This is a genomic window from Paenibacillus glucanolyticus NBRC 15330 (assembly GCF_004000885.1).
In the GTDB taxonomy this organism is placed as follows: domain Bacteria; phylum Bacillota; class Bacilli; order Paenibacillales; family Paenibacillaceae; genus Paenibacillus_AQ; species Paenibacillus_AQ glucanolyticus.
The window spans coordinates 1-57671 of record NZ_BIMC01000016.1 but is presented as its reverse complement, the minus strand read 5'-3'; the positions used below and the strand labels follow the sequence as shown (position 1 = coordinate 57671).

General features: G+C 47.9%; 59 protein-coding genes and 1 pseudogene (1 of these 60 running past the window's edge). 39 read left to right on the top strand and 21 right to left on the bottom strand.

Annotation, left to right across the window (positions count from 1 at the left end; translation table 11 throughout):
• The 7 genes from PGL02S_RS20565 to PGL02S_RS20535 all read left to right on the top strand — a co-directional run.
• Positions 1-456, top strand: partial view of a glycoside hydrolase family 88 protein gene (locus PGL02S_RS20565; RefSeq protein ID WP_036638120.1) — the 3' end only. 672 nt of this gene lie to the left of the window's left edge; 456 of the gene's 1128 nt are visible here — the last part of the coding sequence; its start codon lies beyond the left edge, outside the window; the stop codon is at positions 454-456.
• 171 nt (positions 457-627) lie between these two features.
• Complete coding sequence (locus PGL02S_RS20560) at positions 628-1266, top strand: copper resistance CopC family protein (protein WP_036638122.1); 639 nt, start codon at positions 628-630, stop codon at positions 1264-1266.
• Complete coding sequence (locus PGL02S_RS20555) at positions 1266-2354, top strand: copper resistance D family protein (RefSeq protein WP_036638124.1); 1089 nt, start codon at positions 1266-1268, stop codon at positions 2352-2354. The genes PGL02S_RS20560 and PGL02S_RS20555 overlap by 1 nt, the downstream gene beginning before the upstream one ends.
• Positions 2355-2521: 167 nt before the next feature.
• Positions 2522-2950, top strand: coding sequence for a GNAT family N-acetyltransferase (locus PGL02S_RS20550; RefSeq protein WP_036638126.1), 429 nt, complete (start codon positions 2522-2524; stop codon positions 2948-2950).
• Positions 2951-2989: 39 nt separating this feature from the next.
• Complete coding sequence (locus tag PGL02S_RS20545; RefSeq protein WP_051449124.1) at positions 2990-4702, top strand: GAF domain-containing sensor histidine kinase; 1713 nt, start codon at positions 2990-2992, stop codon at positions 4700-4702.
• Positions 4699-5340 (top strand): response regulator, encoded by a 642-nt coding sequence (locus PGL02S_RS20540; protein ID WP_006209768.1) that lies wholly within the window; start codon positions 4699-4701, stop codon positions 5338-5340. Before PGL02S_RS20545 ends, PGL02S_RS20540 begins: the two co-directional genes overlap by 4 nt.
• A 144-nt stretch (positions 5341-5484) precedes the next feature.
• Positions 5485-6303, top strand: coding sequence for an NmrA family NAD(P)-binding protein (locus tag PGL02S_RS20535; RefSeq protein WP_006209769.1), 819 nt, complete (start codon positions 5485-5487; stop codon positions 6301-6303).
• Positions 6304-6333: 30 nt separating this feature from the next.
• Here PGL02S_RS20535 and PGL02S_RS20530 read toward each other — a convergent pair whose 3' ends face one another.
• Positions 6334-7206, bottom strand: a complete 873-nt coding sequence (locus PGL02S_RS20530) for an AraC family transcriptional regulator (RefSeq protein ID WP_231888050.1) — start codon at positions 7204-7206, stop codon at positions 6334-6336.
• Positions 7207-7399: 193 nt separating this feature from the next.
• Here PGL02S_RS20530 and PGL02S_RS20525 point away from each other — a divergent pair, with 193 nt between their 5' ends.
• The 6 genes and pseudogenes from PGL02S_RS20525 (at position 7400) to PGL02S_RS20500 (ending at position 13991) form a co-directional block, all read left to right on the top strand.
• On the top strand, positions 7400-10081 hold the full coding sequence (locus PGL02S_RS20525; RefSeq protein WP_036638128.1) for a glycoside hydrolase family 78 protein: 2682 nt from the start codon (positions 7400-7402) through the stop codon (positions 10079-10081).
• A 148-nt stretch (positions 10082-10229) separates the two neighbouring features.
• Positions 10230-10343 (top strand): annotated as a pseudogene (locus PGL02S_RS28885) (ABC transporter ATP-binding protein); the annotation flags it as partial.
• A 315-nt stretch (positions 10344-10658) separates the two neighbouring features.
• Complete coding sequence (locus PGL02S_RS20515) at positions 10659-11081, top strand: cell wall hydrolase (protein ID WP_006209773.1); 423 nt, start codon at positions 10659-10661, stop codon at positions 11079-11081.
• A gap of 56 nt (positions 11082-11137) precedes the next feature.
• Positions 11138-11572: a spore coat protein GerQ gene (gene gerQ / locus PGL02S_RS20510; RefSeq protein ID WP_006209774.1), complete on the top strand. Its 435-nt coding sequence runs from the start codon at positions 11138-11140 to the stop codon at positions 11570-11572.
• 439 nt (positions 11573-12011) lie between these two features.
• Positions 12012-13331, top strand: a complete 1320-nt coding sequence (locus tag PGL02S_RS20505; protein ID WP_036638134.1) for a hemolysin family protein — start codon at positions 12012-12014, stop codon at positions 13329-13331.
• A gap of 30 nt (positions 13332-13361) precedes the next feature.
• A complete protein-coding gene (locus PGL02S_RS20500; protein WP_235187324.1) occupies positions 13362-13991 on the top strand; it encodes a hypothetical protein in 630 nt (209 codons plus the stop codon).
• 70 nt (positions 13992-14061) lie between these two features.
• Here the strand turns inward: PGL02S_RS20500 and PGL02S_RS20495 are convergent, their stop codons facing one another.
• From PGL02S_RS20495 to PGL02S_RS20480, 4 genes are all read right to left on the bottom strand, one after another.
• The gene (locus tag PGL02S_RS20495) at positions 14062-14880 is read right to left on the bottom strand and encodes a DUF4367 domain-containing protein (protein ID WP_006209776.1); all 819 of its coding nucleotides are present in this window, start codon (positions 14878-14880) and stop codon (positions 14062-14064) included.
• On the bottom strand, positions 14858-15448 hold the full coding sequence (locus PGL02S_RS20490; RefSeq protein WP_006209779.1) for an RNA polymerase sigma factor: 591 nt from the start codon (positions 15446-15448) through the stop codon (positions 14858-14860). Before PGL02S_RS20490 ends, PGL02S_RS20495 begins: the two co-directional genes overlap by 23 nt.
• Positions 15449-15821: 373 nt before the next feature.
• Positions 15822-17051, bottom strand: a complete 1230-nt coding sequence (locus tag PGL02S_RS20485) for an aminopeptidase (protein ID WP_036638136.1) — start codon at positions 17049-17051, stop codon at positions 15822-15824.
• Between the two features lie 166 nt (positions 17052-17217).
• Entirely contained in the window at positions 17218-18450 is a 1233-nt protein-coding gene (locus PGL02S_RS20480; RefSeq protein ID WP_036638139.1) for an aminopeptidase, read from the bottom strand.
• A gap of 143 nt (positions 18451-18593) precedes the next feature.
• On the opposite strand from PGL02S_RS20480, the gene PGL02S_RS20475 reads away from it, so the two are divergent.
• Entirely contained in the window at positions 18594-18869 is a 276-nt protein-coding gene (locus tag PGL02S_RS20475) for a hypothetical protein (protein ID WP_006209782.1), read from the top strand.
• A 123-nt stretch (positions 18870-18992) separates the two neighbouring features.
• On the opposite strand, the gene PGL02S_RS20470 is transcribed toward PGL02S_RS20475, so the two are convergent.
• Positions 18993-20345, bottom strand: coding sequence for a TrkH family potassium uptake protein (locus PGL02S_RS20470; RefSeq protein WP_036638141.1), 1353 nt, complete (start codon positions 20343-20345; stop codon positions 18993-18995).
• Between the two features lie 79 nt (positions 20346-20424).
• Here PGL02S_RS20470 and PGL02S_RS20465 point away from each other — a divergent pair, with 79 nt between their 5' ends.
• The 7 genes from PGL02S_RS20465 (at position 20425) to PGL02S_RS28320 (ending at position 26159) form a co-directional block, all read left to right on the top strand.
• Positions 20425-21342, top strand: a complete 918-nt coding sequence (locus PGL02S_RS20465) for a DMT family transporter (protein ID WP_036638143.1) — start codon at positions 20425-20427, stop codon at positions 21340-21342.
• A 118-nt stretch (positions 21343-21460) separates the two neighbouring features.
• Complete coding sequence (locus tag PGL02S_RS20460; protein ID WP_036638146.1) at positions 21461-22597, top strand: zinc-dependent alcohol dehydrogenase; 1137 nt, start codon at positions 21461-21463, stop codon at positions 22595-22597.
• Positions 22598-22761: 164 nt separating this feature from the next.
• Complete coding sequence (locus PGL02S_RS20455) at positions 22762-23487, top strand: AzlC family ABC transporter permease (protein ID WP_006209785.1); 726 nt, start codon at positions 22762-22764, stop codon at positions 23485-23487.
• Entirely contained in the window at positions 23478-23804 is a 327-nt protein-coding gene (locus tag PGL02S_RS20450) for an AzlD domain-containing protein (RefSeq protein WP_036638148.1), read from the top strand. Before PGL02S_RS20455 ends, PGL02S_RS20450 begins: the two co-directional genes overlap by 10 nt.
• A gap of 222 nt (positions 23805-24026) precedes the next feature.
• Positions 24027-24740 (top strand): glycosyltransferase family 2 protein, encoded by a 714-nt coding sequence (locus PGL02S_RS20445; protein WP_036638150.1) that lies wholly within the window; start codon positions 24027-24029, stop codon positions 24738-24740.
• 11 nt (positions 24741-24751) lie between these two features.
• Positions 24752-25981, top strand: a complete 1230-nt coding sequence (locus PGL02S_RS20440; protein WP_036638225.1) for a glycosyltransferase family 4 protein — start codon at positions 24752-24754, stop codon at positions 25979-25981.
• A gap of 13 nt (positions 25982-25994) precedes the next feature.
• Entirely contained in the window at positions 25995-26159 is a 165-nt protein-coding gene (locus tag PGL02S_RS28320; protein WP_164481453.1) for a hypothetical protein, read from the top strand.
• A 94-nt stretch (positions 26160-26253) separates the two neighbouring features.
• Here the strand turns inward: PGL02S_RS28320 and PGL02S_RS20435 are convergent, their stop codons facing one another.
• Positions 26254-26880 carry a DUF1796 family putative cysteine peptidase gene (locus tag PGL02S_RS20435; RefSeq protein WP_036638153.1) on the bottom strand — a complete coding sequence of 209 codons (627 nt, stop codon included), beginning with the start codon at positions 26878-26880 and terminating at the stop codon, positions 26254-26256.
• A gap of 192 nt (positions 26881-27072) precedes the next feature.
• Between PGL02S_RS20435 and PGL02S_RS20430 the strand changes: the two genes are divergently transcribed.
• Positions 27073-27408, top strand: coding sequence for a hypothetical protein (locus PGL02S_RS20430; protein WP_006209790.1), 336 nt, complete (start codon positions 27073-27075; stop codon positions 27406-27408).
• Between the two features lie 16 nt (positions 27409-27424).
• Positions 27425-28492 (top strand): glycosyltransferase family 4 protein, encoded by a 1068-nt coding sequence (locus tag PGL02S_RS20425; protein WP_036638154.1) that lies wholly within the window; start codon positions 27425-27427, stop codon positions 28490-28492.
• A gap of 106 nt (positions 28493-28598) precedes the next feature.
• Here PGL02S_RS20425 and PGL02S_RS20420 read toward each other — a convergent pair whose 3' ends face one another.
• Positions 28599-29516, bottom strand: coding sequence for an NAD-dependent epimerase/dehydratase family protein (locus PGL02S_RS20420; RefSeq protein ID WP_036638156.1), 918 nt, complete (start codon positions 29514-29516; stop codon positions 28599-28601).
• Between the two features lie 176 nt (positions 29517-29692).
• Between PGL02S_RS20420 and PGL02S_RS20415 the strand changes: the two genes are divergently transcribed.
• The 5 genes from PGL02S_RS20415 (at position 29693) to PGL02S_RS20395 (ending at position 36107) form a co-directional block, all read left to right on the top strand.
• The gene (locus tag PGL02S_RS20415; RefSeq protein WP_036638158.1) at positions 29693-31618 is read left to right on the top strand and encodes an LTA synthase family protein; all 1926 of its coding nucleotides are present in this window, start codon (positions 29693-29695) and stop codon (positions 31616-31618) included.
• A 200-nt stretch (positions 31619-31818) separates the two neighbouring features.
• Positions 31819-32814: a biotin synthase BioB gene (gene bioB / locus PGL02S_RS20410; RefSeq protein ID WP_036638160.1), complete on the top strand. Its 996-nt coding sequence runs from the start codon at positions 31819-31821 to the stop codon at positions 32812-32814.
• Positions 32815-32940: 126 nt separating this feature from the next.
• Entirely contained in the window at positions 32941-33330 is a 390-nt protein-coding gene (locus tag PGL02S_RS20405) for a rhodanese-like domain-containing protein (protein ID WP_036638162.1), read from the top strand.
• 282 nt (positions 33331-33612) lie between these two features.
• Positions 33613-34863, top strand: coding sequence for a DHH family phosphoesterase (locus PGL02S_RS20400; RefSeq protein ID WP_036638163.1), 1251 nt, complete (start codon positions 33613-33615; stop codon positions 34861-34863).
• An 80-nt stretch (positions 34864-34943) separates the two neighbouring features.
• Positions 34944-36107, top strand: a complete 1164-nt coding sequence (locus PGL02S_RS20395; protein ID WP_228029937.1) for a cell wall-binding repeat-containing protein — start codon at positions 34944-34946, stop codon at positions 36105-36107.
• Between the two features lie 202 nt (positions 36108-36309).
• Here the strand turns inward: PGL02S_RS20395 and qoxD are convergent, their stop codons facing one another.
• The 4 genes from qoxD to qoxA form a co-directional block, all read right to left on the bottom strand.
• Positions 36310-36597, bottom strand: coding sequence for a cytochrome aa3 quinol oxidase subunit IV (gene qoxD, locus PGL02S_RS20390; protein ID WP_006209801.1), 288 nt, complete (start codon positions 36595-36597; stop codon positions 36310-36312).
• Position 36598: 1 nt separating this feature from the next.
• Complete coding sequence (gene qoxC / locus PGL02S_RS20385) at positions 36599-37195, bottom strand: cytochrome aa3 quinol oxidase subunit III (protein ID WP_006209802.1); 597 nt, start codon at positions 37193-37195, stop codon at positions 36599-36601.
• Complete coding sequence (gene qoxB, locus PGL02S_RS20380; RefSeq protein ID WP_006209803.1) at positions 37192-39135, bottom strand: cytochrome aa3 quinol oxidase subunit I; 1944 nt, start codon at positions 39133-39135, stop codon at positions 37192-37194. Before qoxB ends, qoxC begins: the two co-directional genes overlap by 4 nt.
• Positions 39136-39198: 63 nt before the next feature.
• Positions 39199-40203 (bottom strand): cytochrome aa3 quinol oxidase subunit II, encoded by a 1005-nt coding sequence (gene qoxA, locus PGL02S_RS20375; RefSeq protein ID WP_036638167.1) that lies wholly within the window; start codon positions 40201-40203, stop codon positions 39199-39201.
• Between the two features lie 694 nt (positions 40204-40897).
• On the opposite strand from qoxA, the gene PGL02S_RS20370 reads away from it, so the two are divergent.
• Complete coding sequence (locus PGL02S_RS20370) at positions 40898-41161, top strand: hypothetical protein (RefSeq protein ID WP_127502942.1); 264 nt, start codon at positions 40898-40900, stop codon at positions 41159-41161.
• A 63-nt stretch (positions 41162-41224) separates the two neighbouring features.
• Here PGL02S_RS20370 and PGL02S_RS28315 read toward each other — a convergent pair whose 3' ends face one another.
• A complete protein-coding gene (locus PGL02S_RS28315; protein WP_036638170.1) occupies positions 41225-41452 on the bottom strand; it encodes a hypothetical protein in 228 nt (75 codons plus the stop codon).
• Between PGL02S_RS28315 and PGL02S_RS28310 the strand changes: the two genes are divergently transcribed.
• The gene (locus PGL02S_RS28310) at positions 41430-41765 is read left to right on the top strand and encodes an ABC transporter permease (protein ID WP_107338753.1); all 336 of its coding nucleotides are present in this window, start codon (positions 41430-41432) and stop codon (positions 41763-41765) included. The genes PGL02S_RS28315 and PGL02S_RS28310 overlap by 23 nt on opposite strands.
• 54 nt (positions 41766-41819) lie before the next feature.
• Here the strand turns inward: PGL02S_RS28310 and pdxR are convergent, their stop codons facing one another.
• Entirely contained in the window at positions 41820-43265 is a 1446-nt protein-coding gene (pdxR, locus tag PGL02S_RS20360; protein WP_036638175.1) for a MocR-like pyridoxine biosynthesis transcription factor PdxR, read from the bottom strand.
• Between the two features lie 134 nt (positions 43266-43399).
• Here pdxR and PGL02S_RS20355 point away from each other — a divergent pair, with 134 nt between their 5' ends.
• The 3 genes from PGL02S_RS20355 (at position 43400) to PGL02S_RS20345 (ending at position 45871) form a co-directional block, all read left to right on the top strand.
• A complete protein-coding gene (locus tag PGL02S_RS20355; protein WP_036638178.1) occupies positions 43400-44020 on the top strand; it encodes a LysE/ArgO family amino acid transporter in 621 nt (206 codons plus the stop codon).
• Positions 44021-44128: 108 nt separating this feature from the next.
• On the top strand, positions 44129-44980 hold the full coding sequence (locus tag PGL02S_RS20350) for a GNAT family N-acetyltransferase (protein WP_036638181.1): 852 nt from the start codon (positions 44129-44131) through the stop codon (positions 44978-44980).
• A 78-nt stretch (positions 44981-45058) separates the two neighbouring features.
• Positions 45059-45871, top strand: coding sequence for a sugar phosphate isomerase/epimerase family protein (locus tag PGL02S_RS20345; RefSeq protein ID WP_036638183.1), 813 nt, complete (start codon positions 45059-45061; stop codon positions 45869-45871).
• 343 nt (positions 45872-46214) lie between these two features.
• On the opposite strand, the gene PGL02S_RS28305 is transcribed toward PGL02S_RS20345, so the two are convergent.
• The gene (locus PGL02S_RS28305; RefSeq protein ID WP_155984587.1) at positions 46215-46361 is read right to left on the bottom strand and encodes a hypothetical protein; all 147 of its coding nucleotides are present in this window, start codon (positions 46359-46361) and stop codon (positions 46215-46217) included.
• Between the two features lie 133 nt (positions 46362-46494).
• On the opposite strand from PGL02S_RS28305, the gene PGL02S_RS20340 reads away from it, so the two are divergent.
• Together PGL02S_RS20340 and PGL02S_RS20335 are read left to right on the top strand one after the other, a co-directional pair.
• Positions 46495-47415, top strand: a complete 921-nt coding sequence (locus tag PGL02S_RS20340; RefSeq protein WP_036638185.1) for a D-Ala-D-Ala carboxypeptidase VanY — start codon at positions 46495-46497, stop codon at positions 47413-47415.
• Positions 47412-47954, top strand: a complete 543-nt coding sequence (locus tag PGL02S_RS20335) for a VanZ family protein (protein ID WP_036638188.1) — start codon at positions 47412-47414, stop codon at positions 47952-47954. The genes PGL02S_RS20340 and PGL02S_RS20335 overlap by 4 nt, the downstream gene beginning before the upstream one ends.
• 381 nt (positions 47955-48335) lie before the next feature.
• On the opposite strand, the gene PGL02S_RS28880 is transcribed toward PGL02S_RS20335, so the two are convergent.
• Positions 48336-48470 (bottom strand): hypothetical protein, encoded by a 135-nt coding sequence (locus PGL02S_RS28880; RefSeq protein ID WP_255308657.1) that lies wholly within the window; start codon positions 48468-48470, stop codon positions 48336-48338.
• Between the two features lie 261 nt (positions 48471-48731).
• On the opposite strand from PGL02S_RS28880, the gene PGL02S_RS20325 reads away from it, so the two are divergent.
• Positions 48732-49145 carry a hypothetical protein gene (locus PGL02S_RS20325; protein WP_036638191.1) on the top strand — a complete coding sequence of 138 codons (414 nt, stop codon included), beginning with the start codon at positions 48732-48734 and terminating at the stop codon, positions 49143-49145.
• 117 nt (positions 49146-49262) lie between these two features.
• On the opposite strand, the gene PGL02S_RS20320 is transcribed toward PGL02S_RS20325, so the two are convergent.
• Complete coding sequence (locus tag PGL02S_RS20320) at positions 49263-50174, bottom strand: phosphotransferase (RefSeq protein WP_036638194.1); 912 nt, start codon at positions 50172-50174, stop codon at positions 49263-49265.
• Between the two features lie 242 nt (positions 50175-50416).
• On the opposite strand from PGL02S_RS20320, the gene PGL02S_RS20315 reads away from it, so the two are divergent.
• A complete protein-coding gene (locus PGL02S_RS20315; protein WP_006209822.1) occupies positions 50417-50731 on the top strand; it encodes a DUF1904 family protein in 315 nt (104 codons plus the stop codon).
• Between the two features lie 245 nt (positions 50732-50976).
• Positions 50977-54078 (top strand): hypothetical protein, encoded by a 3102-nt coding sequence (locus PGL02S_RS20310; protein ID WP_036638197.1) that lies wholly within the window; start codon positions 50977-50979, stop codon positions 54076-54078.
• Between the two features lie 104 nt (positions 54079-54182).
• On the opposite strand, the gene PGL02S_RS20305 is transcribed toward PGL02S_RS20310, so the two are convergent.
• The 4 genes from PGL02S_RS20305 to PGL02S_RS20290 are packed head-to-tail and all read right to left on the bottom strand — an operon-like array spanning position 54183 to position 56277.
• Positions 54183-54719, bottom strand: coding sequence for a phage tail protein (locus PGL02S_RS20305; RefSeq protein WP_006209825.1), 537 nt, complete (start codon positions 54717-54719; stop codon positions 54183-54185).
• Positions 54720-54735: 16 nt separating this feature from the next.
• Positions 54736-55233 (bottom strand): phage tail protein, encoded by a 498-nt coding sequence (locus PGL02S_RS20300; RefSeq protein WP_036638200.1) that lies wholly within the window; start codon positions 55231-55233, stop codon positions 54736-54738.
• 28 nt (positions 55234-55261) lie between these two features.
• Positions 55262-55771, bottom strand: a complete 510-nt coding sequence (locus PGL02S_RS20295) for a phage tail protein (protein ID WP_081742722.1) — start codon at positions 55769-55771, stop codon at positions 55262-55264.
• A gap of 32 nt (positions 55772-55803) precedes the next feature.
• Entirely contained in the window at positions 55804-56277 is a 474-nt protein-coding gene (locus tag PGL02S_RS20290; RefSeq protein WP_051449125.1) for a GNAT family N-acetyltransferase, read from the bottom strand.
• 339 nt (positions 56278-56616) lie between these two features.
• On the opposite strand from PGL02S_RS20290, the gene PGL02S_RS20285 reads away from it, so the two are divergent.
• A partial coding sequence (locus tag PGL02S_RS20285; protein WP_457920665.1) for a hypothetical protein occupies positions 56617-57671 on the top strand: 1055 nt, incomplete at its 3' end.

The window sequence follows — 57671 nt, the reverse complement described above, 5'->3', positions numbered from 1 at the left end:
GCGATCTACGGGTTTGCACTGTCATACCGTTATACCCGTGATCCGAAGTACTTGGATACGGCTATACGAGCGGCACGCTTTTTTATCAGCCATCTGCCGGAGGATAACGTAGCTTATTGGGATTTCGATGTTCCGGTTGAAGCGGATACACCTCGCGACAGCTCCGCATCTGCGATTGCAGCATGCGGCATGCTGGAAATATTGGAGCATCTGGAGAATGAAGATGGCAATAAAGGGCTATTGACAGATGCGGTCGAACGGTCGATGACCTCCCTGGCAAGCCGATATTCTACTCTTGGAGAGGAAGGGGAAGAAGGCTTGATCAAGCATGGTTCCTATTATGTCAGAGGCGGAATGGGACCGGACGATTATATGATCTGGGGCGACTATTATTATCTTGAAGCACTGCTGCGGCTGACCCAGAGGATACCGGGTTATTGGTATGAGAGAGAATAGGTAGATCAGCTACATGGAACATTGAGGGGATGTTGCGTCATATGCGGCATGCCCTTTTTGTGTAAACTATTTGAAAATCATTGTTCACAATATACTCATTGGCATTGTCGAAATGACTTTGTTATGATGAGGAAGATTCAAATTTGAGATAATGGTTTGGAGGAGATATACGTGTTGAAACATGTAAAAACTTCAGTTTTGCTGACCTTGGGTCTGCTGCTTGTGCTGGTGTTCCCGACAGCAACATGGGCCCATTCCAAGCTGGAAACCAGTACGCCTGCCGCGGATGCCAAGCTGACGGAAAGCGTCAAGGAAGTCAGTCTAACCTTTAATGAAAATATCGATGAAAACTTGAGTACGGTCAAGATTAAAAATGCGCAAGGCGAGTCAGTAGAAGTGTCGGAGATAAAAGTAACCCAGAGTACGCTGCTGGGTACGCTGGCAGCACCTCTTCCATCCGGTTCTTACACGGTAGAATGGAAGATTGTTGGCGGTGATGGACATCCTGTTGACGGGACGTATGCCTTCGAGGTAGAAGTGCCGGAAGCGGAGACTGCGCCGGAAACACCGCCTGCCGATACCGAAGACACGCCTGCGGATGCCGGTGATGCGCAGGATGAAGGAACACCTGCTGATGACACGGCAGTTGACAACACCGATCAGACCGCGACTGAGGGTCAGCAAGCTGAGAACACTCCGGCTGCCGAATCATCTGAAGGCGGCGGATCTGCTATTTGGATCGCTATTATAGTCATCGTGGCATTTGTCGCAGGATATTTTGGAATTCGAGCATCGCGGAAGAGAAAATAATGTCTTACTACTGGTTAAGTGAACCGTTTTTATATTTAGCTTATGCCGTTCTGGCAGGTATCACGGTGCTGTCCCTGGTGCCAAAAGCATATAAACCTGAAATTTCCTTGCCAGCCTGGCTGGGTCCGGTTTCAGCTGTGGCCATTATGGTGTGCGGCTTCGTCCCTCTGCTGCAGATTATTATGTTCTTCAAGGATGATATTGGGTTCTGGCAGTCCTTTAACAGTATTATGTTCAAGTTCAGTGAAGGCGAACGTTATGCCTGGATCCTGGTACTCTCGATACTGCTGGCGGTCTTGACCATCATCGTCCGCCGAAATTCAGGCACGGTATTACGCTGGCTTATGCCGGTTGCCTTGCTGGGTATTGCAGCAGCCATGTCCTCGTTTAACCACGCAGCGTCCTTATTCGAAAGCGCAGGGCAGCTTGCATTTTTTGGACATTTTACAGCGATGGCCATTTGGACGGGAACTTTGCTGATTACAGGGTGGTTCAGTACGGATCCAGAGCGCTGGGGTGCATTTCTGAGATGGTTTCATCCAGCAGCAATCGTCTGCGTTGTCATCGTGATCGGATCAGGTTTGTTCCTGATGACGGCGGTGACGCCGGATCCCGTGAACAGCTGGACGTTATCCTACGGACAGGCCTTGCTTGTCAAGCACATTCTGATCCTGCCGCTGCTGGTCTTCGCCTTTGTTAACGGTCATCTGGTTAAGCGTAAGCTTCGCCGTGACGCAAGCTATCAACCGACGGCATGGGCGCGAAGCGAGAGCATTCTCATCTGGTTGATATATATTGCAACGGGGTATATGAACCAGCAGCCGGCCCCGCATGATGTCACAGATACGCTGGCATCCTACGGTCCTGCTTCAACCTTTGTCTGGTTCCATCCCGGGTTTACGATCGGTGAACTGGCATTTACATGGAGCTGGATAGGGATTCTTAGCCTGTGTATCGGGCTTGTCCTCTTGTGGAATGTCGTGAATGTATTTCGCAGGAACCGCGCGGCTGCCGGCGGACTCTTAAGTGGGTTAGGCGCTGTTGTGCTGATATACTGCGGTCTGATGTTCTCGGTTAATGCAGGCTGAACAAGCCGAGTGATTTGGAATTGAAAAAGGTTCTTGCTGTGTTTGCAGCAAGGACCCTTTTTTTGATACCCAAAAGTATATAAAAGGCTGGAGAAGGTGGTATACTGGGGGAGCAACATAGCACTTTTTTCCATATTTTAAAAGGATGATAATGGAGGATACATAGAATGGATATTCACAAACAGATTCGCATGGCATCTCATTCCGATGCTTCCGTTCTAGTTCAATTGAATGAGGAATTTAATGAAGCTCTAATGCCGCAGGAGGATGTGGAGCGAAGCTTGAAACAGGCGCACGAGATTGTGGCGATTGCTTATTTGAATGATGTTCCTGTGGGATTTGCCTGTGCGCAGTCCTTTCAGTCCTTCTGTTACCCTGAGCTTATGGGCGAAATTACGGAGATGTATGTTCAGGAGCGGGCGAGAAGACAGGGGCTGGCAGGAATGCTTATCGCATACCTGGAGGAACAGCTGGTTGAGCGTGGAGTGAAGACGGTTAAGGTGCTGACAGGTCACGACAACGATCAGGCGATCGGAGCTTATGCCAAGTCGGGTTATATCCAGGAAGATGAGGTTATGCTCGAGAAACGGCTTTAAAGAATCTAGGGTAATTTCATTTTTAGGAATGGAGTGGAGGTGAGTCTGATACTGTGTGATAAAGATCAGTATGTTGAAGAATTGATGATTCTAAAGACCATTGCAGAAACTCTGAATGAGAGCAACGACATGAAGCAAATGCTTCAGACGACGCTTGAACGGCTGCTGGAGTTAACCCATCTTGAGACAGGCTGGATTTTTCTGGTTGGTGATAAACCGGAGTATGATAAGATGGCGGATTTCAATCTCCCTCCAGCTCTAGCCAGGGAAGATAAAAAACCGATGCGATGCGGGGACTGCTTATGTCTTCGTATGCATTGGGCTGGAAGCTTAAATGAACCTGTTACGATTATTGAATGCGAACGTTTATATAACGCAATTGAACAGAGCTGGGGAGAAACCGGCAATTTGACCCATCATGCTACAATCCCCCTGACCGTTCAAGGAAAACGATTGGGGCTGCTGAATGTAGGCTCACCGGGCAAAGAGCATTTCAGCGCGGGTGAGCTGGCACTTTTACAATCTGTTGCTTATCAGATTGGGACTGCCGTTGAGCGGACGAGGCTCTCCGAGCAGAAGGAGAAGCAAGCAGTGGATAGCATATCTCGTTTTATCGTGGATTATTATGCCAAGGCAAGCAAGGTGACAAGATACCTCTGGAAAATTAATGACATGAACAAAATGTATACGGCCATTGTGGAGCAGCTTGCTCAGTCGTTTGACTGGCCAAGTGTAGCCATGATTACGTCTGACGAAAATGATGACTTGCATCTGCGCACCTTTCGGCAGAATGGCGTGACACACAATCTTAAGGAGCTTGTTCGTAAGGGCTCTAAGAAAACGAGCAAAAAAACAGGAAGCGTACATCGTGCGTATGAGGAACAGAAGGTGGTGGTTCATGAAGGTCCGGTTCGGATACTTCCGGGCGTACAGCCTTATATGTATACCGCAGCGCTGCCCTTAAAGCATCATGAGCGTATTTTTCAAACCTATGAGATGGTGGGCGTACTCTTCATTGGTAGGGAGAACCCGTCCTTTAGTGAATTGGAGATCCAAATACTGGAGGTGCTGGCAGAGCATATCTCACTTGCGATTGAAAAGATTTGTTTATATTATGAATGGCAAGATCTGCTATTGGTCGAAGAACGGAACCGCCTTGCGCGGGATTTGCATGATTCGGTTAATCAAAAGCTATTCTCTCTATCACTGCTTGCACAAGGGGTTCGCGAGCAGACCCTGCATGAGAATTCGGATACGGCAGAAGCCATGGGTGATATTGGACAGTTGGCTCAGGAAACGCTGACCGAAATGCGGACGTTAATCTGGCAGCTGAGGCCTTCCGGGGAAGCGAAAGGGATACTGGGTTCTTTGAGGGATTATGCCAAGAAGCTTGGCATACAGCTCACGTTTCTCATGAAGGAAATTCCGGAGCTTACAAAGCAGGTGGAAGGGACGCTGTATCGAATCGGCCAGGAGGCATTAAACAATGTCAGCAAACACGCGGGAACGAATCGCGCATGGATCAGAATGGAGAAGGTCGGTCCCCATTTATATATGAAAATTTCGGATCAAGGGCGGGGGTTTACCCCCAGTTCTTCAGAGCAGCATCACCGTTCGCTTGGGCTTACCAGCATGAAGGAGAGGGCAGCCGAGATCCAAGGAACCTTAAGCATTAGCAGTGAAGAAGGTACAGGGACAATGCTGACAGTCATGGTTCCGTTATGGACTGAGAAAGAGGTTGTAGATGCATGAAGATTAAAGTTCTCATCGTTGACGATCATCTCGTTGTATTAAGGGGCTTGCGTTATTTCTTGCAGACCCAGCCCATGATTGAAATTGTGGATCAGGCGCTGAATGGGCGCGAAGCTCTGGCTAAGGCAGAAATGCTGCAGCCTGATGTCGTATTGATGGATTTGATGATGCCGGAGATGGATGGAGTTGAAGCCACAAAACGGATCACAAGCGAATTTCCTCATATCAAGGTTATCATACTTACCAGTTTTGCCGACCGTGATTCCGTCCTGCCAGCCATCAAAGCGGGAGCCATTGGATATCAGTTGAAGGATATTGAACCCAAAGTGTTGGTAGAGACCATCGTGGCTGCCGTTAACGGGAATCGAATGCTTCATCCCCAAGTGACAAACCAGTTAATCGCTCATGTAGCAACAGACGGGGAAGCTGCCAAAGGAATTGATATTCTGACCAAGCGTGAACAGCATGTACTCGAACAAATTACAATGGGGCGGAGCAATAAAGAGATTGCGGTGGAGCTGCATATTACCGAGAAAACCGTAAAGACGCATATAACTCATATTTTAGGAAAAATGGAGGTGCAGGATCGAACCCAGGCAGCGCTGTATGCGATCAGGAACCATTGGTACGGCAAGTAAATATCAGACTATGGTCGTAGTGAGAGGTCTTATCTTTGGATAAGGCCTTTTTATAATGCTGGCATAAGACCAGCGCTGGACGTAACCCACTTCGAATTGCGGTTTAATGGAAATACAACAATCACCCATAGGGAGGGAATGAAAATGACGATTTTGGTCACAGGTGCAACCGGAAATGTAGGACGTCATGTGGTGGAAGAATTGCTTAAGGCCGGTCATAAGGTAAGGGCGCTTAGCCGCTATCCGGCTTCAGCTAAATTGCCTGCAGCTGTTGAAGTTGTCGGCGGAGATTTAAGTAATCCTGACACTCTGGTACCCGCATTAGAGGGGGTGAGCGGTCTGCATTTAATTACCACTGGAACAGGCTACGTTCCGCTTACGACAGGGAAAGAGATCATTGCAGCTGCCGAAGCAGCAGGGGTTCAGCGAGTGAGTGTATTATGGGACGGAAAGAAAGGCACGGTAGAGCATGCAGTTGAATCAAGCAATCTGGAATGGACACAGCTGCAGCCGGTTGAATACATGTCCAATGTGCTGAGCTGGAGGGAGTCGATACGAACGGAGGGGGTCGTCCGTGATCTTTATGGAGACTCGATCAGTGCATTGATACATGAAGGAGATATTGGACGGGTAGCTGCCGCAGCCCTGACGGAAGACGGTCATGCCGGTAAAATCTATACCTTAACCGGTCCCGAAGCATTATCCGTTCAAGATAAGGTTCGAATCCTCAGCGATCTTATCGGCAGAGACATTCAATTCATCCGCTTAACAGAGGAGCAGGAGCGTAAACGCATGGCGGAACTTGGAGTAGGGGAGGACATCATGGATTATGTCATCAACTGGCATATGAACCCTCCGGTCGAAGCCTACACCGTCAATCCAACAGTTGAAATCGTAACGGGCCGACCTGCCAGAACCTTTGCCGAGTGGGCGCAAGAGCATGTAAAATTGTTCAAAGTTTGAGGACTCCGTTATTAGGAGTTGGACCTCTGTTCAATCGATCCTGGTTTCACTGCGGTACTGACCCGGTGTGAGTCCGGTATTCCTTTTGAATACCGAGTTAAAGGAGTGAATGTCCTTATAACCTACCTTCTCGGCAATTGCACTGACTTTATCCGGGGTCGTTCGCAGCAGTTCCCGGCTCATCCGAACACGTACGGTCTGTAAGTAATGATGCCAGCTTTGAGCGGTATATCGGCGGAACAAGCGCTGCAGATGGCGTTCGCTGAATCCGCTGATATGCGCAAGAACCGTTAGCGAAAGCTCGTGCATGTAATGTCTCTCCACGTATTGAAGAACATCTTGAAATGAATGATGTTGAAGTTCTGAAGGCTTTGTATGCAAATGCTCGATTGCACGGCTGAATTCAATGACCAGCTGTAGAAGCAGAGTGTGCAAATAAACAGCTGACCCACGGATTGGCATGGCATTTTGTTCATAGAGGGAGTCGAACAGCTTCTCGAAACGGTCATGCTGGTCCATAATCGATTTGTACCCAAGAGAGCCGTCCTGCATTCGTTGCAGAAAGGATGCTGTATCGGAATCTGAAGCAAAGGCAATCAGCTTGGACAGCAGCTGTACAGAGAATATGCAGTTGTTCACAATGAGCGGCTTCCCGTTTGCAGAAGTAGGCCGGAATACGTGGGACACGCCGAGCGGTATATAGAAAATATGGCCTTTGCGGACTCGCTGCACCGTGTTCTCCAGATGATGAAAGCCTTCACCTTCCACAATATAAGCGATTTCCAAAAAATCATGGTTATGGTATGAGCCTGAAAAATTCTCCGCATTTCGATTCACGTACATCATGGTGTCATCCCGGAAAAAGTGATCCCCATAGTAGGTTTCCATCGGTCTTTTCATCATATATGCCCCTCCTGGACCATAACGGAAGAAAGTCCGTAATACCGCATGCACTTGTCCGTTATACCCATAATATTGAGATGATGTTCACTTATAATAATAGTTGAAATAGGCACGAATGTGGAATATTACATTCCGGCAGAAGTCCTATAACCAAGGTGTGTGCCATAAATATGAAGTGAACGGAGGCTTGATTATGTTTAAGGTGACGGACTTGCGGTGTGAGTATCAGCATAACCCGATAGGTATTGGAGAGAGATGTCCTCGAATAAGCTGGAGGCTGGATTCGGATGAAAGAGCGGTCAGCCAAACCGCTTATGAGATTGAGGTTTCGAATCTTCCAAATTTCTCTGAGCCTTACTGGACATCGGGAAAAGTGGCTTCATCACAATCGGTCCATGTTGAATTGGAGGAGCTGGATACAAAGTCTTGTAAGCGCTATAACTATCGCGTGCGCCTGTGGAATCAAGACGGGGAATTATCGGAATGGTCAGATATCGCATATTGGGAGACCGGTAAGCTGGAAGGGGAGCAGTGGGCAGGGAAATGGATATCTGCACCCTTATCGTTGCTGCCCACCGACTCCCCGCATCTGCCGCTCCTCCGCAAAAGCTTCCGACTGAATTCCTCCGTCAGGCAGGCACGAATATACGCAACGGCATTAGGGCTATATGAGCTGGAGCTTAACGGGCAGCGGGTGGGAGATCGTTATTTCACGCCTGGCTGGACCAGTTATGAGCATACGATTCAGACGCAAACCTATGATGTAACGGACATGTTAAGAGCGGAACAGAATGCGATTGGAGCATGGCTCGGAAATGGTTGGTACAAAGGGCAATTGGGCTGGCAGGAGAAGGGTGCCATCTATGGAGATCGACTAGCCTTGCTGTTAGAACTGCATATAACATACACGGATGGGAGCGAGGAGCTGATCACAACAGATTCAAGCTGGCAGTCAGCCAAAGGTCCGATTGTAATGTCAGAGATCTATCACGGCGAAACCTATGACGCCCGCCTGGAATTCGAGGGTTTCAGCACACCGGATTATATGTCTCGCGATTGGCATGGAGTGGAATCGCTGGAGCATGGTTATGACATGTTGAAGCCTCAGATTAACGAACCTGTAAGAGCAATCCAAACGGTACGGCCAACTGAGTGGCTGGTTACGCCTAAAGGCGAGATGGTCATTGATTTTGGACAAAACCTGGTTGGATGGGTCCGTTTCAGTCTTACGGGGACAGAAGGGGCTGTGGTGACGCTGGAACATGCCGAAATATTGGATAGCGAAGGGAATTTCTATACCGAGAATCTCCGAACGGCTAAACAAACCATCGGGTACACATTAAAGGGTGATGGCAAAGAAACCTATGAACCTCATTTTACATTCCAGGGCTTTCGGTATGTTCGATTATCCGGATTCACGGAGGAGCAGTTGGATCATGAAGCTTTTGAAGCCGTTGTGGTTCATTCGGATTTTGAAGAGACGGGGAACTTTGAGTGCTCCGAACCCTTGGTGAATCAATTGCAGAGCAACATCAGATGGGGGCTTAAGGGGAATTTCCTCGATGTACCCACGGATTGCCCGCAGCGTGACGAGCGTTTAGGCTGGACAGGAGATGCACAGATGTTTATTCAGACAGCATCCTATCTGTCCAATGTGGCCCCGTTTTTTACCAAATGGTTATCCGACTTGGCTGCAGAACAGCGTGACGATGGGGCGGTTCCCTTCGTTGTTCCTCATGTGCTCGGCAAGGGAGACTTCGCTTCGGCCGCTTGGGGGGATGCAGCGGTTATATGTCCCTGGACGATCTATGTGAGTTACGGTGATCAGCGAATATTGGAACGGCAATATGAGAGCATGAAGCGCTGGGTTGCCTACATTCAAGGCCAAGGGGAGAATGAATATCTGTGGAATACCGGCTTCCATTTTGGAGATTGGCTGGGACTGGATGCGAAATCGGGTGACTACGTAGGTGCCACAGAGCGGGATTTGATCGCATCGGCGTTTTATGCCTATTCGGTTGAATTGTTGCGTAAAACCGCAGTCGTATTGGGACAAAAAGAGGATGCGGCCGTGTATTCCAAACTGAAGGAGCAGGTGGTAGCCGCGTTTCGCAGCGAATTCGCGACCCCATCCGGACGCCTTGCGGCATCGACACAGACCGCGCATGTGCTTGCACTTATGTTCGGATTGCTGGATGAAGCGGCAGAGAAACGGGCAGCAGCCCGTCTTTACACTCTGCTGGAAGAGAGCAAGTTTCACTTGACGACAGGGTTTGTGGGCACTCCTTACATTAGTCATGTGTTAAGTCAGCAGGGCATGCATGACGCAGCTTATAAGCTGCTGCTCCAGCAGGACTATCCTTCATGGCTATATCCGGTCACCAAGGGCGCCACAACGATATGGGAGCATTGGGACGGCATTAAGGAAGATGGCAGCTTCTGGAGTCGCGACATGAATTCGTTTAATCATTATGCTTACGGTGCGATCGGCGATTGGCTGTATCGAACGGTTGCCGGAATCCAGACGGTGGAGGAAGCGCCGGGTTATAAACGAATCGTGATTGCTCCCGTGCCTGGCGAGGGATTGACGTGGGCAGCAGGAACGATCGATACGATGTATGGAAGGGTCCGGTCGTATTGGAGATTGGGCAATGCTGGGGACTTCCGGCTGGAGATAACCATTCCGCCCAATACAACAGCGGAAATCCGTCTGCCTGGTATTTTTGACGGAACGAGGGTAACGGAAGGCGATGGGACGCCACTGCTTGAAGCCAAGGGCGTTCATTCCGCTTGCGATGGCAAAGCCGGCGTTGTGATTCAAGCAGGATCTGGTCATTATCATTTCTGTTATAAATTCACCGGTCATTCCAGTTAGGGATGAATAAAAGTATGAATCTAAAGCTCTGTACCGCGCTGGATTGCGGCACAGAGCTTTTTTCTGTTCAGGAATAAATCATAGGATAGAGGATTAGGAAGTATGATACCCATAATGATATTAACAAAGGATGGGATCTGGATAGGGAACTAGCGGTCAAGTTATCGTTGACGGGAAGTCTATCTTCGATATGAAGGACGATGAGCTGACGGTCTTTCGGAGAAGGAAGATCGGGTTTGTATTTTCTAGTTTAGTTCCAATCAGCTCACGTTCCAGCATCTCGAGCCTACGAGGCTCTGCTTCATTTTTTTGTTCTTTCAAATACTTCTGATAAATCGCTTCAAAATCGGTCATGGTACTCCTCCTTCGGAAATAGGGCAAGATCACAAAAGAACGCCTCGAATCGATACGATGATTATAGTATTTAAAAGCATGCAAATAAATTAGGCATAAACCTATGACAACCTGTTGTTCACCCTCCAATGCACCATCAGAATATTTTTCTGCTGCTACTGTCACATTCATGGGCGAATGCACATACGATACAAAGTGATCTTAAGGAAGCGAGGGGAACTCTGTGGCAGTCATCAAAGCAAATTCGAATGATGTGGATCTTCTGGCAAGATTGCTCCGCGCAGAGGCAGAGGGTGAAGGCGAGCAAGGCATGCTCATGGTTGGGAATGTCGGCGTGAACCGGATACTGTCCAACTGCTTGGACTTTATGAACATCCGCAACATGAATGATATGGTGTTCCAGAACCCGGGAGGGTTTGAAGCAACACAAAAAGGCTATTTTTATCAAAGAGCCAGGGAGGCCGACCGGCGCCTAGCCCAAAGAGTTATCAATGGAGAGCGCACCTGGCCGGCAACCAATGCATTATGGTTTTTCCGTCCGGTAGGGGATTGCCCGCCTACCTGGTACAACCAGCAGAACACAGGCCGCTTTAAAGCACACTGCTTCTTCAGTCCAACATATGGCGATTGCCCGGCAGTTTATTGATCCACGTTGTACATCCGCATATTGCGGAAGATATACATTAAAGGAGGAAATTACTTATGTACTACAATCAAGGTGTGCCACCTGTGAACTTCATGAATGGAGTGCGTTATCCGGGAGTGCCTGGTCGCGGAACAGCAGGTTATACGGCCAACATTCCACCGGAGGTTCCAAGCGGAAGCCCGATCACTCCGGGAGGCACTGTAATGCCGGCCCCTCAATTCGAGCAGTCTTACGTTGAGAATATTCTCCGTTTGAACTTGGGCAAACAGGCTACCTTTTACATGACATATGAAAACAACTCGCAATGGAATGCAAAAGTGTTCACTGGCGTAATCGAAGCTGCTGGACGCGATCATATTGTCATTAGCGAACGTTCGACTGGACGCCGTATCATCCTGCTGATGGTGAACCTGGATTATGTCGTATTTGATGAGCCGCTTCATTACCAATATCCGGGTGTTATAGGCAACCCGCCGCCAACTTCAAGATAAGCCAACGGAAATACGAATAACCCTTGTTTACACCATGTAAACGGGGGTTATTTTATTTGGGCTCACCAGGCTAATATTCAGCGAAATGCGATTTTTGTCCTAGGGAGATGCGGGGATTCATAGTAATCTTTTAACATTTTGAATGTTTATTCATAGAATATATGAATTCACCGGAAATGAGGGTTAATGGCTGAGAATCAAATTATAGCTTGTAACAACGCTTATTAATGTCATAAGACAACGTTTGACTGTGTATCGTAGTACTATATAATTACTTATATAGCTTGATTACGACGGAATAAGATAAGGAGATGAGACCATTGGGAAGTTGATGCGTTGTCCGAACACGTTGTTATGCTTGATGGCACCACACATTTTTAATAACCGAAGGAGGTGTTCCTATTCGTCATAGCATGCTGTATGGCGGGTAGGAGATCGATTGAGTGACCCCTTACCGAGTTGGATAAGCTTAACCTTGGTATTGTTTCTCGTCCTGTTAAATGGATTCTTTGTATCAGCTGAATTAGCTTTTGTTAAGGTAAAAAGCAGTCGGATTGACGCTTTGGTTGAAGAAGGACATAGACGTGCAAAATTTGCACAGAACATACTGAAGAATCTGGACGGATATATATCCGCTTGCCAGTTTGGTATCACCATCGTGTCCATTGGACTTGGATGGATCGGCGAAAGAACCATATCCGCCATGATCACGCCTTGGTTCAACGGCATAGGATGGAGCAATACGGCTGTTCATACCGTTTCCTTCGTGATTGCATTTATCTTGATTGCACTCATGCACATCGTATTTGGTGCCATGGCACCTAAGACGGTGGCTGTTCGCAAAGCGGAACAAATCACGCTGCTGTCGGCAGGTCCGCTGAGAATATTTTATACCATCATGTTTCCATTTATCTGGTTTGCCAACGGTCTTTCTAATAACGTTCTCCGAATATTCCGGATGAAACCTGTGGTGGAGCGCAACGTTCACACCGAGGAGGAGCTTCGGGATATGATGAAAGAGAGCAGTGAGAGTGGGATGATGGATAATACGGACATGGTATTGGTGGACAACGTTTTTGAATTTGCCGATACCACCGCTAGGGAGATCATGATCCCAAGGACAGAGATGATCTGTTTATATAATAATCTTTCATTGGAAGAAAATCTGAAAATTGCAAGCGAGGGGATGCGAACCCGTTATCCGATCTGTGACGAAGACAAGGATCATATCGTTGGCTTTATTCACATCAAGGATCTGATGCGCGGTTACGTCCGTGACCAGCTTTCCCTGATTCGCCCGATTATTGCTGTTCCTGAATCCATCAAGATCAGCGAGCTGCTGCGAAGAATGCAGCGGAGCAAAACGCAAATTGCCATTCTGATCGATGAATACGGCGGGACTTCAGGCCTTGTAACGCTGGAGGACATCATGGAAGAAATCGTCGGAGAAATTCAAGATGAGTTTGACGAAGAGCGTCCGGGAATTGAGAAGGTGGGGGAGGATGAATACTCCATTGATGGATTGATGCTGATTGATGAAATTAATGACCAATTTGGTCTGAATGTGGATACAGAAGACTATGATACCATCGGTGGATGGCTGTCCTCACGTCTTGAGGTGCTGCTCCCGCATAAAGGTCAGTCTATCTTGTATGAGGACTATCACTTTGTGATTGAGGAGACCGAGAATAAACGAATCTCGCGCATTCGTCTGATCAGGCAAGAGCAGCAGCTGCTTCAGGAAGAAGCAGGCGCGTGAACTGGATATTAGAAGAAGCAACGACAAAATATGTCGTTGCTTCTTTTTATTTGCAGAAAAGTTTCAAAAATTATATCAAACCGTGAAGAATTAGATACTTTTGTGCTGACATCACGTGTTAAAATATGGATGTTCCTAATAATTAGAAAGAAAGGTGATGTTATGTCAAAAGTAGGCAGTTCTAAACGTATGGCTTCAACTCTTGCAGTCAGTGTTCTATTAAGCTTATCTCTGGCGGGAGGGGCTTACGCGGATTCCGCTACAGACATTGCACCAGGTGCCTTAACTACACCGCCACCAGTAGAAATGAATCTGAATTCTTCTTTTAACCTCTTAGCCAACAAGTACCTGATTAACTATTATTCAACAATTAGCAAGGTAAATAGTACCCAGGTAAGCCTTAACGGATTTACAGGAGCAGGACAAGCTGTAGATACAATTGGTATTAATTTTGTCCTACAGAGATGGACAGGGTCGGCTTGGATAGATACTGGAAGTGCTTATGAAAACGGTTCAAACAAAACTTCCCTCAGCGGTATTAAAAACTTCAGTGTTCAGGCAGGCTATTATTACCGGGGCAAGACCATTCACTGGATTAATGAGAATGGTACATATGAAGAAGCGACTTATTATACGAATTCTATATTAGCAGAGCAATAATTCCGGTATATAAAACAAAGAAGCGCACTTTTCTGAAGTGCGCTTCTTTAGTCTATCTGTGCATTTTGTTTCAATGTATGCTGTTTGCTATCTTAATTAATTCATCTCTTGAGAATAATCCGCTGATATTTACCAATATCTTGTCATTGTCATGCAAAAAACGGAGATTCGTTTCAGTCAGGTAGGCCACAGCTCCTGATTTCAGTGTCAGTGTCTCTGTCACTTTCCCTCCAAGGCCGATGGATCTTTCGGACGACATGTCAATGAGATCAATGTAAAATACCTTTTCATCTGTATTTTTGTAATGAAGATGCAGATCCAAGAGCGGCGCGGTCTCACTTTCCGCGATTCCTGTTGCCTCATAGAACTCAAAGCCTTTCGGGATATACCCAATTTGAGGTATCTTGAATAATACACGCTTTTGTGACTCAATGAGGGATTCATCAGAATCAGCAAATGGAATATCCTCAGTTTCGACCAATTCGGCTGGTGGTACTGGATCAGCGTTATTTGGTATAGGTGTTGCATCCGGTGGCGGGGCAGTAAGAGCTTTGCTTGGATCGACGGGCTCTTTCTTACCGAATATCTGGCCCGTTATGCCGTTGCCCCAATCCACGATTTGTTGGTAAATGGGCGACACGGCTTGTGTAACTGTTGGTTGAGAGAATATTAAAGCCCCAATTAACATGGATGCAGCAACGATACCGGAAAACTGTAATCTGCGTCGTTGTTGTTTTCGTTTGTTTAACTTCTCGACTTGTAATTTGACTTGCTGCCAAGATTGACGTTTCGATTCGTTGTCAGTGGGGAGTGAGGAACATGAAGCTGCACGATCAAAGGCTTCGTCAAAGGCCTCATCAAACCAATCATCGTATTTTTCGTTGCTCATCCAATTCACCCCACTCTCTATACAGCATTTTCTTTACGGACTCTCTCGCTCGGAACAAGCGCTGCTTGACGATCTCTTCGCGTGTATTCAGCAGCTCGGCGATTTCCCTGTACGTCAGACTGTGCTTCCACCGATATTCAATCAATAACCTGTATTCAGGCTTGAGTTTGTCGAGGTACTGCTCAATGGATTCCTCCAGCATATTCGACTCCACCTGGTGTTCCACGTTCGCGGAGGAGACCGCTACGTCCTCTTCATTAATAAAAACACTATCAACATCCACTTGGTTACGGTATTTTTTATTTTTTCTTAAATAATTCATGGTTGAGTTTTTAGCGACGACGCGCAGCCATCCCCGCATCTTGCTTTCCATTTCGAAGTTAGGCTTGCTTGTAATCACTTTTATAAAGGACTCCTGAATGATATCCTCAACAGCAGCATGATCCCGTACGACATACAATATTTGGCCATATACGAGATCATAAAATTCATAGTAAATTTCTTCCTGAATAGGTTCGCTCAAATCAGCGAAATCTGCTGCAAGGAGGAGCTGTAATCGGTTGGACACGCGATATTCCCCTCTCTGGTGTAACCATCCTATTTCTCTCATCATTTTACAACATATCAGATAAAAAAGCCCTACAATTTCAAATAACAGCAGACTCTGGTGATTGATGTTGGAGAAGTATGTAACGACGTATTCCTCAGGAATTCGACTCTTAAACAAATCGTCATTCTCGAGTAGGTTTGGGATATCTCAAGGGTACGCCCATCTCTTCATGATATGTTCGGTAATCTAAGGATATTAATCGAAATAGGATGCATCATTGCATGGAGGAGAAGCGTGTCGGCAGATAAAAATGACTGGAAAAACAGGACGCCCTCTGCTGGAGGACGTCCTGTAAGATCGAGTGAGGTATTTGAATGATGGCTAGTGCGGCTTACGCCCAGTTGCCATCGATGAATACAGGCTCTTCGGTGCCATCATGCGTGATTCCTGTGATGTTCAGCTCCTTGGAGCCCATCATGAAATCCACATGGGTAATGCTGGTGTTCAGTCCGCTGGCTTGCAGTTGATCAGACGTCATGGTTTTGCCGCCCTCGAGGTTGAAGGCGTATGCACTGCCGATAGCCAGGTGGCAGGAGGCATTCTCATCAAACAGCGTATTGTAATACAGGATACCGCTTTCCGAAATCGGGGAACGGTAGGGAACAAGGGCCACTTCGCCAAGATAATGGGAGCCCTCATCCATGGAGACGAGACGCGATAACGTATCTTCACCTTGCTCGGCAGAAAAATCGACAATGCGACCGTTCTCGAACGTAATCGAGAAATTGTCTATAATATTGCCTCCATAACTCAAAGGCTTTGTGCTGCGAACCGTGCCATTCACGCCGATTTTAAGAGGAGCCGTGAACACTTCCTCCGTTGGAATGTTGGCAACGAAGCGTTCGCCTTGCTCATTATGGCTGCCCGCTTGGGTCCAAATATGGCCTTCTGGCAGTTCAATCGTGAGGTCCGTTCCAGGTGAGGTAAAGCGAAGCTTATGATATTTCTTGGCATTAAGCTCGTCGGATTTCTGCTGGAGCGTATCAATATGCACCTCCCACGCGCTGATGGGGTCATCCAGATCTGCGCGTACCGCATGAAAGATCGCATCCCACATTTTGTCCACCTGCAGCTCCTTCGGAACATCAGGGAACACCTTGGCCGCCCAATCCGGAGAAGCAAAGGCAACGCCTGTCCAGCTCATTTTATCGGCTTGCTGATATTGACGGTACTTCGACATCGCAGCGCCATATGTACGTTGATGGTTGGAGATACGTTCAGGATCAATTCCGCTAAGCAGATCAGGGTTCGAGGAGAGGACCGTCAAGAATGCGGCTCCTTGCTCAGCGAGCTCCGTTACTTCCTCCGCGTAGTATTTCGGAGGTTCCAGAAATGCTTCATCCGGAGCCAACTCGTAACGTATTCGGCTGACGATCTCATCGCTATAGTTGACTTTCACTTGTTTGGCACCGATTTCATAGGCCTTCTTCACGATGAGGCGCACAAGCGGCGCAGCATCGATCATGGCGTTAACGACAAGAGTTTGCCCCGGCTGCACATTGGCACCGACTTTGACAGCGAGCTCGGCGTAACGCTCCAATTTTTGTTCAAAGCTTGACATACAAGGACCTCCATTTCTTTTATACTACCTTTAAGTAGCTTCATGCGCTTTCTTGATTATCGCACAATTTTTCCGTTTGTAAATCAACCTCAGGTCAATTAAAGGCAGGAAAAGTTTAAGAAAAGCAGCTACTTCGCATGAAATAGCTGCTTTGATCACGATATTCTTAAAATGCCCAGTTTCCTTTAAGGAATACCGGTTCTTCCTTACCCTCTGCCGTAACTCCGTAAATATCCATTTCGCCGGAGCCGATCATGAAGTCCACATGCGTCACGCTGGTATTGAGACCGCTTTGAATCAATTGCTCCTGATTCATCTCTTTACCTCCCTCTATGCAGAAGGCATAGGCACTGCCAAGCGCGAGGTGGTTGGAAGCATTCTCGTCAAACAACGTATTGTAATACAGAATGTTGGATTCGGAGATCGGAGATTGATGCGGCACAAGCGCCACTTCTCCAAGATAGCGGGCACCATCATCCATGTTCAGGAGACGCTCAAGGGTCTCGTACCCTTGCTCTGCTGTGAAGCTGACTACTTTACCGGCTTCAAACGTAAGAGAGAAGTTGTCCACGATATTGCCGGCGTAACTCAAAGGCTTCGTGCTGTGGACAGTACCGTTAACCCCCGTTTTGAGCGGTGCAGTAAATACTTCTTCTGTTGGCATATTAGCCACAAACGAATGGCCGCGTTCGTTGATGCTGTCACCCTGCGCCCAGATATGGCCTTCAGGCAGTTCAATGGTAAGGTCCGTTCCTGGCGCAATGTAGTGGAGCTTCTTGTATTTCTTGGCGTTCAGCACGGAAGATTTCGCTTCAAGCACCTCAAGATGCTGGTTCCAAGCCTCAACCGGATTAGCCTGATCCACGCGCACCGTGTGGAAAATCGCATCCCACAGCTTGCTGACCTGCTCCGATTCCGGTGCATCGGGAAATACCTTGGCAGCCCATGGCGCCGAAGGCACTGCAATCAGGCACCAGCTGAACTTGTCAGACTGCTGATAGGCGCGATATTGCTTCAGCGCTTCTCCGCGGGCCTTGTAGAAGTTTCCGATGCGTTCGGAATCAATGCCGCTGAGCAGATCCGGATTCTCCGCAAGGACGTGGAGGATAGCTGCACCGTTCTCCACCAATTCAGTCATTTCCCCGGCATACCACTTTGGTGCTTCCGTAAACACATCATCCGCTGCTTTTTCGAATTGAAGTCTGGTGACAGTTTCATCAGTCCATAGAATTTTCACCAGGCGGGCACCTGCTTCATAGGCCTTCTTGGCGATCAAGCGAGTGAACTCGGCAGTGTCAACAGGGGCATGAACCACCAAGGTTTGTCCTTCCTGTATGTTAACTCCAACCTTTACAGCCAACTCGGCATATTTGTCCAAGGATGTATTGAAATCGGACATTTGGAACCCTCCAATGAAATTTATTCTTTTCCACCATATTATACTAGATCAAGTTGCATAAGAAAAACAATAATCAGCGGCAATTAAAAGTGATATACTGAGTGTTGTGAGTTGTTCACAACGAAACGAAGGAGAGTGGAAACGTGTCACAAGTCCGAATCGAGCGTGCGGATATGAAACGGGATGAGAGCAATCAATTCGTGGGGTATACCGTATTTTCTATAGATGGACATGCAGCATCGTACGAGATTACATTCCTGAGCAAGAACGGCCGGGACTGGGATTACAGCCTGAATTTCGCAGGCGAGCCGGGAATCGAGGAGCAGTTTATGCAGCTTGATGAGCGGATCGAAACCGATGACGAGTTGTTTGATGATTTGCTGGATGCTGCGATCGATGCCAGCGAGTTCGGAGAATAAGAGCCGGTTCAATCGGATACTACTCAACATGAGATGAAAATGAAACAAACCGTGCACTCCCGGCAGATGAGGGAGCGTACGGTTTGTTTATATGTGCCGGCAAGAAGAGGGAATGCACACGGTTTAGCCGATCGTAATCCGGCCCTCCGGGTGACGGTACAGTTCTTTGTTGCTTTTGCGGCTAAGCGCGTAAGCCAGCGTAAGCGGACCGAGACGGCCCAGGAACATCAGCAAGGCGATAGTGATCTTGCCAATCGGCGACAATTCGGTTGTGAGACCCATGGATAAGCCGGCTGTTCCGAAGGCGGAGACGGCTTCGAACAGAATTCTTAAGAATTCACCGGATTCCGTCACGGATAGAAACATGGAAGCTCCTACCAACAGCAGCAGTGACAGTATCGTTAGCGTAATGGAGCGGTAGACCAGGGATTGCGAGATTCTGTTGCGGTAGAGAACAACATCACGTTTTCCCTGGATCATGGTAACCACTGCACCAATCAGGACCGCGAAGGTCGTCACCTTGATCCCGCCTCCTGTGGATCCAGGCGCAGCCCCGATGAACATCAGGAGGATCATGAAGAACTGTGACGACTGCTCCAGACTCGCGATGTCCAGGGTGCTGACGCCGCCGGAACGCGGGGTAATCGATTGGAAGATGGAGGCCATAATCTTGACCGGGTACGAGAGCGGGCCTAATGTCTTGGGATTGCTGTGCTCCAATAGAAAGATCATGACAGCTCCAATGACGATCAGCAGAGAGGTCACCGTCAGAACAACCTTGGAGTGAAGCGATATTTTTTTGGTTTTCGGGTACTCGATAAGATCAAAGATAACAATGAAGCCGATTCCCCCAAGGAAAATCAAGACAGCAATGATAATATTGACATAAGGATCCTCTACATAAGTGGCAAACCCGGAGAATGGCCCATGGATTTGGCCAAACAGATCAAAGCCAGCATTGTTGAATATGGATATGCTTTGGAATGTGCCAAAGTAAGCTGCATCGGAGAGCGGCATGATGGCAGAGAACCTGAATGTCAGCAGCAGAGCGCCTATGCCCTCTATAATCAGCGTATATACGAGGACTCTTCGAATGAGGTCCACAATGCCTTGAATTTGGTATTGTCCCATCGCTTCCTGAAGAATGATGCGTTCCCGCAGCGAGATTCTGCGATTGAACATCAATGCAATCCAGGTGGCAGAGGTCATAAAGCCTAATCCGCCCAGCTGAACTAGCATGAGCATGACAATTTGTCCAAAAACGGACCAATGGGTTCCCGTATCCACAACGGTTAATCCGGTCACGCTGATGGCGGAAACCGCTGTGAAGAGCGCATCAATCAGTGGTGTGGAGGTCCCGTCAGCTGTGGCGATGGGAAGCTTTAGCAGGATCGTCCCCACCAGCGTGATCGATGCAAAGCCGATCGCCAGAAACTTGGGCGGGGTCATTTGATTGCGCAGGTCTTTCTTTTTCATGCTAATTTTCCTTTTCCGAAAGTTTTAATTTTAAAATCATTTCTCTAATATAACACGAAAGGTGAATCATTTAACCATCATGAATTCAGAGAAACCGCCTATTCCCGTATTTATTCCTTTATTTATCGGCATTATCGCGATATCTTTCTCATCCATTTTTGTGAAATGGTCCAGCAGTCCGGTCTCTGTTCAAGCCATGTACAGACTCGTTATTACCGTTCTGATCATGCTGCCGTTTGCGGGAAAATATCTGCCCGCTGCGAAGTCATTGAAGCGCTCTGAAGTGCTGCTGCTAATCCTGTCAGGAGCCATGCTGGCATTGCACTTTTTGTTATGGATGGGCTCTTTAACATGGACAAGCGTTGCAAGCTCTACCATCATCCTGGCTCTGCAGCCCGTATTCGTGATGATTGGTGCCTACTTCTGGTTTAAGGAAAAAACATCACTCGCCGCAATCGGTGGCATGGCTATCGCGTTCCTTGGGGTGTTCCTGCTCATTGGCAGCAGCGGACTCAGCGGGAGTGCGGGGCATTTGACCGGTGATGTGATGTCTTTGCTGGGAACGGCAGCCGTTGCTGCACATATGCTGCTTGGGCAATTGCTGCTCAGACGGCTTCCGTCCTTTCTGTACAGCTGGCTTGTTTTTGTGGTAGCTGCTGTAATTCTGGCTGTCTATAACGTGGGCATGCATATTCCGCTGGCAGGGTATTCGGCGCGTGAGTGGGGAATATTTGCTCTATTGGCAGTCGTGCCGACCGTATTCGGTCATCTGTTGTTTAATTGGCTTATGAAATATGCCTCGGCCTCAACCGTATCGATGAGCGTTCTGGGTGAGCCTGTGGGGGCGAGTTTGCTCGCTTTCCTTCTGTTGAATGAATCGATGAGCACCCTGCAGGCAGGAGGGGGTGCCCTTGTACTGTTAGGGCTGGTGTTGTTCCTGAAGGTCGGAAAACCGAAAAAGGGGCCTGTGGAGGTACAACCCGAAGGGCTCGGATAGAGCTAGATTAATTTTTTCTATGGCCGAGTAGTTAGCCCGCAATTAGCGCACACTGAACATATCAATAACCCCAAATCCTGTAAGAAATGGATTTTGGATTGTAAAGGAGCATATGTGCGTGAAAGCAGTCACCTATCAAGGCAGACATCGTATCAAAGTGAAAGAGATGAAGGATCCGGCCCTGCACCGCAGCGACGATATACTGATCCGAGTCACAACGACAGCTATCTGCGGTTCTGACCTGCATTTATATAACGGTGAGATGAAGCAGCTTCATGATGATTACATTATCGGCCATGAGCCCATGGGAGTTGTGGTGGAAGCTGGCCCTGAGGTAAACAGAGTCAAGGTTGGGGACCGTGTCATTATTCCCTTTATCATCTCTTGCGGCAAATGCTTGTTCTGCCAGAATCAGATGGAGAGCCAGTGCGACTATGCTAATGATGCCAAGGATACCGGAGGTTTTTTTGGATATAGTGATGCATACGGCGGTTTCCAGGGAGCCCAAGCGGAGCTGATGCGTGTTCCATACGGAAATTTTATGCCCTTTATTATTCCGGAGGATGCCGATATGGAGGATGAAAAATTGCTCATGCTCTCCGATGCGCTGCCAACAGCCATCTGGAGTGTAGAGAACGGGGGAGTCAAGCCTGGCGACACGGTGGTTGTTCTAGGCTGCGGTCCGATCGGGCTGTTAACGCAAAAGTTTGCTTGGTTAAAGGGAGCGAAACGGGTCATTGCAATTGATCATGTAGATTACAGGCTGGCGCATGCAAAACGAACTAACCAGGTGGAAACCTATAATTTCGAAAAAATACCCGAAATTGAAGAATATATTAGAGAAATCACACATGGTGGAGCCGATGTTGTCATTGATTGTGTGGGGCTGGATGCCAAAAGAACCCCTATCGAAATGCTGGGCAGCATGCTCAGGCTGCAGGGCGGCTCTCTTGGAGCTTTCAACATGGCTGTCAGGATGGTTCGCAAGTTCGGGACGATCCAGCTGACCGGCGTATATGGGCTTGTCTATAATGCATTTCCGCTCGGCGAGCTGTTCGAAAGGAATATTACGTTAAAAATGGGACTGGCGCCCGTCATTCATTATATGCCCAAGCTGTATCAAATACTGAAGGAGGGGACGGTCGATCCTTCGGATATCATCACGCACCGGTTTCCGATGGAAAAGGCTGCCCATGGCTATGACATCTTCAATGAGCGGAAGGATGGCTGTATTAAAATCATTTTGAAGCCTTGACCGCTTGAAAATTCAATCATCACATTGTGCGTTCCGGAAGATTTGTTGCACTTCCGGGGCGCTTTTTTAATGGGTAAATGGCATATTTGGCGTTGACAAGGAAGGAGGATGTATTCATAGTAATTAAAAGTAGAATCGGAGAGTAAGAGAGGAATCGGACCAAGATGGACACCAAGTCAGAACAGCTTCCTTCGCATATGGAGGGAAATTCGTATCTTCAAGGCTTTAAGGATTGTATTCCTACCCTGCTAGGCTATTTGAGCATAGGCTTTGCTGCAGGTGTAGTTGAGCGGACTGCAGGCTTCAGCCTGCTCGAAATCGCGTTAATCTCGCTCCTGCTCTATGCCGGCTCCGGTCAATTTATCGCGGCAGGAATGCTGGCGGCAGCAAGCCCGGTGATCTCGATCATCATCACGATTTTCTTCGTGAATGCCAGGCATCTGCTGTTAAGCGCAGCGATCGCCCCGTACTTTAAAGGTCTCTCCACCGGAAAGAGTTTCTTTATCGGCTCCCTGCTGACTGACGAGACATTCGGTGTTGCTGCCGCCAAGGCGACCGAGCAGAAAAGACTGGGTTATCAATGGATGGTGGGCTTAAATATTACAGCCTATCTGTTCTGGTGTGCGGCTAACGTTGCAGGGGGGCTCGTCGGCGAGTGGATACCGGACCCGGAGCAGTTTGGTCTGGATTTTGCTTTGCCGGGTATGTTTATCGGGCTGCTGGCACTGCAATGGCTCAGCCGCAAAAAATATAAATTGGACTTCATGGTCGTTATCATTGCGGTCATTGCAGTAGTGGCCTTCAGCACGATGATGCCGGGAAGCGCAGCAGTCATTGCCGCTATCCTGGTTGCGGCTACAGCGGGGATGGTGATGGAACGATGGAAATAAGATGGCATATTTCAGCTCTGATTATCGGCTGTGCGGTGGTTACCCTTATTCCAAGAGTTCTGCCGCTTATGATTCTCAGCAAGCTGCGGATTCCGGATATGATGATAAGATGGCTGGATCATGTGCCAATCGCAGTCATGGGCGCCCTGTTGGCCCAGGAACTGCTCGTATCGGACGGGCGTGTCGACCCTGCCGGTCACTTGCTTGAGCTGATTGCGGCTGTTCCCGCCTTCCTTACAGCTTTTCTAACGAAAAGTCTGTTTGCTACGGTCATTGTGGGTATTCTGACTTTGATTGGGCTGCGCATATTGATTTGAATTAAGTGAAGCATGGTTTATAAGCTGCTCTCTAGCCAACCGGCGGGGGACAGCTTATTTTGGTTGTCAAATTTCCCTGCTTCATGTGCCTTCTGCCTGTTATTTGGTCAAATGTCAGGGGACAGGGGTCCGTGCGGAATGCGTAAACAATGCATATGGTGTACTAACCCATGATGTGTATTGAGATCACATATCAAGATAGGCAGAAGGAGGAGACAGGGGATGATGCCGACGGTTACGATAGTCATACCTTTCTATAACTGCCAGTATATACAGCAAGCTTTGGAAAGTGCGGTACAACAAACGTACCCTGCTGTGGAAATCATTGTGGTGGATGATGGGTCAACGCAATATTCCAATCTGATCGCACCCTATAAGAACAGAGTCTACTATATGGGCAAGAGTAATGGCGGTACAGCCAGCGCATTGAATCATGCCATTTTGCATGCTTCGGGCCAATATATCGCCTGGCTCAGTTCGGATGATCGTTTTGTTCCTCAGAAGATTGAAAGACAGATGGCGTTTATGCTGAGCAGGGGTCTCGACATCAGTTTCACTGGTTTCTCAGTCATTAATGAGCACAATCGGGTGACAAGACCGTACGAGGGGATTCCAATGGCGAACAATGCGGATTTGGCCCGTCAACTGGTCTATTCCAATCCGATTAATGGATGCACCGTCATTATGAAGAAAGACCGGCTTCACAGGGTAGGGCTGTTCAATGCGCAGCTTCCCTACACACATGATTACGATCTCTGGATTCGGCTGTTGATGAACGGGGCTTCGTTCGGATTTCTGCCAGATATGCTTACGATGTACCGTGTGCATTCCCAGATGGGCACCATTCGGCATAAAGCAACGATTGCCCGGGAATATGAGATGGTAAAAAATAATTATCGTCACGTACTTGAGCACTTGGCTCAGCATGGCGGTTAATGGGGGATACCATGAAAATACTGCTAGCAACTCACTGGTTAATCCCTCATGTCGGCGGAGTATGGAACTTCATGGAACAGCTCAAGAACCGTTTGGAACAATTAGGTCATGAAGTGGATCTGCTCGGTAACAGTCCGGATTACAAAAAAATCCATATTGTCAATCGGGGGAAGGAACTGGCCAAGGAAGCATTGCTTCCTATGCTGGAGTCGAAGCTTAACTCGCAAACGGCTCCGGGATTGAATCAGCATTATGCAATCCGCCATTACGAGCTTGAGCGTTATTGCATGGAGCTGGCTGCTGCTTATTTCGGGCTGCAGCAGTACGATATTATCCATACACAGGATAGCTTCTCGACACGTTCCTTGGGCCGGGTGAAACCGGGGCGGACACCGCTCGTATCCCACGTACATGGCTCTGTGGCGCGAGAAATGATGGATCACTTCCGCAACAACCCCTCGAAAGGTGTCGATGAAAGAAGCCCGGCGTGGCGCTATTTTCCTGCGCTTGAATATCATGCTGCCATGTCTTCGGATCTGACCATTGCAGCCAACCATTGGTCCAAGAACATTCTCATGACCGATTGCGGTGTACCCGACCATCGAATTACGGTGTTTCAGTATGGGCTCGATGCTGCGGCCTTTCAAGCAAAATATAATGCCGGAACACCACTACGGCGGCCGCCGGGCAAGAAGGTGATTATCTGTCCTGCCCGATTGGTATACGTGAAGGGGGTCCATGTCCTGCTCGATTCCCTGGCCGTTCTGAAGCAGATGCGAAGCGATTGGGTTTGCTGGATCGTCGGGGATGGCGGTATGCGGGAGCAACTGGAGGAGCAGACGGTAAGAGCCTCACTGCAGCATGACGTGTTTTTTCTTGGCGAGCACAACAATGTCCCCGGCTTACTGGCGCAAGCGGATATTTTTGCACACACTTGCATTCAGGATAACCAGCCCTTCTCGGTCATGGAAGCACAAATGGCAGGTCTGCCAAGCGTTGTATCCACGGCCGGAGGGTTGCCGGAAATGGTGACTCACGGTTACACAGGTTTGATCGCACCGGTTGGGGATGCGGTAAGTACGGCAAAACAGCTGAGTCTGCTGTTGGAGCGGGAGGATTACCGAAAATTTCTTGGTCAGAATGCGAAGGCATTCGCTCAAGATCATTGGTCCATGGATCTGATGGTCCAAAGGACGCTGAACGTATATTACGGTGCTATAGCTCAGAAATCATCTGTATGAAAAGGGGGAGCCCATGAATCAGCAAGCATTTTCCGTGATGAGCGATTTGTACAACCGAATTTTTGTCAACCAGATCTCAAATCCGGAGATTCTGGTCGACTATGCGGTATGGAATCGGATTCTTCAATCGCTGCCGAAAGATTACAAGCTGCCGGATGAGCCCGTAACGTACATTTAAATCCTGATGTAAAATGGCAGGCCAAGGGATTATCTTGGCCTGCCATTTAGCTGTACTTGAGCTGGCTCGACATCCATATCGAAGTTTCATTCATTTAGGTCAAATACATGCCTTGGAACAAATAGGTCCAGCGATAACGGTTGCTGATCCAAATATCAATATCCGGCATTTTCACAGCACACACATGCTCTATGTTCCAGTCCGCCATTTCGATCTCTTTCACGGGCTCATGATTGACAGCAAGCACATGAAAAGGCCCGACACAGATCTGCTTCAGGGAATCTACCAGCTCCTTGATATCTTCATAGCTGGAATCGGTCCGAATAAAGAGGATTCGACCTCCGCTTTCCAGTGTCTGCAGAAATCTGGCGATCCTCCGGTCATATTTTACCTTGATCTCAGGATAAGCTGCCAGATGGGGAGGGAAGTTGTTAACCACGTGAAAATCATGATTCAGATATAGATCGTACTCTCGATCCCATACATTGTACAGCTCATCATTGGCCTGGCTAACCGTGTGGAGGTTCGGATAAACCAGCATGCCTTGAAACCGGTTGCGAAGCATCCTTGAAATTTGGGGCAGCACCGGGGTGCCCATCCAATCGATTGGCCCGGCAAATTTTCGCAGCCCGTGTTCTCTTAACTCAATGCCCGGCAAACAATTATTTCCCAGACTGAATATGGCATGATAGGGTCCCTTGATATCCTGCAGGCTCAACATCTATTGTCACCGTCCCTTTCTTTCGGATCACTTCCACATACTATTAAATGCGAATCCGTAAGAAGCGGCTTGGACCGTGGAGTCAAGAAATACACAATTGGATGATCGTCACTATGGATATGCCCTTACCTGATCAGAAGTAGTTACATAACCTGATATTAATGATGCTGCAATTGCCTGGGAGGGAATGAAATGTCCATCTATCGTTTAGATGCAGTGGAGTACGGCCATATTGATGCGCGATATATACAGTCCGTGGATCTCACGATAACCAATGCAGGGGCAGAAGAATTTGATGTCCTTATTCACGGATATCACCTATACGGGGTCTATTATGTTGGCCTCGTTCATGTCGGGGCAGGTTCGACGGTCTTTGTGCCCAATATCACGAACCATAATACCGCATTCAGCCTGCTGCTCGTGACCAACATTAACTACACTCACTCCACGCTGATTACCGTCCATGCCAAGAACCAGGGACAGCTTGTAGCCGTCTACTCAAATTCTGATTTTCAAGCCATCGAATAATGGGGAGGGGTACGACATGAAGGTGCTGTTCGTCTACTACGTGCCAAGCGGGGGCGTTGAAACATTAAACAGACAGCGATGCCGTGCACTTCGACTTGCCGGGATCGAGGCGCATTGTCTGTATTATGCCTGGGGATCTGGCATGCAGAATGCCGCTGATTTCCCGATCTATGTAACCCGCAATGATATTGAAATCAAGCATATTCTGGATTCCAACGACTTTGACGTCATTGTCGTGACAACAGATCATGCGAGCTTCCCGCGGCTTCGAATGCTGGGCTTCAAAGGGAAATTCGTGCTGGAAATCCAGGGTTATGGACCTAAGAGTGTTGCCCACGCACAACTTACACAGGCAGCGCCGTACGTCAACGAGCATGCCGCTGCGCTGCTGAATCCCAACACCCCTCATATTGCTGCGTTATTCCAGGAGCTGTATCCGCATAAGCCGCAATTTAATTTCAACAATTGTTTTGACAGCCAGGAGTTCACGTACAGACCCTATCCAAGGTCTGCAAGCCCAATTATGGCATGGCTAGGGCGGATTGAGGATAACAAGAACTGGCGCGAATTTCTTCATATCGGTCATCAGCTTAAACAGCATGTACCGGATCTGCAAATGTGGATGTTCGAGGATATTCAACTCAGCCAGCCGCTAGAGCGTGAACAGTTTCTCTCGCTTATCGAAGAGTTGGACCTGTCGGATCGGTTAACTCTTCGATCCAACGTACCGCATGCAGAGATGCCCTACTATTATTCCGTCATTGGCGATTCCGGCGGATTTCTATGCTGCACCTCGAAGGTGGAAGGCGCGCCGTATTCGGTTCTTGAAGCGATGAGCTGCCGCTGTCCGGTGCTGACAACCGATTCGGATGGGGTATCGACATCGGTGTATCACAATTCGACAGGCAAGTTCTATGTGCTGGGAGATATTCAGCATGCTGTTGCCGAAGCGCTGGTGCTAATGAATGATCGTTCCCTGCGCGAACAGATTCGAAGTCATGCCAAGGGACACGTCGAACAGAATTTCAACCCGCATAGCTATGCGATCCATTTTGCGGGTCTGCTTCAATCGATTGGCATGTGATCCTTCAAGCCGCATGCGCCAAAAATGCACGAAAAACAGCCTAATTGCCCCTGCTTGCAAGGGAATAAGGCTGTTTTTCGTATGAATGCAAAAGTCGCTTGCTGCCCTAGGATGTACGCAGCCAGTGACGGTAGGTTTCTGCAATCCCTTGTTCCAGACTATATAACGGATTCCACGCCAAGAGCTCCCGGGTCCTGTCGTTGTTGAGGCAGCTGTGCAGAATGTCCCCGTTCTTTGCAGGCATATAATTTACATCGATAGGATCAGGATGCAACCTGCCGATGACATCGACAAGCGTGTTGATGGTACGGCCGCTGCCAGTGCTTACATGGAGCACATGCTGATCGCCTTGATGGATGGAAGCGAGATTGGCTTCCACGACATCTTTTACATAAATGAAATCCCGGGTTTGCTGACCGTCGCCATAGATCTGAAGGGGAATGCCTTGGCGAAGACGATTTCCAAATACCGCCACTACGCCGCCTTCACCCTTAGCGGTCTGGCCTGGACCGTAGACATTCCCAAACCGAAGGATGGTGTACTTCAGTCCGAAGAATTGGTGATAGAGACGAATATACTGTTCGCCTGTAATCTTCGATTGTGCGTAGAATGAGATGGGAGAGACCGGATCATCCTCTGTCAGTTGAGGTTTCTCCAAATCCCCATATACGCCTGAAGTTGAAGCAAATACAATTTTACGTACGCCTGCCTTACGGCAAGCTTCAAGTATGTTTATGGTGCCCATGATATTGGCATCCGCATCCAGCGGAGGCTCTTTGATCGATCGCTGCACATCGGCCTGGGCCGCCAGATGAAATACGACGTCCGGTTTAAGCACGGAGATATACGCTGTTGTCTGCTGACTGTTCACGTCGGCCACATGCAAAATTGCCTCGCTATGAAGGCGACCTGGGTCTCCGGTTGTCAGATTATCAATAACATGGACCTCATAGCCTTGGTTCACGAGTCCATTCACCAGATGAGAGCCGATAAAGCCCGCTCCGCCGGTCACAACCATCTTCATGGATTATACCTCCAGCCTTTTGATTGGGATGCTTTATCCTACGTGACACTGGGGATTCATGCATTGGACAATTGACGGGGGTAGCCGAGGAATGGGCGGATTAGATTGGCGTTTACATTCCTGTTATAATGAAAGCTGTCAATTAACATTACATTTACAAAAAGAGGGAATGCAGCATGGAACGTAGCCTTGAGCAAAGGTTGAAGTTAAGTACACTCGTGTTTATAACGCTCTTATTGAAGCTGATCCTGCTAAGGGTATTTCTATTTAACGGGGTTGCCTGGGGGAAGGTGCTTACCGATGCGCTGTCAGTGCTGGCACTGATCAGCTTAGTGGAGCTGATTCTGCCGCTAAGAGGCAAGAAAACGGTATACATCGTCCTGAATGTGGTCCTGTCTTTCATGATGTTTGCTTCCGCTGTTTACAACGTTCACTTTGGTTCCATACCAACGTATACCGCGCTCGCGGGCATTGGTCAGGTGAACCAGGTAAGAGCCAGCATAACAGCGCTGCTTGAGCCGGAGCACTTTCTGTTCTTTCTGGATTTGGTCGTGCTCTTGATCATATGGGCGGTCAAAAAAGTCCGTTCACGTGCAAGAAGAGGACTGCATTTCGGTGGAGAACGTTCTTACTCGGCATTATATGCTTCGCGGGGACTAGGTAGGAAATGGCGACTTTCAATGGTCGCTGTCCTTATCATAGCGGTCGTGTTGTCCGGATTCATCATTCGAAAGGAATGGGGAATCGAGAATGAAATCGTTCGAGCAGAGCAAATGGGATTCATGAATTACCAGGTGTCCGCTGTTGTGCGGAACTCACAGGAGAATCGTGCGCTGGCGGAAGGGAACTTGCAGGATACTATACTGAGAGCCCAACAGCTGCAAGCGACCTATCCATACGTTAAGCAGGTGAAGGACAAGCCGGATTATTTCGGTGCGGCCAAGGGTAAAAATCTGATCATCGTTCAGATGGAGTCTCTTCAGAACTTCCCGATTGGTCAATCTCTGAACGGGCAAGAGCTGACGCCGGTAATGAATCAGCTTGTCGATAGCGGCTTTTATTTCCCGCATGTCTTTCAGCAGATTGGACAAGGCAATACATCAGACGCCGAATTTGCAGTGAATACTTCGATTTATCCGACGGGTACGACGGCGATGTCTACCGGGTTCGGGAACAAGGAGCTGCCGGGACTGCCAAGGACCCTGAACGAGCATGGGTATGATACCGGCACTTTTCATGTGAATGACGTGAAGTTCTGGGATCGAAGCAAAATGTATCCGGCACTTGATTTTCAGCATTACTATGACAAGCCCTATTTCACGAATGATTATTATAATGAATTCGGGCCTTCGGATGAAGAGTTGTTCCGCGTAGGGGTCGAGAAGCTGCTGGAGAATGAGCAGCAGAACAAGCCGACATATGCCCACTACATTACGGTGTCGAATCATTCTCCATACAACGTCAAGGATGAATTCGCGAAGATGACGCTGCCTGCAGAGCTGGAAGGAACTCATCTTGGCAATTACCTGAAGTCGGTGAACTACTCCGATTATGCGCTGGGAACGCTGGTTGACCGTCTGCAGCAAAATGGAGTGTGGGATGACACCGTGCTGGTTGTGTATGGGGATCACTTCGGTATCAATCCGGCTGAAGCGGATGCCAATCTCATTTCTTCAACGCTGGGTATTCCTTACCATGAGCGGGTCAGCCGGTTTAACATCCCGCTTATCATGCATGTTCCCGGCATGGATGAAGGTCAGGTCATAGATCAGGTAGGCGGACAAGTCGATATTCTGCCAACCGTGGCGAACCTGCTGGGCATATCGCTTGATCAAGAGGGCTTTACAGCCTTCGGGCAGGACTTGCTGAATGTAGATCGCAACGTGATTGGCATGCGTTACTATTTGCCAACGGGATCTTTCTTCAACAATGAGATCCTGTTTGTACCCGGGGATGGATTTGAGGATGGAACGGCGGTTTCTTTGAAAACGCTGGAGCCGGTTGCGGATATTACGCCTTACCGCAGCGATTATGATTATATTCTCCACTTAATGAAGCTGTCTGATGAGTATGTGAAGATGCTGCCTAAGCGGGCACCCTGATACGAATCAGAATGGATAACGAGGTAGAGGATTGTTTCATCAGCCCTGTGACGGGCTGGCGAAGCAGTCCTTTTTTTACATGAGGAGAGGCTTCCATCTTGATTGTTGTGTTCCGGGATCTGTGATATTATTACTCATATTGTTAACCTATAATTAATAATTTTTGGTTGACAATGAAAACGGAGAGGGGGCCTAATCATATGATTACTCAAATTCATCGTGATTGGCTGAAATTATCTGATCAAGTTATACAAGGATACGAAGTTACTCCGGAGGAAGCGCGTGCTATTCTGCAGAGCGAGGATCAGGAACTGCTGTCTGTTATGCAGGCTGCGTATCGCATCCGGCGGGAGTACTATGGCAATAAGGTTAAGCTGAATATGATTGTGAATGCCAAATCCGGTCTGTGCCCTGAAGATTGCGGATACTGCTCCCAGTCCATCGTATCAGAAGCGCCGATTGAAAAGTACGCATGGCTTACCAAAGAAAAGATTCTTGAAGGTGCCCGTGAATCGATTCGCCGAAAGGCCGGAACCTATTGCATCGTTGCTTCTGGGCGCCGTCCTTCCAACCGGGAGATTGAGCATGTCATTGAAGCGGTGAAGGAGATTACACAGACGACCAGTCTGAAGGTCTGCTGCTGCCTGGGCTTTTTGAATGAGGTGCATGCTCAGAAGCTTGCGGATGCCGGGGTGCATCGATATAATCATAATCTGAATACTTCTAAAGATAACTATGAACATATTACAACCACGCATACATATGATGATCGACTGAACACGGTGAAGCAGGCAAGCACTTCCGGCATGTCCCCATGCTCGGGAGCCATTTTTGGAATGGGAGAGAGCCTGGAAGAACGGGTGGAGATTGCGTTTGCTCTAAAATCGCTCGGGGCGGATTCCATCCCGTGCAATTTTCTGAACGCAATCGACGGGACTCCCCTTGAAGGACGCAAGGAACTGACACCCATGATGTGTTTAAAGATTCTAGCTATGATGAGATTTGTTAATCCGACGAAGGAGATCCGGATCGCGGGCGGGCGCGAGGTTAATCTGCGCTCCTTGCAGCCGCTCGGTCTTTATGCAGCGAATTCTATATTCATCGGTGATTATTTGACGACAGAAGGGCAGGCTCATACGGCAGACTGGGGATTGATTGAAGACTTGGGTTTTGAAATAGAAGAGTGTGCATTGTAATCATGTATTGACTTTTATTCAGGCAGCACATACTATATACCCGTGGGGGTAAGATTTTCAGATTTTGTTGGGTTTCACCCACCATGCATCAAGATGATGCACATGACTTTGATGGGGGAATGCTACGTGCTGATCGCATTAGCCGTCTTTATGGTTTTCCTATTCGTTCTATACTACCGGAGGTATGTACCTATAACAGGCTTGCGGTTCATGAAGTGCAGCGATCTTCGTCTTGCACAAAAGGAATGCCCTGAACTCAAATTGCTCGATGTTCGCGATGTATCCGAGTTTATGGCAAATCCGTGGAAAGAGACCATTAACATCTCCCTTGGAAGACTGTCTTATGTTTGGGATCAGGAACTTAAACCAGATGATTCCGTAGTCATCGTAACACCGAAGCGCTCAGCCGGCTTTCTGGCGGCGCGCAAGCTCAAGAAGGCGGGCTTTACTTCAATATTCTATTTGCAGGAGGATTGCACGGCTTGCAATTCCCTGCAACGTGCATCTATGAATTGAAAAAAAATTCGATCGGCAGACTCTTGCTGATCGGATTTTTTTGTTATGCTGCGTAAGGAAAAGAGCATGAGGTTATGGCATCCAAAGGACCAAGACCTGTTCACCAGGCATAGTCTCTTATATATTCAAGAAGAAGTGGTGCTCTGTCCCCTTCTTCTTTTTTTGTCCAATTCTGATGGTTCAGAACAGCAGCAGGGGGATAAAACGGAAGATTTTAGGGAACCGTAGGGGTGAAAGGTATGTACCGCTTGTCCATTCCACCTTCTAGGGAGGAAATCACCTATGTATCATCTGTACAGCCATAATGATCTGGATGGCATCGGCTGCGGCATCATAGCCAAATGCGCCTTCGGCGAAGGAATCGATGTCCGATATAACACCATTCACGGATTGAATCAGCAAGTCGCAAGGTATTTAAACCGGACCTCCGTTCAGGAGCATCCGTACGACGTGCTGTTTATTACGGATTTATCGGTTGCTCCCGACATCGAGAAGGAATTAAACGTGTTTGTGGAAGAAGGAGGACAGGTTCAGCTTATCGATCACCATAAAACTGCCCTTCATTTGAATGATTACATATGGGGACAGGTGGTTGTGACGCATCGAGACGGTAGAGCGGCCTCGGCAACCTCATTATTTTATGAATATTTGATTGAGCATGGACATCTGAGCAGGAGCGAAGGGATGGATCAATTCGTGGAGCTAGTCCGGCTCTATGATACATGGGAATGGGAAGAACATCAGAAGATTCAGGCAAAACGGTTGAATGATCTGTTCTACATGCTGGCCGTTGACGAGTTTGAGAGCAAGATGATCCAGCGTCTTCGTGAATCGGAGGGCTTTTTCTTCGATGAATTTGAAGAGAAAATTCTGGACATGGAAGAGGATAAAATCGAGCGTTATATCCGCCGCAAGCAGCGTGAAATTATTCAAACCTTCGTTGATGAATACTGCGTAGGTATCGTATACGCCGAGTCCTATCATTCTGAGCTTGCCAGTGAGCTGGGATCCGTCTATCCTCATCTTGATTATATCGCCATATTGAATATGGGCGGGAGGAAAATGAGCCTGCGGACGATTCATGATCATGTGGATGTATCCGAAATTGCAATTCGGTACGGCGGCGGAGGTCATGCTAAAGCATCGGGATGCACAATAACGGAGGAAGTATATCAGCTGTTTGCGGCCGATCCGTTTGAACTTGAACCGATCCGTTTAGATGCCTCACGGAATCAGTTCAACATTAAAGGTACCGAGTCCGGTGTTCTGTACGAAAGCTGGGGCGAGGATATGCTGTTTGTATATGCCCGCGCAGGAGAATGGGTGGTGGAGTGGAACGGCGATCCGCTGCCGTTTACATTCCGTTCGTTTGACGAGGCAGAGCGGCACATGAAGCGCCAGTATGGTGTCTGGCTATCCCGGGACGATGTGTTTGTGAAGATGCTGAAAGAACAATGGATGCGGAACCGTTCCCATGAACGTCCTGGTTTGCCGCCGGATTTGGATGAAGAGAAGTTAATGGAAGATATGTGACCCCTAAATCCGCATGAAGGATAGCAGAGATGCATGCGTGTTACGTTGTGTGCAGACAGGAGGAATGTACGGTGAAGAAAATGATCGCCGGCTGGGCCCTTGCCCTTCTTACGGCAGGCATTCTCGCTTGGAGTCAGACTGTGAATCATTCGGAGCCCTCGATTCCATCCGCTGTTCACAGCAAAGAGCTGCTGAAGGATACCCCTGTGCCTTGGTCAGCTACTAAGAATACCATCCGATTGAATACGTCTGATCCAGTAAGTGCGGCGGTACTGACCTCCAAAACGCTGTGGCTGTCCACGAATGAGCACAGTCGCCCGCAGAGCGTTATTCTGGTGGATTCGGCCCAGTGGCCCATAGCCGCTGTCAGTGCCGATCTGACTCAGCTGAGCCAGGGGCCGCTGTTGTTTGTGGAAGAGGAGGGGATTCCCAAGGAAACGCTGGAGGAGCTGCGCCGCTTGAAGCCAAGGGGAGCGGAGAATAACAAAGGGATTGACATTATCACGGTCGGCCCGATATCGGAAAAGGTTATGAAGGATCTGAACGGACTCGACTATAAGGTCGACCACATAGATGCAACGGAGCCGGCAGAAGCAGCAGCTGCTATTGACGAATACGCGGCAAAGGTAACGGGATCCGTTCCAACCTCCGTCATCATTGGATCGATGGAGCGCCCGAATTATACGCTGCCTGCGGTAAGCTGGATTGCGCATATGCCGGAGACACTACTGTTTGTCAGTGAGAAGGACGTGCCTGAAGATACGGTGAAGGCGCTTCAGAAGCGAAATGGGCAGGCACATATCTATATCATCGGACCGGAGAAGGTGGTATCCCACAGCGTGGAGGAAAATCTCCGGCAATATGGCAACGTGATTCGAATCGCCGGGGATGATCCATACGAGAATGCCATTCACTTCGCACAGTACCATGATCCCGGAACGGGGTTCGGATGGGGGATACGCTCACCGGGCTACAGCCTCTCCTTCTCCATCCCGGATTCTCCTATCTTGTCCATTGCGGCTGCGCCATTGTCCCATATGGGTAAACATGCACCGCTGTTATATACGGAGCGTGACGGGGTTCCCCGTTCCATCGTGAAGTACGTAGAGTCAATACAGCAAGCGTATGACAATTCGCCAATGGAAGCACCCTATAATCATGCCTGGATTATTGGAGATGAGAAGACCCTGACGACCAAACTTCAGAGCGAGATCGATGAAATTCTGGAGAACGCTGCCCCATAGCGATTCCTTCCTTAAAGATGAATTCAGGATATTCGGGGGCAACAGCGATTGGAGGAATGTTTCGTTCCTCAGCGTCCTTATAACACACAAAGGGGCCTCCCGGAGTCAAGTGACTTTTGGGACGGCCCCTTCTATGTGGATGAAGCGATCGCGCAATGCGATACGTTCATCGGTTAATCTGTAGCTCGGCTATTGCCGGTTGTTATGCATACCATCCCCATACGAAGATGAAGAGCGTTCCGAAGATCGTGACAAGTCCAACAAACAGAGCGAACGCAATGTTGATATAAACGGATTTCTTGTCATCACTTTCGCCAACGTGCATGAACAGCATGAGCTGAACGGCAGCCTGCAGTATCGCGGTGACCAGCAGGATGGCAAATTTCGAAGCTGTCGGCATATCCAACAGAACCACGAGTGCAACAGCTGAAAGGACGAGAGACGATATATAACCCGCTACATGCTTAATAGGAAACAGCTGCTTAATCATGTCACATCAGTCCTTTCAGGTATACAAAGCTGAATATGAAGATCCACACAACGTCCAGGAAGTGCCAGTAGAGCGAGAAGATAAAGGACTTGTTGGCTGTGGAATGATCCAATCCATGCTTTTTAAGTTGAATCAGAATGGCAGTTCCCCACAGGAGACCAAAGGTAACGTGAGCTCCGTGAGTCCCAAGCAGTGTAAACAGGCTGGACGCAAATGCGCTGGTAGAGAGTGTAACTCCTTCATGCACATAAGTGAAGAATTCAAAGATCTCGATACCAAGGAATCCTGCACCCAGCAGCAGGGTGATGACCATAAAGATCATCATCTGCTTTTTCAGACCCAGACGCATCGCATGAACAGCCAATCCGATGGTGAAGCTGCTCGTTAAGAGCAGGAAGGTCTCAAGTAGAACCGGTGTTATTTCAAAGATTTCCGCTCCGCTCGGACCGCTGGCGAAGCGGTTCACGAGAACGAAGTAGACGGTAAACAAGGTAGCAAAGAGCGCAATTTCAGCTCCGAGGAACAGCCAGAATCCGAAGATACGATTGCGGTTTTCCTCTGTTCCATATTCCAGCGGCTGAGTGGCATCTATTTTCATACCGTATCACCCCGCAGTTTCTGTTCGGTTTGAACAATCTCTTCAACCGGAATGTAATATCCGTGATCACGGTCAAAGGACATGGTAGCCATTATAATCAGCACCGCGACACCAGCCACGATGGATGGAATCCACCAGCTGAATACCAGGAAGAAGCCGAGGAAGAAGAAGGCAATACCCAGTATAAATGGTTTTCCGGTGTTGCTAGGCATGTGAATCTTCGTGATTTTCTCATCTGAGAGCGGTTCGTTGTTTTTCTTCGAGAACCAGTAGGCATCACGGCCTTTTACTTGTGGTGTGACAGCAAAGTTATATACAGGAACCGGGCTTGGCGTTGACCATTCCAGAGCGCGTGCATCCCATGGATCGCCTGTTTTGTCGCGCGGCTCGTAACGTGTACTCCAGTAGATGTTATATACGAGAATAACAAATCCGATTGCCAGACCGACCGCACCTACCATCGACAGCATATTCAGCGGGCCAAAGCCGGTTTCAGCTGAGTACGTGTACGTCCGGCGAGTCATACCCATCAGTCCCAGGAAGAACATCGGGAAGAAGGTAACGTTAAACGAAATGGCAATGAACCAGAAGGCAATTTTGCCAAGTTTTTCATTCAGACGGAAGCCGAACACTTTAGGGAACCAGTAATGGAAACCGGCAATGACGGCAAATACGGCACCTGGAATGAGCACATAGTGGAAGTGGGCAACCAGGAACATCGTATTATGATACTGATAGTCGGCACTGGCCATCGCCAGCATAACGCCGGTAACACCGCCGATCGTAAAGATCGGAATAAATGCCAGTGAATAGAGCATCGGTGTCGTAAAGCTTATTCGGCCTTTCCTCAGCGTAAAGAGCCAGTTGAATATTTTGACCCCGGTCGGCACGGCAATCGCCATCGTTGTGATCGAGAAGAAGCCGTTGACCATGGCGCCTTGACCCATCGTATAGAAATGGTGGGCCCAGACCAGGAAGGACAGAGCTGAGATGATAACCATACTGAAGACCATGGAACCGTAACCATACAGGTTCTTCTTGGAGAAGGTCGATATAATCTCACTGAATATCCCGAATGCAGGCAGAATAACAATATATACCTCAGGGTGACCCCATACCCAGAACAGGTTGGCCCAGAGCATATCCATACCGCCGTTGGACATCGTGAAGAATTGTGAACCAAACACGCGGTCGAACATCATAAGCAATAGCGCAATCGTAAGTACCGGGAAAGCAAAGATAATGATGACACAAGTGATCAGCACAGACCATGTGAACATTGGCATGCGCATGAGTGTCATACCTGGTGCACGCATCTTCAGGATCGTTACGATAAAGTTAACGCCTGTAAGGAGCGTACCAATCCCTGATATCTGCAGCGCCAGAGAGTAATAGTTGTTGCCAACCGTCGGACTGAACTCGATACTGGCCAGCGGGAAATAGGCGGACCAGCCGGCATCCGGCGAGCCTCCAATGACAAAGGAGATGTTGAACAGCATCGCACCGGCGAAGAATAGCCAGAAGCTGATTGCGTTCAGTTTAGGGAATGCTACGTCACGGGCACCGATCTGGAGCGGAATGATAACATTCATCAGACCGAAGATAAACGGCATGGCCATAAAGAGAATCATAATGACTCCGTGAGTTGTAAATACTTCATTATAGTGCTGACCCGTCAGAAATTTCATTTCCGGTGCAGCGGTCTGCGCACGCATCATCAAGGCGTCAACGCCGCCGCGGAACAGCATGATCAAGGCACAGATGATATACATAACGCCAATTTTTTTGTGATCCACGGTGGTCAGCCATTCCCGCCACATATATCCCCACTTCTTGTAATAGGTCAAGCCGAAGAGGATTGCAAGCGAGACGAGAACAATACTCACCATGGCGCCGTAAATTAACGGATCACCGGTAACGAAAAATTCGTCCCATTTCATAAGAGCCTAGCTCCTTTCTGGATGTATGAAGTAGATCGGGTGAACAACGTTTCACTCACCGATTTAATGTCCATCATGTTGATGATTTGGGCTTTCTTCAGCCGGGAAGTTCGGCAGCGGCTCGTTCGGATCCACGTTCGTTTCGCTGTCAAATTCCGTTTCTTCCGTTGTAGCAGGATCCGGGTGGACGTCTTTATGGTCCTGATGCTCCTCATTGCCATTGACATCACCGCCATGGTGATGATCTTCGGAAGGCGGCGGGCTGAATTCAAGGTGCGTGTTGGAGAAGCTCATTCGACCGACATGCGCGGTTTCCAGCAGCTTCTTAAACTCATCTTCCTTCAGCTCAGGAGCAGTTTCCGTGACATCTTGAACCCACTTGTCATACTCGGTCGAAGACATTGCAAGCGCCTCGAACTCCATGTGTGCGAAGCCTTCGCCGTTGAAGTTCGCGTTACGGCCCATCATGGAGCCCGGTTCGTCGGCAACCATGTTAAGCTTCGTAATCATGTCGCTCATCGCATATTTCTGGCCATGAAGCTGAGGGATCCAGAAGCTTGAGATTGTACCGAATGAGTACAGACGGAATTCAATCGGGCGATGTGTTGGAATGTTAACGTAATTCACCGTTTCGATTCCTTCTTCCGGATAGCTGAAGTGCCATTTCCAGTTCGAAGAGGAAGCGTAGATGACTAGCGGCTCTTGGTTTTCATAGCCTTCCGGCACATTCTCTACGGCCACCGTCGTTTTGACGGTCACAACCGAGAGGACGGCAACAATCAGGATCGGAATGGCGGTCCATAATATTTCCAGCCATTTATTGCCCTCTTCATGTGGCGGTTCGTAACCTTCGTTGGATTTCTTCGCTCGATATTTGGTGAGCATGAAGATATAAAGCGCATAAACTACGGCCAATATTCCGACCATCATGAGAATGGAGAATATGATTGTATCGGATAGGGTTCTGGCAGCCGGTCCTTTCGGATCCAATACCGTGAGTGAGCTGCATCCCGATAAGAGCAAGGTGAAGCTTAATAACAATGCAAATAACGGCCCTCTTTTGTTCATGATGTACCCCTTTCCTTGAAACGGCTTCGTTCAAATGTTTCTAACACATCTATAGTAGAAAGTTCTGATTGGCTTTGCAAAACACATAAAATTGTATAATTTACATATAAATCCATATTCGTGTCAATGTGTGTAATTTTATGTGTTCAATTTGTTACAAAAGGATTGGTGTGTGAGGCAAATCATTGTAGTGGTGCGGGTTAAGCGCAGTTCATACTTTGTTCAAATATTCACGAGTGTTACCAGTTTCGTCACAATTCCGGGCTGGTTTTTGCCTTTAATAGCCAATCTGGAGACAGCATAAATCCTAGTATTTATAAGGGTTTAGAGGTGTATGTATGTTTTTTCACAATGATAAAAGGAGCGATTTTTCATTTCCAGGATACCTATTTAACCAAGAGGCATGTATGTTCCTGTGCTATGATATAACTAAAAATTGGAACCGTTTTTTTGCTAGAAGCCTTCAACTCGTTGGCCGAAAGTGAGGGGATGATGTGCGATCGTTCTGGATATGGCTCTTATTTCTAATATCAAGCTGGGTATGTGCCTTCCTGCTTGAGGTTCAACATGTTAATTCTGACCCGTTGCCTTGGAGATTGGGGAGCAGCTCTATTTTCTTCACAGCTTATTTTATAGCGCTGTTATGCCGGGCAAGGCCTGCAATGCTATTTGTCACACTGCTCGTTGCCTCGCTGTGGCCGATCGCACAGATGCTTTTAATCCCTATATTCTCCTGGTTTTCTCCATTATTGCGGGAAAAGCGGCCTATCGGCTTCCGGCCATTCAGGCCTGCGTCATTGGTATCGTTCTGGTTGTCGGCGCCATCATGCCGGATTTGTTAGGCTACCCCGGCTTTCCATCGCCGTTCCTGGTTCTATATTCGGTTACTCTCGCAATTGGGCTTGCTTTATTCCGTACCGTCTGGGCCCGTTATGAAGAGTCTTCGGTTCGGATATGAAACGCTGCTCAGCGAATATCGTAATATGAAACGCCGGATGAATCGAATTCGAAGTGGATTGAATTATTTGAATTCAGAATGCAGGACGAAAAAGCCGCAAGGACGAAGGTACGCGAGGGGCGAGCTGATCTCGCCGTCAAGCTGATACGTAACGATTACAGAATCGTTGCAGCCGTGGATAACCCGTTTGTCCAACTGGCCGAACAGCACGTCCGGACAGTCTATAATCGAGAACTGCAGCTTCAGGCTGCGGCAGCTGCCGCACCCGATGAAACGCAGTTTCGTGAACATGTACAATCGTATTTACAGATGCCCCCTTTACGCGTGCTTGGTGTACAGCTCTTTGATAGGCATTTTGCAAATGATGGTGGTATTTATGATATTCCGTTATGGCTTCGGGTTCGATTTAGGTGACGGCTACAGCTTGCTGTTGATGGTCGTTGTGATTTATACGCTGACGATCGTAGCCTTATCTATGCTCATGGTTGGTATCCTGCAATCCCCGGAGCAGTTTAATACACTGTTTCCGTCAATCATTCCGATCATGCCCCTGATCAGCGGGGTCTATATGCCGTCAGGCACAATCACGAATCCGTTCAGGTGAATACAGGGCCTTCTCCCATGGTTGATGACCATGGAAGGGGGCCTTTTCTTATGGTTATGTATGGAGACGGATAAGCTCGGCCAGCTTGATGAGTCCGCTCTCCAGTTGATTGCAGGAGGCATAGGCATAGGAAAGACGAAGATGCTGCTGGTCGCTGCGGTCATAGATATTACCGGGGTTCAACAGGATGCCCTCCTTCAGGGCTTGTTCAAATAAAGGACGTATGGAGATAGGTTTGGTGACGTGAAGCCAGATGTAGAACCCGCCTTGCGGTATGTTCCACTGGGCAATATCGTGGAAATATTGCTTGAGAATATCGAGCGTAAAATCTCTGCGACTCCTGAGCTCCGCTCGGATCTGCATGAGATGCAACTCATACATCCCGCTCGACAACCACTCGGCGACTGCGTGCTGGGAAAGTGCGCTGGATCCGTAGTCGGTTTGCATTTTGATATCGGACAGCCGGTCGATTACCGGCTCGGGACCCACAATCCAGCCGATGCGAAGGCCGGGGCCAAGCGTCTTGGACATACTTCCCATGTAGAGCACAAGCCCTTGCTGGTCCAGCGCTTTCAGAGACGGCGGAGAGGGAGCATCAAACCACAAATCCCCGCACACATCATCCTCTATGATGGGCAGCCTTTCCCTTGCACATATTTGAAGCAGCTCCGTTCGCCGCCTGGAAGACATCAGCGTTCCGGTCGGATTATGAAAGGTAGGAATCGTGTAGAGCAGGGCAGCATTGTGTTGGCGCTTAAGTCTCCCGATCGATTCCGTTCTAATGCCGTGCTGATCCATAGGAATCCCATGCAGAAACATGCCTGCAGACTGAAACACATGAATCGAGTTCAGATAAGAGGGGTTCTCTACAAAGATGGCGGACCCCTGGTGCAGCAAGCCTAATGAGATGAGCTGCAATCCCTGCAGTCCACCGGAGATGATCAGAATGGATGACGGGGTGGCATGAATTCCTTTCTTTTTCAGATAGTCACTAATGATTTCTCTTAAGTAGAGGCTCCCCTTCGGCTCGGAATATCCCAAAGAGAGTTTGCTGGCCATGCTGCCGCTGAAGATCTCCCGCATCTGGCCAGTGGGAAGCAGCTCCGGCGAGAGCTCTCCTGTACCGAGCCGGATTATATCCGGATCGGTTTCCGAACGGTTGATCTGCTGGATCATATGGATGTTTGGCTGGTAGGAGCCGGATTTCACATACTGATTCCAATCTGGCGGAGGCGTGGCGGCTAATAAACTCCAGGTATTGTTGGCGATGACCGTCCCTTGTCCAACCTTGGATTGAATCAAGCCGTCCGCGGCAAGCTCGCCCAATGCATAAACGATGGTGCTTCGGTTTACCCCAAATTTGGCAGCAAGGTCTCTCTGCGTCGGAATCCGGGTCCCGACAGGCCATTCCCCGTTCATAATTCTGTTCTTCATGTAATTGTAGATCTGCTGATGCAGCGGTATGTCGGAGGACTTGTTTAATTTCCATTCTTCTGTCATAGGAAACTCGCTTTCGCCACGTATTTTGTTCATTATAATTCATTGGTTGGGTTTCGTGCCAACCAATTGGTTGGAGACGTTGCTGGGATCGACCCTTACAATGGTGAAAATATCCGCAGGAGGTTAGGTTTCATATGATAGGCGTTATCCTTCATGGGTTCATCCTGGCACTAGGTCTTATTCTTCCATTAGGTGTGCAAAATGTGTTCGTATTTAATCAGGGAGCGGTTCAGCCTCGCTTCGCTAAGGCGCTGCCCGTTATCATCACGGCGGCTCTGTGCGACACGCTGCTTATTTCCTTAGCCATTTTGGGCGTATCCGTGATCGTTCTGGAATATGACTGGATCCGAATGGTGTTGTTTTCCTTCGGGATCGGATTCCTGGTTTACATGGGATTCGTAACATGGAAGACAAAACCTTCGGAGCAGCAACAGGAAGCTGCTCGTTCGTTTACGACGAAAAAGCAAATTGTTTTTGCCATATCCGTATCACTGCTGAATCCGCATGCCGTGCTGGACACGATGGGGATTATAGGCACAAGCTCGCTGCAATATTCAGGTACGGACAAGGCCATATTTGCCATTGCATGCATTGTTGTATCCTGGCTGTGGTTCCTGGGCCTTGGTATTGCCGGCAGGTCGGCGGGGAGACTGGATTCGTCGGGTAAGCTGTTACCCGTGATGAACAAGATTTCGGCATTGATTATGTGGGGAACAGCGGTTTATCTGGGGGTTGGTTTGATGGGCGGGCTGTGATTTTTTCTCTAAAGATGTTTATTCCTTTGTTCTTGGCATCTCGTAACCTTTATAATGAGCCTAATTCTAGTCATGATCTATCAAAAAAAGGAATAAGGACGGTGGGTTATGGAATACAGGTTGGTAAAGGCTGGCCCTAAGGCGTTCTCGAAATATTTTGCTACCTATTACAAAAATATCTGGTTTAGACCGAGCTGGGCGGAGTTTGCCAAGATTCTATCGGATTCGGACGATGGCTACTGGGTACTTTCAGGCGATGACAAAGCCGCGGGAGTTTATTTGAACGACGAATCTATCGGACTAGTATTCGGAATACCGCCGTATTCCATTACCTCTGAACTGATCAGAGAGGTCAAGAACCATGCCCTTCAATCTTGGAGTTTGGAGGAGCATGATCTTCATGCATACAATGTCCTTGATGAACAGGAGTTTGCTTTTCGGGAAGCGGATTTTGTACAGGTTGAATCCAGGCAGTGCATGATCCGGCCGACCGAACAGCTTGAAGCATCCTTCGATGTTAACTATATTGCGAGAGTACCTTCAAGAAAAGATATCTCTGAACTGGTTGAAGTGTTTAGGAAAGCTTATGCCAATGGTCCGGACGAACGGGAAGTCGAAGTCTATATGAATGATACAGTCCATTATTTTGATCAAATAGATCCCAAGCTGCTGCAGGCATCCTCTCTAATATATGATCGAGCATCTGAAGAAATGGCAGGTGTATGTTTGATTTCCTTATGGGAAGGGTTGCCCCTTGTCTACAGCATTGCAGTAACAGCTGAGCATCGAGGCAAAGGTTTGGCAGGCACGATGCTGGAGAGGGCATTAACCGTTCTGGAGCCGCAGCACCCCCTGCTGCGCCTCTTTGTCACTTCGGGAAATCGAGCTGAGCAATTGTATAAGAATAAAGGCTTCCTCTCGGGAGGGAAATATCACCATTTGAAATACACCCTCAAGTAAGAATTCATATATGGTATGGTTTGGAGTACGGTAAACTAGGGGTAGCTTGAGTCCAACTTTGATGAAGGAGGTATGGCGATGAAGATTTCGATTGGCGGTTATTCTTTTTTCAATACGTTCCTAGAGGGAAAGATGGATGTGTTCGGTTATCTGGAGACGGTGAAGTACCGGTATCGTATGGATGCGGTTGATCTGTGGAATGGTTTTTTTATCGATCGGAGCGACCCCGTATACAAGCTTGCTGATGAGAGCTACATTCGTAAAATTAGAGAAGCGCTCGATGAGAAAGAGATGAGGGTGGTTAATTTTGCTGTAGATGGAGCACATCTATGGGATCCCGACCCGGACATCCGTCAGAAACTGTATGAAAATGCGCTTGTTCATCTGGATGCAGCTGAAATCTTAGGGGCTGAAACGGTGCGGATCGACACAGGCGGCAGTTATCAGGAATCGGAACCGATGTCGGACGAACAATTCGAATATACCGTCAAGCGCTATCAAGAATATGCGGATCGTGCTGCGGAACGGGGGTATCTCATCGGTCCTGAAAATCATATGGGCGCGTCCCTCTTGCCGCGAGAAATGAAACGGATTGCGGAAGAGGTCGATCATCCGGCATTCGGCTTTTTGCTTCATCTTGGCAGATGGAAAGCAGATGAGACTGCGGGGGATGAGATGGTTGCGCCATGGGCAGTACATACACATTTTGATGCGAGGACGGTGCTCCTTCCTGATGTGGAGCACAAGGTACGGAGTTTGCTTGCAGGTGGATACCGTGGTTACTGGGGGGTGGAATACAATGCGCCGGGAAACCAGTATGTGGAGATGGAATGGATGATTGGTGCCGTTAAACGAATCGTGAGTCTTGCCAGCAGGGCGGATGAGGTATGATGCAAACCTTGAAAGGCTTGATTGCAGGCGGACCGAGGGGGCGTTATATGGCAGGAAAAAATGGAGTTGAAACACGCAGCGGACATGAGGGGCGTTATTTATTGGAATAGTGGGAGATATCGCGTTTATAACGCCGTATAACGTTATGGGTGTCCGTTAGATTGTAAAAGGTGCTCTTTTGGCCTCTATAGCAGCAGTCTGGTCCGTTAGATTCAGCGGGAGGTCGAACGAGAACATAAGTCATAATCTACCTGCCTAGTGCATCACCAAAAGCCGATTCCATTTAGAATCGGCTTTGCTGTGTTCACGGCTCCCGGCAGCATGAGGATACTCTGAAGCCGACTTAGCTGCTCCGTTTAAACGGGTTGTTGTACAGTTTATGCCGCATTTCCATGCCATCCATCGTGACAAGGCCCGAATCAATCTCATAGAAGCGAGTGAGGAGGTTGATAATGGTTGTTTTCGCAAAATAGTTACCTAGTAAAACCATCCGCTTCAGCCTTATCAAAGGAAAAGAGGCTTGTGAAGCTCACATTACTTAAGAAAAACTTTAACTTTTCTCTACTTTTCCTTAAACTATATTTTTTAAGCTAGATAGACAAAGTTAGAGGGAGATGTTGAAGTTGAAGAAGGGTTTGATATTGCTTGTTATATTCCTGCTGGTCGGGTGTGAGTCCATTCTAACGGACGCCCCTAATGCGAATGAAGCGAAGAACAAAGATGGGCAAGAAGCGAATGCCGATTCCGCCACTCGAAGTGACAACCACTCCGACGAGAACGATTCCAATATAGAGACTCAAACAATCCATGTGACAGCTGAGCAGGTGACCCGGGGAAATCTGGTATTGGTTAACAAGGAACATCCGCTTGATGAGGGAGCGGTTCCAACGGATATCGTGAAGTTGTTTCAGGAACAAGATTTGATGAATGGTTATGTGCTTCTGGACAACACGATCCGGTTATCGCGCAGCGTTGCGCTGCAGTTCCGTGAGATGGTTGATGCGGCCGGTGAAGACGGAGTCCATCATTTCATGATCAGCAGCGGGTACCGGGACACCGAAGAGCAGGAGGTGCTTTACCGTGAAAAGGGTTCGGATTATGCCTTGCCTCCCGGCTACAGCGAACATAACCTTGGTTTATCCATGGATATCGGATCGACGCAGATGTCGATCGATCAGGCGCCCGAAGGAAAATGGCTGCAGAAGCATGCGTGGGAGTTTGGGTTTATTTTGAGATATCCCCCGGATAAGACCGAGATTACAGGCATCCAGTACGAACCATGGCATTTTCGTTATGTAGGACTGCCGCACAGCATGATCATGAACGATCTGGGTTTGACATTGGAGGAATATCTCGATTATCTGAAGAATTCATCCAGCTACAAAACAACCGTTGAAGGGAAAAAGTACGAAATAACGTATGTGCCCGTCACAACGAAAGACATTGCGCTTGAGATTCCGGTAGGAAGCGAGTATGAGGTATCTGGAAACAATATCGATGGAGTCATTGTAACGGTGAACCTCAGTCAGGATGATGGGGAATGAAGCAACCGCATAAATGGATCATTCTAGGGCTGTATGTCGTATATTTATACGTGCTGGTCAAGGTGATCTTGTTCAAATTCGGTTCCGTGGATATCTCATTTCTGTGGCAGCAGCTGCAACGGACGATGGATAATCCCGAATATATGCAGGCGCGATTGCAGTTTGCCAACTTTACGCCTTTTGAATCAATTAATCAAAATATGAAGCGGCTGCCGAGCCCGCACGATGTCATGAACCTCTTTGGTAATATCGCTATATTTATGCCGAATGGCATATGGATTGGTTTAATGATCAGAAGCAAATTCCTCGGGTTCTTCGGTTCGTTCCTGATTTCCCTGGGGTTAAGCCTGGGACTGGAATGCTCGCAAATTGTGTTTTCCATGGGAAGTTTCGACGTAGACGATTTAATTCTCAATACGGCCGGCGGTGTGCTTGGATACGGACTGTATGTGATCTTCCGGTCGATCTATGCAGGTCTGTCGGTATTCACTGCTGGAACGCCGGGCGATCTCCATACGGTGAACAAGTCCAAACCATAAATTAGACGTAATCCATGAGTGACTTGGATTTATATTGGAAACTATAACGCGAGCAATTTTAATGATAGTAAACATGTTGATTGGGAGTCGCAGGGAACAGTTATGGTTCAGAGAGCTGTTGCGGTGGTGCATGAAGATCGAGTGTCACAAGTTGTAACAATTATCAAAAAGAGCAGCCGTGTGTATGTCGTGACTGCTCTTTTTATGCTATTTTAGTTGATTGTACAGGGCTTCCGCCCATTGGGTATGGAGCCTATGCTCGGGTCCAGGATTCAAGGGCGAGACGATTTTTAACGTATTGTTATCAAACGTGCCCATAAACCAATCAGGTGCATCCGTTTCGCCTACAGCCTGAGTGCCGCGCCAATATCGATTCGAATATCAACATATCTGGTAAAAATCAAGGGAGATGGACTGGCGAATCCGCTGGCGGTACTCATCATACGTATCCTCAAATGTTCGCTTGGTTCCCTGATCATCCGGATAAATAGGGAGTTTGTCATGAGCTCTAGACATGGGTAAGAACCTCCTCTTGACCTTACAGTAAATTAGACACCGGAGGGAGGCAAAAAGCCACAGTGACAAAATATTTTCAGAGGCGAAATATGAATCGTTTATATAGGAAAGCTTCGATATGAGGGGAACTCAGAGTGATTCAGCTTGGTAAAACTAGGTTTTTGATCTATTTATATATCTATCCTATAAAGGCACAAGAAAAAAAGGCAAATTTGCATATGATGTCATAATCATGAGAATGGAAAGCGAGGTGATCATCGTATGTCTTCAAAACGCGTAAGGAAATCCAGGACTGTCCCCAAATCTGTACCTGCGTCACAGCATTGGGTAGGTCAACCGGTTGTGGTCGTTCTCAAAGACGGCAGTTATTATATTGGTGAACTGAGTCAGATCGAAGGTCAGGCAGTAACTCTATCAGGGCTCCGCGCCAACAACAAGATGCCGGCTTCGATTGCCCGCAGCGGGGATAAAGCGCAAATTTCCGGCTTTTTGAGTGCCTTGTTCGGAGGTCAGCCAAGCGGACCGGCAGCTGAAGGAGCAGTGGAAGGAGAGGCTGTTGCAGCCGGAGGCGGTGGTGGAGGTTTTGGATTTTTGGGACAGATCGTGCCTCACATTAAATTGGGAATGAATGTCATTAAAACCATTATGCCATTAATGGGGATGTTAAAAATATAATAACGGCGATTCGTAGATCCGTGATCAAGAAGCTTGAAGGGGTTCAAGCTTCTTTCTTATGCGACGTGTTTTTGCGAATTAAGCATCGGACCGAATGCCGTTCCGGCTAACTATCGATCAATCGGCCAGAGCACGTTGAATAATCGATTTGGCCTCCTCTGCAATGGCTTCATCCTTATCGTCCACAGCCTGCATAAATAGTAGCATAGGTATGTATACCGCAATCATTCGTGCGAGAATCTTCGTTTCATCGTCCACTTCACCATAGATTTCATAAAAAGCCTGTCTTGAGGCTGGAGGCAAGTAACTGTACGCGATGCTGAGGTCACAGGCCGGATGTCCGATGTTCACGTCGCCCCAATCGATAATGCCCGCAAGTATGCCCGAATCGTCCACTAACATGTTCTTAAAATGCAGATCGCCATGGAGGAGAACCTGTCGGTGTTCCACTCGTTCCAGGGTGATCCCTTGCAAATAGTTTGCGATTTCGTCTAGTTCCTCTTGCGTGATATAAAGGTTAAACCGGGATAGAAAATCCAGCATTCTCTCTTTGCGTCCAGCCAGGTCCGTCAGATTTCGCTGGTCAAATAATATGCCTTCTTGCTGTGCGATTTCCACAGGGAAAACGTGCAGGTTCTTCAGGAACTTGGCGAGAGCAGCTGCAGACTGCGCGCGTGCATCGTCCGATATTCCAATCGGAAATTTACCCGGTATATAGGAGTAACCGAGAAAGGGAGCTGGATAGTGGGTGCTCTCTTCCCCGAAGAAGAGGGGCTTGGCATATGGCACTGTAATATAGCCTGCCAGCTTAGGCAGAATTCTTGCTTCGGTTCTCAATAAATCAACGGCTACCTGTCGTCTGGGAAAGCGAAATACATACTCATCGCCTACACGATATACGGTGTTATCCCATCCGTTCCCGATTTCCCGGATCGGCAGAGAGGCTAGGCGGGGAAATTGGAGGTTTAACAGCTGCTGCACTAACGGTTTTGTAACTTCCCATTCTGCATCCCATAGATTACGACCCATGCTCAACTTCAACTCCTTATTTAGTTAGATTGTAGATTGAACGCTTACACTCATCCAGTCTATAGGTTCGATCTTTACGTGGCAACTTATATGATAGCTATAGCTGAACTTTACCAGGCGATGAGTGGATCTGAATCATAGTGATTCCTTTCACAATAACAATATTGTATAGTAGGGATAGAGACAAAAGTCACTCAGAAGACATCTATAAGACAATAAATTGACGAAATGAAGGGATTAGAGTGCCATATTTACGCTTTAAAGGTTTTCCAGACGTATTTCTTGAAGAAATAACACCTAAGGTTGTTGACGAATTCGCGGGTATTGTTCAAATTCCGCAAGAGATTGTGAAGATCGAGCTTCTTCCTTATCAGATCATTACGAATACGCCATTATCCGTGGAAATTCTGATGTTCCAGAGAGCGCAGGAGGTTCACGATGCGGTGGCAGCCAGCATTCATGGCATACTGTCGGAGCACGGGTACCGAAACGTACATATTTTCTTTGTGATTCTAAATCGGAATCTTTATTATAAAGAAGGAAGGCCATTAGAATAAAAAGAATAACAATAGAAAATGAGTACACCCCAAACAAGGAGACTGCTGCAGTTTCCTTGTTTTTTTGATGCAAGTTGCGAGGTTAAGCCATCGAAAAAAATATATATTTATGGATAAAATCCCCTTACAATTAGGTATATAGTGACAATTATCACCATTCCGAAGTTTATCTTGTGGAATTTATGGACCTAAAGAAGGGGGATTGTCACACAATTTATGAGACTTAGGGAGGAGACCCACCACAGATGGAAGTTATGGAAAGAACAAGCCAGTCGTTATATTCCGGTGTCCAGCGAGGCAAAAAAGAGGGGTACATCTATCTAACGGCTACCGATTTAAATCTAACGCAGGATTATTTATCCGATTCATCGGCTCACTATTGGATTCAGGCCGATACTATTCATCTTGTCGGATCGTTAAGCTTGCCCGGGCGTAATCTGACGCTGAATGCAAGAATCATTTCTTCTGATGGGAATGTGTCGATTAGTACGTCAGGAGCCCCTGTCCCTTCGGATCAGGACTTTGTACAGGAACCCAAGGCTGATCCGGGAATGAAGGCGATCAAGAATGGGGATCGTGGTGGAGATGGTATGGATGGCCTCGATGGAGGAGCAGGGATGTCCGGCGGACATATGGTGCTGGCTGCGGAACGTTTTGATCTAAAAGGGGAATTAAGGCTCGTGGCTAATGGCAGCAACGGAGGTCGTGGCCAAGACGGAGGAGACGGCATGGATGGCCGGCGGGGTGAGGATGGAAGAGACGCCGAGAAGCACTGGTTTTACGCGAATGATTATTCGACACCGGGTGGTAACGGTGGAGATGGAGGTAACGGCGGTCATGCCGGTCATTCAGGGAATGGAGGAGATGCCGGATGTATTTTTGTTGGATACGTGGTTTCCAGCGGAGAACACAGGATTACGATGGAAAATCAAGTCGGGATCGCCGGGGCACCTACCTTACCGGGAAAAGCGGGAGCGGGAGCTCCGGGTGGGATAGGCGGGTATAAGCTAGAGACTGTTACCGTTGGGAGAACCTCTTCCGTCACCCGGGTAAGCAATAAGAGGGATGCTGGCGGGAAGGACGGCATGGACGGCAAATCTGGGCTTATCGCAACTAATGCGGCTAATGGCGAACCCGCCAAATCCACCGTGGTACAGATACAATATGATCAATTTTATGGATCGAAGCTAAGTAAAACAGAATTGTACAAAGAATTCTCTCCGATTAATTTGGAAACGGCCTTAGGTGCTTCACTTGAACGCCAAATGCTGACTTTGCATAAGGCTGGATTGGCCTATTTGACGGGGAGTGAGGAGAAGCTCGAAGAATCCGCGATTCTGCTGGATTGGCTGCAGCGTACAACTCCGGATGAGGCCTGGTTTGACGTGGTCCGAGCTTTGAGCGATTATTCGGCTTTTCAAGGCAGCATGCTGGATGCGTCCATTCAATGGCTGGCACTACGCAACAAGTCCATTATTCTCCTTTCACAGTTGGGACAGGGACTTGATTATTTCAGCCATCCCTGGAACTGGACGCCGTTAATGCCTTTAGATAAGTACCAAGATCTTGGTGGCAATCTAATTACGGCTGCTCAACAAGCTGAAACCTTATATCATGAATATGTAAAGGCTGAAAACGATCAAAGGGGCCGCGTGAAAATATTAAAGGACACCATATCCATTGCAGTAAACCGGATCAACGATTTGGATGATCAAAGGCAAAAATCGATCATCGAACGGGAGCGCTTGGAATCGGAAGCAGACAAGCTGTATGAAAGCATATTGTCTAATGAGAAGCATCTCCAGAAAGTAGCGGAAGAATTTGTACAAGCGCTCAGGAAGAAGCTCGCCCTGGATTCCCTGAAAGCTACATTTGATCTGGTGGTTAACGGTGTGGCACTGGTCACTAACGTAACTCCTGCCATAACGGCGCTCAAAACAGGGGGAGCTATCGCTTCGGCGGTCAGTAATTATTGGAATACAGGCAAATCCATTGTCATTGATGATCCATTCAAAAACACAAAAACGGTGGAAAAAGAAAAGAAGAAGAAGGAAGCGGAGCTTTCCAAATCCATCAAAAATGTGACCACGGTCGTTTCTTCCGGTTTAGCGGTATTAAAGGATGGAGCAGAGCTATATGATTTGATCGGTCAGATGAATGCGGCGCGTGATTCCTTTGGCTATCGTTCATCCATGCTTACGATGTCGCGCGAAAAGTTCGAAAACATGCTGAAGCCGATCTATAAGCAGATGCCGGAGGAGAAGGTCGAGGGATATCGCAAAGCCTTCAATCAATATCTAAACGTTGTCGAAGAATATCAAGGCAAAATACAATCGGTGAAAGCAAAACATCTTGAAGAGGCAAAATGGTTTGCCGAAATGGAACAGCGCCGTGCAGATCAAGAACGGATCCGGCAGGCGATGGGTGATGAGGTGGACGCTGGCCTGCCGCTGTTCCATACGTATATTCTCGATCTCTACAACGGTTTGAAATTGGCATTGACCGATTTTCTGTATCAGGAATACCAAGCGTACCGCTATATGGTGCTTAGTAAGGACTTTTTCCCGTTTATCCGGGATAGTCATGTGGCAGAGCTCGCCCGTATCCATGCTGATATGACCATTAAACTGAAAAATGCGCTGAACGCATCGGAGAATCCGGTGCAGCCGTTTAAGAACGTAACTTTCATTTTGAATGAAGCATCCTTTCCAGAGCAATTCGAAGCGCTTCGAGACCATCGAACAGCCTTTTTCCCTTTGTCACTGGAAAACAAACTCATCAGGGAGAAGATTGCAGGCAAAGCTCATATGATGGTCAGTGACTGTCACATTCAGTTGCCGGGTGCCCGGCATTCGGCGGGCAGCATTCACATTGAGTATACACACTCCGGTCACTCCACGTTCCTGGATTCGTATGGCGAGCGTTTTGACTTTGTCCATAACAAAAGCCACGGTTTCTTTGAATATGAAGTGACACCAAGTGAAGATGCGGGCGATGCTGGAGAACCTAAAGAGTACATTGGCAATTTGTCCGGCGGAGCAGTGGGTGATGGGAATAACCGAATTATGCCAGGCTTATTGTCGATTTGGTCAATTGAGGTCCCACTTGAGGATCGACGAGGTTTTACGCTTAACGAAGGCGTAGATCTCAGTCAGGTGACAAAGATCGTAATGACTTTGGCAGGAAAGGCGGAGGCGTATACCACTCCAAAGGTCCCCACCGGAAAATTGAGCGCCTTTGCAGCGAAGAAACCGATTTCCGAGGCGTTTGCGGATCATGAAATGTTTGGCCTTCCGGGTAATGGAACTGAAGTTGTGCAAGCAGATTTGGTTGTTATAGAACTGTAGAGTTTGCAACCGTCTGTTCGATTGAATCCCTACTGACGGGTCTGTAATGTAAGAGGCGCCCATAATGGACGCCTCTTTTTTGAATATATTGAATGCTTTAAAGCTTAGCCACGAGAAGGAAATTCGCCTTGCAAACAAATGATAAAATTTTGGGCGATAAAAGGCTGCATATTATTATGAGGTAAGGAAGAACCAGCTACCCCCACAGCCAAAGGTGCCATCTGTGTGTCAGCAGTGTTGTTATACAACGGAGGTTGCGGTGCAGTCGGTATAGGTTTGGGAGCTTGGGCCCAGTAAGCATCTTTAGGTGAATTCTGATTCCCAGTTGCAACAATGCCTTGAGGCGTGTGCGTATGAGCGGGAATCTCCGTTTGTGTTAATGTCACCGTCGGCTCACCAAGTTTCTCCCCAACATGCCGCGGCGACAAACCCGTTCCCGTCCCTTGATGTATTACAGCTGAACCCATTAAATTTGGCAATGCAAAGGTGCTCCTCCCATCACCTCCATACTGGATGCCCAGCACAGAGAATAGCGCTGTGTTTTGGGCTATTGACAATAACTGCCCATTACATAAAGCCCAGCCTTTCGGCGCGAAATTGCCTGCAAAAATTCGGATCTCTCCGATATATGCCTCAGCCATAGTATTGTCCTCCTTATTAGTTGCGAGAAGGAAAAATTCCCTCAATTGCAATAGCGTAATTCAAAACCGTGTAAGGCTGCATATTGTTATGGGCTTGTGAGCCACCCGCTGTGGAGAGACTTCCTGAATTCATTGGATTTTGCCCTACTGACGATCCAAATGAGTTTGGGACAGCGGCCCATACATTGTTCAGAGGAGATGCCATCGTCGGATTGGTTTGAGAAGCAACGGCTTGGTGAGTATGTATTGGCATCTCATTAGATGTTAGCGTATGTGAAGCTTCACCTTGGGCAGAGCCCAGCGGGATGGTTTGGGAAACATGAATGGGGACACGGCCACGGTAATCAGGAAGTGCAAAAGTAGAAACTCCATTTCCCCCGTAGACGGTGCCGAGCAAAGAGAAAAGGGCCGGATTGCTGCTAATCGACAGTATTTGTCCTTCACAAAAAGCCCAATTTCTGGGGGCGTAGTTATTGGCGAACAATCGAATCTCGCCCAAAAAAGGTTCTGACATGCGCTTACCTCCTGAATTGTATTTTGTTTTAAGGTCGAGGCGGGAAAGTACCTTCTAGAGAGATAATGAACGAGATGACAGTCGAAGGCATCATGTTGTTATGAGGCTGATTTCCACCAGCTGAATATACGGCGGTGTTATTCATATTCACTGTGCTGGCTCCGGTTGCAGTGGAATATATTTTGCGTGGTGAATCAGCCCATGTTGCATTCGTTGGAGTCGAGGAGATCGTGGAGGAGTCCGAGGCTGTGTATACCTGATGCGTATGTGCCGGAAGTTGATTTGAATTTAGTGTAACCTCCTGAGCCCCTGCTTTTTGTCCCCTTGCATACGCAGTACTTGGATGAACGGCAACTCTGCCCTGTAAATCGGGCAGGGCAAAGGTGTTCTGGCCATCTCCGCCATAAAGTGTACCGAGTAGGGTGTATAGAGCTTCATTTCCAGCAATAGATAGTATTTGTCCATTACACAATGCCCACCCTTGAGGGGCAAAATTTCCCGCAAACATACGAATTTCACCTAAAAAAGCTTCACTCATTTGTTCTCACCTCGCCAAATTATGATTCAGACCTACTTTGTTTTTGAAGCACGCCATTCCATTACCTGATGAATACCCTCGCTGTGTACAGGAACAAACTCAAGCTTCTGGTACAAACTCAATGCCCTGTTCATAGGAAGTACGCTTAAACGAACAGCTGCATTGGCATGAGTTGCCCGATGTTGTAAATCCATGATCAAACGAGTCCCTATGCCTTGATTGCGGTACTCCGGAAGAAGAGAAATATCAATTAGCACCCATCTTGCTCCCTGATCAAGCACATATATTTGACCGACAGGCGCACCATTGTAACGGACGATCATACGAATGGCATCTGGGTAAGAAGAAGCATAAGACATGGTTTGAGCTCTCCATTGCATACGCAGAAACTGCTCCTGCTCTTCTACTCCCCAGCCCCAATTTTGTAATTCGTCTGCTCGAGTCAATGAATACAATTGGAACAAAAAGATCTCATCTTCAGGTCTTGCTGCAACTGTATCAATCAATGTTCATTTTCTCCCTTGTTTAAGAGTAGGGGCTGCAACATCGTTGTCATAATTTGTTTATAACAGATGGGAAAGGGGCTGTCATTAAAATTTTGTGATTTTATATCGAATAATGGCGAATTATGTTTCTATAATTCTGGAATTAGAATATGAAAGGTAGATTGAAGTGGGCTAAAAGTCTTTACATTGTGAGAAAAGTCCCTAATTTTATATTTACCTTAAAGAGAGTCTCGTTTATGATGAAAGTAATTTCCATTTCCTTCATTCGACGCCATCATCGGGAAATGAATAAGGCAATGAGTGAACTATGCCAAATACACTTAAATATGGGGGGCGGGTATGTTTTCAAGAAAAAGAGGGTTGAATCGTTTCATTCAGAGTTCGTTGGCAGGCATGTTGCTTTTTAGTTCCATTAGTGGTGGGATTTTCTCTTCCAAAGTTAACGCTGCTAATTGGAGTAATGTGCATCACGTACCGGGTAGTCTGCAGACATTTGTGGAGTACGGCAATGGTAAATGGATGTCGCTGGGTTATTATCTAGACTATCATGTGTCTACTGATTCTGTGACATGGGATAATCGCAATCTTGGGATGACATTAGAACCTTCTAATGTCAAATTTCTGAATTCAACTTGGTATCTTACTGGATCCGATGGGGTTTATAAAACCAATGATCCCGTAACAGCCTGGACATCTTTGGATGCAACGTTAAAAAACACACATATCAATGATATTGCTTACAGTGCGGACACCAATCGTTATGTATTAGCGGGACAAGACAAATTGTATTCATTCATAGGAAATGGCAAACCGGAAGTGGTGTATACCGACAATTCAGTCCCTAATTTCTACAGAGTAACGTACGGTGATGGGGTGTATATTGCCACAACCTATATGGATGGAGAAGCCACCAAAATTTATCGATCGACTGATGGATTAAGTTGGGCGCAAGTTTACACTACGAATCGAGGCCAAGCGATTTTTGATATTGCGTACGGAAATCATGTGTTTGTAGCGGTAGGAGAAGCCGGTCAGGCCTACGTGTCAAATGATGGCATATCCTGGACGAAGGCAACGGTTCTGAATTACAACGGAATGGGCCTAGCCTCAGTGACCTATGCCGCAGGTAAATTTTATACAGTCAGCACAAATGAAAGAGTAGCAAGCTCACGAAATGGAGTTAATTGGCTTGAGGAATGGAGTCAAGTTTCCTCGTCCATTGATTTTGCTGACATTAGTATAGGTGGAGGACGAGCAGTCGCCGTAGGCTATGACAATCTAACTTATGACGGTCATATTAAATCAGCTCCTGTCCCAGTGGTAAACAGTGTGACGGTCAGCCCAACCAGTGCAACTGTGGTGCAGGGAGGAACGGAACAACTGACTGCAACGGT

Bases quoted from the DNA above. Each gene is read 5' to 3' on its own strand.
- PGL02S_RS20555 (WP_036638124.1), top strand. From the start codon at position 1,266: ATGTCTTACTACTGGTTAAGTGAACCGTTTTTATATTTAGCTTATGCC.
- PGL02S_RS20550 (WP_036638126.1), top strand. From the start codon at position 2,522: ATGGATATTCACAAACAGATTCGCATGGCATCTCATTCCGATGCTTCC.
- PGL02S_RS20540 (WP_006209768.1), top strand. From the start codon at position 4,699: ATGAAGATTAAAGTTCTCATCGTTGACGATCATCTCGTTGTATTAAGG.
- PGL02S_RS20535 (WP_006209769.1), top strand. From the start codon at position 5,485: ATGACGATTTTGGTCACAGGTGCAACCGGAAATGTAGGACGTCATGTG.
- PGL02S_RS20530 (WP_231888050.1), bottom strand. From the start codon at position 7,206: ATGATGAAAAGACCGATGGAAACCTACTATGGGGATCACTTTTTCCGG.
- PGL02S_RS20525 (WP_036638128.1), top strand. From the start codon at position 7,400: ATGTTTAAGGTGACGGACTTGCGGTGTGAGTATCAGCATAACCCGATA.
- gerQ (WP_006209774.1), top strand. From the start codon at position 11,138: ATGTACTACAATCAAGGTGTGCCACCTGTGAACTTCATGAATGGAGTG.
- PGL02S_RS20500 (WP_235187324.1), top strand. From the start codon at position 13,362: ATGTCGTTGCTTCTTTTTATTTGCAGAAAAGTTTCAAAAATTATATCA.
- PGL02S_RS20495 (WP_006209776.1), bottom strand. From the start codon at position 14,880: ATGAGCAACGAAAAATACGATGATTGGTTTGATGAGGCCTTTGACGAA.
- PGL02S_RS20485 (WP_036638136.1), bottom strand. From the start codon at position 17,051: ATGTCAAGCTTTGAACAAAAATTGGAGCGTTACGCCGAGCTCGCTGTC.
- PGL02S_RS20480 (WP_036638139.1), bottom strand. From the start codon at position 18,450: ATGTCCGATTTCAATACATCCTTGGACAAATATGCCGAGTTGGCTGTA.
- PGL02S_RS20470 (WP_036638141.1), bottom strand. From the start codon at position 20,345: ATGAAAAAGAAAGACCTGCGCAATCAAATGACCCCGCCCAAGTTTCTG.
- PGL02S_RS20465 (WP_036638143.1), top strand. From the start codon at position 20,425: ATGAATTCAGAGAAACCGCCTATTCCCGTATTTATTCCTTTATTTATC.
- PGL02S_RS20455 (WP_006209785.1), top strand. From the start codon at position 22,762: ATGGACACCAAGTCAGAACAGCTTCCTTCGCATATGGAGGGAAATTCG.
- PGL02S_RS20450 (WP_036638148.1), top strand. From the start codon at position 23,478: ATGGAAATAAGATGGCATATTTCAGCTCTGATTATCGGCTGTGCGGTG.
- PGL02S_RS20445 (WP_036638150.1), top strand. From the start codon at position 24,027: ATGATGCCGACGGTTACGATAGTCATACCTTTCTATAACTGCCAGTAT.
- PGL02S_RS20440 (WP_036638225.1), top strand. From the start codon at position 24,752: ATGAAAATACTGCTAGCAACTCACTGGTTAATCCCTCATGTCGGCGGA.
- PGL02S_RS28320 (WP_164481453.1), top strand. From the start codon at position 25,995: ATGAATCAGCAAGCATTTTCCGTGATGAGCGATTTGTACAACCGAATT.
- PGL02S_RS20435 (WP_036638153.1), bottom strand. From the start codon at position 26,880: ATGTTGAGCCTGCAGGATATCAAGGGACCCTATCATGCCATATTCAGT.
- PGL02S_RS20430 (WP_006209790.1), top strand. From the start codon at position 27,073: ATGTCCATCTATCGTTTAGATGCAGTGGAGTACGGCCATATTGATGCG.
- PGL02S_RS20425 (WP_036638154.1), top strand. From the start codon at position 27,425: ATGAAGGTGCTGTTCGTCTACTACGTGCCAAGCGGGGGCGTTGAAACA.
- PGL02S_RS20420 (WP_036638156.1), bottom strand. From the start codon at position 29,516: ATGAAGATGGTTGTGACCGGCGGAGCGGGCTTTATCGGCTCTCATCTG.
- PGL02S_RS20415 (WP_036638158.1), top strand. From the start codon at position 29,693: ATGGAACGTAGCCTTGAGCAAAGGTTGAAGTTAAGTACACTCGTGTTT.
- bioB (WP_036638160.1), top strand. From the start codon at position 31,819: ATGATTACTCAAATTCATCGTGATTGGCTGAAATTATCTGATCAAGTT.
- PGL02S_RS20400 (WP_036638163.1), top strand. From the start codon at position 33,613: ATGTATCATCTGTACAGCCATAATGATCTGGATGGCATCGGCTGCGGC.
- PGL02S_RS20395 (WP_228029937.1), top strand. From the start codon at position 34,944: ATGATCGCCGGCTGGGCCCTTGCCCTTCTTACGGCAGGCATTCTCGCT.
- qoxD (WP_006209801.1), bottom strand. From the start codon at position 36,597: ATGATTAAGCAGCTGTTTCCTATTAAGCATGTAGCGGGTTATATATCG.
- qoxC (WP_006209802.1), bottom strand. From the start codon at position 37,195: ATGAAAATAGATGCCACTCAGCCGCTGGAATATGGAACAGAGGAAAAC.
- qoxB (WP_006209803.1), bottom strand. From the start codon at position 39,135: ATGAAATGGGACGAATTTTTCGTTACCGGTGATCCGTTAATTTACGGC.
- qoxA (WP_036638167.1), bottom strand. From the start codon at position 40,203: ATGAACAAAAGAGGGCCGTTATTTGCATTGTTATTAAGCTTCACCTTG.
- PGL02S_RS28310 (WP_107338753.1), top strand. From the start codon at position 41,430: ATGAAACGCAGTTTCGTGAACATGTACAATCGTATTTACAGATGCCCC.
- PGL02S_RS28315 (WP_036638170.1), bottom strand. From the start codon at position 41,452: ATGTTCACGAAACTGCGTTTCATCGGGTGCGGCAGCTGCCGCAGCCTG.
- pdxR (WP_036638175.1), bottom strand. From the start codon at position 43,265: ATGACAGAAGAATGGAAATTAAACAAGTCCTCCGACATACCGCTGCAT.
- PGL02S_RS20355 (WP_036638178.1), top strand. From the start codon at position 43,400: ATGATAGGCGTTATCCTTCATGGGTTCATCCTGGCACTAGGTCTTATT.
- PGL02S_RS20350 (WP_036638181.1), top strand. From the start codon at position 44,129: ATGGAATACAGGTTGGTAAAGGCTGGCCCTAAGGCGTTCTCGAAATAT.
- PGL02S_RS20345 (WP_036638183.1), top strand. From the start codon at position 45,059: ATGAAGATTTCGATTGGCGGTTATTCTTTTTTCAATACGTTCCTAGAG.
- PGL02S_RS28305 (WP_155984587.1), bottom strand. From the start codon at position 46,361: ATGGTTTTACTAGGTAACTATTTTGCGAAAACAACCATTATCAACCTC.
- PGL02S_RS20335 (WP_036638188.1), top strand. From the start codon at position 47,412: ATGAAGCAACCGCATAAATGGATCATTCTAGGGCTGTATGTCGTATAT.
- PGL02S_RS28880 (WP_255308657.1), bottom strand. From the start codon at position 48,470: ATGTCTAGAGCTCATGACAAACTCCCTATTTATCCGGATGATCAGGGA.
- PGL02S_RS20325 (WP_036638191.1), top strand. From the start codon at position 48,732: ATGTCTTCAAAACGCGTAAGGAAATCCAGGACTGTCCCCAAATCTGTA.
- PGL02S_RS20320 (WP_036638194.1), bottom strand. From the start codon at position 50,174: ATGGGTCGTAATCTATGGGATGCAGAATGGGAAGTTACAAAACCGTTA.
- PGL02S_RS20310 (WP_036638197.1), top strand. From the start codon at position 50,977: ATGGAAGTTATGGAAAGAACAAGCCAGTCGTTATATTCCGGTGTCCAG.
- PGL02S_RS20305 (WP_006209825.1), bottom strand. From the start codon at position 54,719: ATGGCTGAGGCATATATCGGAGAGATCCGAATTTTTGCAGGCAATTTC.
- PGL02S_RS20300 (WP_036638200.1), bottom strand. From the start codon at position 55,233: ATGTCAGAACCTTTTTTGGGCGAGATTCGATTGTTCGCCAATAACTAC.
- PGL02S_RS20295 (WP_081742722.1), bottom strand. From the start codon at position 55,771: ATGAGTGAAGCTTTTTTAGGTGAAATTCGTATGTTTGCGGGAAATTTT.